Below are 57,671 nucleotides of genomic sequence, written 5' to 3' on the forward strand. Positions count from 1 at the left end.
TCAACTGACCATTGGAGTGCGCAAATTTTTTCGCCCCGTTGATAATCAGAATGTTGCTCATTATTTGTCCTCTCAGGAATGCGTTTGAAACAGATTTTACGCAGATGAGCGGCCCGGCGAAATGAGCAAAATGTGCAAAGTCTTTTGCTCATTGCGCAATAATCTTGCGATCACCAGGTTACTACGGCTTCAAAGCCTCCTTCCGGCGCATTGCCAAACGAGACGCTCATCCCATGCAGCGAGGCGATACGGCGGACAATCGACAAACCCAGACCACTGCCGGTGACGCTCTGACCTGGCGGGCGATAGAATCGTTCGCCGATACGCGCCAGCACCGCTGGCGAAACGCCGGGGCCATTATCCCGGACGGTAAAATACCGGGCATTCAGCGTCACGTTCACCACGCTGCCCTGTGGACTGTAACGAATGGCGTTATCCAGCAAATTGCGCACCAGCAGGCTGAGCAGCAGCGGTTGGCCCGTGCGCGTGACGTTGTGGGCGTTAACGTGCAGACGCACGTCAATATGCGCCTGCTGGGCCGGTTGCCAGATATCCATTACGGCGGATTGCAATAGCGCCTCCAGCGAGACTTCCGCGACATCTTGCAGGTTATCGAGCGAGTCGAGCCGTGAAAGGGTTAAGAGCTGGTCCACCAGGCGCGTGGCGCGCTCAATCCCCGTATGCAGTTGCATGAGCGCTTTTTGACGCGCCTGCGGGTCGTCGTCCGAGAGTTGCGCCACCTCGGTTTGTACTTTCAGTGCAGTGAGCGGGCTGCGTAACTCATGCGCTGCGTCCGACGTGAATTGCCGCTCGCGCACCATCATCGAATGCGTACGGGCAAATAACTGGTTGAGCGCGCTGACTAACGGACGAACCTCACTTGGCACACCCTTATCGTCAAGCGGCTCTTCCGATTCCGGGGAGCGCAAACGCAGCGCCTGGGCGAGCTTTTTCAGCGGCCTGAGTTCCCGGCTAAGCAGTACAATCAGGATGAGCAGCATCAGCGGAAGCGCGATCAGCCACGGCGTTAGCTGCGCGGTGACAATCGCCAGCGCCATATCCTCGCGGTACTCCAGCTCCTGAGCGACGACGATACGGTACTTGCCATCCGCAGAGGTCAGCCAGACAAAACGCCATTTATCATCATCGCCATTCAGGTATCCGTCATCAAAACCTTCCCGACGGTAGCTGTAGGGAATATCCCGGCCATTATCGCCATCGTTCAGCACCATTCTGCCGTCGGCGGTATACACCGCAAAGGCCAGCACATCGTCATCGACATGACCATGCTTCAATTTTTTCGGCGTCTGCGCCATCCGTTCAGGCGCCGAGATTTCGTTGACATCCAGAGTAATAAGGCGCTTCGCAAACAGCATGAGCTGGGTATCAAACAGCTCGTCGACGTTGTCGGTCGTCTGTTTCCAGGCCACGAAGCTGGAGGCCACCCAGGTGATGGCGGCCAGGATCAGAAAAATAAGCGTGAGCCTGACGCGCAGGCTGAGACGTTGTGTGAGTTTCATGGGTTGCCCAGGGTGTAGCCGATCCCGTGTACGGTGCGGATAAAATCACTGCCCAGCTTACGGCGTAAATGATGAACATGTACCTCAATGGTATTGCTGGAGACATCTTCGTCCCAGGTATACAGCTTCTCTTCGATGAGCTTACGCGGCAACACGCGCCCGACGTTGCGCATCAGCAGCTCCAGCAGGGCAAACTCTTTCGGCTTCAGGGGCAGCGGATCGCCTGCCAGCGTCGCGACCAGATTACCGGGATTGAGCGTAACCTGGCCGTGGCGCAGTTCGTTGCTCACCTGGCCGTTAGCGCGGCGTAACAGCGCCTCCAGGCGGGCGGCGACTTCAATCAGCGCGAAAGGTTTGCACAGATAGTCGTCCGCTCCCAGACGCAGCCCCTCCACGCGTTCCGCCAGCGCATCGCGCGCCGTCAGAATCAATACGGGTTCGCGTTTTCCCTGTTCACGCCATTCGCGCAGGATATCCCGCCCGTCCATCCCCGGTAGCGTAAGGTCGAGGATCACCGCATCATAAGGCGCGCTGTAGAGCGCTTCTTTACCCTGACGACCTTCGGTGAACCAGTCGACGCTGAATCCCATTTTGCTTAAACCCGCCTTGATGCCGTCGCCAATCAGCGCGTCATCTTCTACCAGTAAAATACGCATATGTTCATCCCTGCGGTGACTCTTTCTCTCGCCAGTAAACCCTGTCGCGGCGCGCGTTGTACAGAAAAAAAAGTATCTTTTTTTGCCTTAAGAAGTTGTTAAGGATTACCTTATTTAATTGAGACGAAACAGCGTAAAAAGGGAGAGAGAGTCATGAAAAAATTGGCTGCAATGGTTGCCGTAATGGCGTTGTGTTCCGCTCCGGTTCTGGCGGCTCAGCAAGGTGGATTTTCTGGCCCGACGGCGACGCAAAGTCAGGGCGGCGGGTTTGTTGGCCCGAACGGGAGTAATACGACCGTAGAAAGCGCGAAATCAATGCGTGATGACGCCTGGGTCACCCTGCGCGGTAACATCGTTGAGCGTATCTCCGACGATCTGTATCTGTTCAAGGATGCCACCGGGACGGTGAATGTCGATATCGACCACAAACGCTGGAACGGCGTTACCGTAACGCCGCAGGACCTGGTTGAAATCCAGGGCGAAGTGGATAAAGACTGGAATTCCGTTGAAATCGACGTGAAGCAAATCACCAAAGTCGCCAAATAAACCCCATCAGGGCCGCACTCGCGGCCCTTTTTCTTTGTGACTCAACGCGCCAGATAAGGTAGTATCTGCGGCAATATTGCCTGACGGATACTGGGTTATTGTTCAGGCTAACAGTTGAGGAACCACGATTAATGAGCGATATGGCAGAGCGCCTTGCGCTGCATGAATTCACGGAAAACGCCTATCTGAACTACTCCATGTACGTCATCATGGACAGGGCGTTGCCGTTTATTGGTGACGGACTGAAGCCGGTTCAGCGTCGCATCGTGTACGCGATGTCTGAACTGGGGCTGAACGCCAGCGCCAAATTTAAAAAATCCGCCCGTACCGTCGGCGACGTGCTGGGTAAATACCATCCGCACGGCGACAGCGCCTGTTATGAAGCGATGGTGCTGATGGCGCAGCCGTTCTCTTACCGTTACCCACTGGTTGACGGGCAGGGGAACTGGGGCGCGCCGGACGATCCGAAATCCTTCGCGGCGATGCGTTATACCGAATCCCGCCTGTCGAAATATGCGGAAGTCCTGCTGAGTGAACTCGGTCAGGGGACGGCGGACTGGGTGCCGAACTTTGATGGCACCCTGCAAGAGCCGAAGATGCTGCCTGCGCGTCTGCCCAATATTCTGCTCAACGGCACCACCGGCATCGCCGTTGGGATGGCGACAGACATTCCGCCGCATAACCTGCGCGAAGTGGCGAAAGCCGCGATCACCCTGATTGAGCAGCCGAAAACAACGCTTGAGCAGGTGCTGGATATCGTGCAGGGGCCGGACTACCCGACCGAAGCGGAAATCATCACCTCCCGTGCGGAAATCCGTAAGATTTACGAAAATGGTCGCGGCTCCGTGCGTATGCGCGCGGTATGGAAAAAAGAAGATGGCGCGGTGGTGATTACCGCGCTGCCGCACCAGGTATCCGGCGCTCGCGTACTGGAGCAGATCGCCGCCCAGATGCGGAACAAAAAGCTGCCGATGGTTGACGATCTGCGCGACGAGTCCGATCACGAAAATCCGACCCGTCTGGTGATCGTGCCGCGTTCCAACCGCGTGGATATGGAGCAGGTGATGAACCACCTGTTTGCGACCACGGACCTGGAAAAGAGCTACCGCATCAACCTGAACATGATCGGTCTGGACGGTCGCCCGGCGGTGAAAAACCTGCTGGAGATCCTGACCGAATGGCTGGCGTTCCGTCGCGATACCGTGCGCCGTCGCCTGAACTATCGTCTGGAGAAAGTCCTCAAGCGCCTGCATATTCTGGAAGGTTTGCTGGTGGCGTTTCTCAATATCGACGAAGTGATTGAGATAATCCGCCATGAGGATGAACCGAAACCGACGCTGATGTCGCGTTTTGGCATCACGGAAACTCAGGCCGAAGCCATCCTCGAACTGAAACTGCGCCATCTCGCCAAACTGGAAGAGATGAAGATTCGCGGCGAACAGGATGAGCTGGCGAAAGAACGCGATCAATTGCAGGGCATTCTGGCCTCCGAGCGCAAAATGAACACCCTGCTGAAGAAAGAGTTGCAGGCGGATTCAGACGCGTATGGCGACGATCGCCGCTCCCCACTGCGCGAGCGTGAAGAAGCTAAAGCGATGAGCGAGCATGACATGCTGCCGTCTGAACCGGTGACGATCGTGCTGTCGCAGATGGGCTGGGTGCGTAGCGCCAAAGGCCATGATATTGACGCGCAGGGTCTGAACTATAAATCGGGCGACAGCTGGAAAGCCTCGGTGAAAGGCAAGAGCAACCAACCGGTGGTGTTTATCGACACGACCGGGCGCAGCTACGCCATCGACCCGATTACGCTGCCGTCGGCGCGTGGTCAGGGCGAGCCGTTGACCGGTAAACTGACGCTGCCGCCGGGCGCGACCGTAGAGCATATGCTGATGGAAGGGGATGAGCAGAAACTGCTGATGGCCTCGGACGCAGGCTATGGTTTCGTCTGTACCTTTAACGATCTGGTGGCCCGCAACCGCGCGGGTAAAGCGCTGATCACGTTGCCGGAAAACGCGCACGTTATGCCGCCGGTGGTGATTGAAGATGAAACCGATATGCTGCTGGCGATCACCGCCGCCGGGCGTATGTTGATGTTCCCGGTCAGCGATCTGCCGCAGTTGTCGAAGGGGAAAGGGAACAAGATCATCAACATTCCGTCTGCGGAAGCGGCCAGAGGCGACGATACGCTGGCCCAGCTCTACGTTCTGCCGCCGCAAAGCACGCTCACGATTCATGTCGGCAAGCGCAAAATCAAACTGCGCCCTGAAGAGCTGCAAAAAGTGACCGGCGAGCGCGGTCGTCGCGGTACGCTGATGCGCGGTTTGCAGCGCATCGATCGTATTGAGATTGACTCGCCACGACGCGCCCGCGACGGCGACAGCGAAGAATAAGGCGATTTTAAGCGCCATCAGGCCATCTCATTGTGCCGGATGGCGGCGTAAACGCCTTGTCCGGCCTGCGGTTTTAACGATGCTGTCAGGCCGGATTAACAATAAAATTTCCCGTAAAACCGTTGTTTATTCGCGCATTGCGATTAACAATACGCTTTTCCAGAGAGCCGCTCTTAACAAAGCCCTAACCTGATATCAGGTGACGTAGAATGCGACGCTCTTAGGCCTTCAGAGGTTGTTATGCTATATATCTTTCGTCTAATCATTACCGTTATTTACTGCATTCTTGTCTGCATTTTCGGTTCGATCTACTGCCTTTTCAGCCCGCGTAACCCGAAGCATGTCGCGACGTTTGGCCATATGTTTGGCCGTCTGGCGCCGCTTTATGGCCTGAAGGTGGAGTGCCGTAAGCCTGCTGATGCCGAAAGCTATGGCAACGCTATCTATATCGCTAACCATCAGAACAACTACGATATGGTGACGGCAGCCAACATTGTGCAACCGCCTACGGTGACGGTCGGCAAAAAGAGCCTGGTCTGGATCCCGTTTTTTGGCCAGTTGTACTGGTTAACCGGTAACTTATTGATTGACCGAAATAATCGTGCCAAAGCGCACGGCACAATCGCAGAAGTGGTGAGCCATTTTAAAAAGCGCCGTATCTCTATCTGGATGTTCCCGGAAGGAACGCGCAGCCGTGGCCGTGGCCTGCTGCCGTTTAAAACCGGCGCCTTTCATGCCGCTATCGCCGCCGGTGTTCCGGTGATTCCGGTGTGTGTTTCCAATACATCGAATAAAATTAAGCTTAACCGACTGAATAACGGTCTGGTGATTGTAGAGATGCTGCCGCCGGTGGACATCAGCCAGTTTGGTAAGGATCAGGTTCGTGAACTGGCGGCGCATTGCCGCTCGTTGATGGAACAAAAAATTGCAGAACTCGATCAGGAAATTGCAGAGCGCGAAGCGACCGGCAAAGTCTGAATCAGTGTGATCGCGTTTTTGTGGGAAACGACTTCCTGCGCACTCTTTGTCTGTTTTAAATGGAGCTTATATGTCACTCAGTCGGCGTCAGTTCATTCAGGCTTCGGGGATCGCACTGTGTGCCGGTGCCGTTCCGCTGAAGGCTAATGCAGCCGGTCAGCAGCAGCCTCTGCCCGTTCCGCCGCTGCTGGAGTCCCGTCGCGGGCAGCCGTTGTTTATGACGTTGCAGCGCGCGCACTGGTCCTTTACGCAGGGTACGCGCGCGCCCGTCTGGGGGATTAACGGGCGTTACCTGGGGCCGACGATTCGCGTCTGGAAAGGGGATGACGTTAAGCTCATCTACAGCAACCGTCTGACTGAAAATGTCTCCATGACCGTCAGCGGATTGCAGGTGCCGGGGCCGCTGATGGGCGGCCCTGCGCGGATGATGTCGCCCAACGCTGACTGGGCGCCGGTATTGCCGATTCGTCAGAACGCCGCCGTGCTGTGGTATCACGCCAATACGCCAAACCGTACCGCGCAGCAGGTCTATAACGGCCTTGCCGGGATGTGGCTGATCGAGGATGAGGTCAGCAAATCGCTGCCGATCCCCAATCATTACGGCGTGGATGATTTCCCGATCGTTATCCAGGATAAGCGGCTGGATAATTTCGGTACGCCGGAGTACAGCGAACCGGGCAGCGGCGGGTTTGTTGGCGATACGCTGCTGGTCAACGGCGCACAGAGTCCTTACGTGGAGGTTTCCCGCGGCTGGGTACGCCTGCGCTTGCTGAATGCGTCGAACTCTCGCCGTTACCAGTTGCAAATGAGCGACGGTCGCGCGCTGCATGTTATTTCTGGCGATCAGGGCCTTTTACCCGCGCCGGTGTCCGTCAAACAACTGTCGCTGGCGCCCGGTGAACGCCGGGAAATTCTGGTCGATATGACCAATGGCGATGAGGTGTCGATCACCTGCGGGGAAGCGGCCAGTATTGTCGATCGCATCCGTGGCTTCTTTGAACCTTCCAGCATTCTGGTCTCTACGCTGGTGCTGACCTTACGGCCAACCGGGCTGCTGCCGCTGGTGACTGACAGCCTGCCGATGCGTTTATTGCCCACGGAGATTGTCAGCGGCGCGCCGATTCGCAGCCGGGATATCAGCCTCGGGGACGATCCCGGCATCAACGGGCAATTGTGGGACGTCAACCGCATTGATATCACCGCCCAGCAAGGTTCCTGGGAGCGCTGGACCGTTCGCGCCGATATGCCGCAGCCTTTCCATATTGAGGGTGTCTCTTTCCTGATCCGCAACGTCAATGGCGCCATGCCGTTCCCGGAAGATCGGGGCTGGAAAGATACGGTATGGGTGGACGGACAGGTGGAATTGCTGGTTTATTACGGACAGCCATCCTGGGCGCACTTCCCGTTCTACTTCAACAGCCAGACGCTGGAAATGGCCGACCGGGGGTCTATCGGACAAATGCTGGTGAACCCGGCGCCGTAAATCTTCCCTCGCCCGCAAGGGCGAGAAGTGAATACCTTTCTCTTTCGTTCCGGCATATAATCCCCGGCCTTTGATTATTTTTTTACCATTTTTTTGGAAGCATTATGAGCGCAATATCCCTGATCCAGCCAGACAGAGATCTTTTCTCCTGGCCTCAATACTGGGCGGCCTGTTTTGGTCCCGCGCCTTTTTTGCCGATGTCACGCGACGAAATGGATCAACTTGGCTGGGATAGCTGCGACATTATTCTGGTTACCGGTGATGCGTATGTCGATCATCCGAGCTTTGGGATGGCGATTTGCGGTCGTATGCTGGAAGCGCAGGGTTTCCGTGTCGGCATCATTGCCCAGCCGGACTGGAACAGCAAAGATGACTTTATGCGTCTGGGGAAACCGAATCTGTTTTTCGGCGTCACTGCGGGCAACATGGACTCGATGATCAACCGTTATACCGCCGATCGCCGACTGCGCCATGACGACGCCTATACGCCAGATAACGTGGCGGGCAAGCGCCCGGATCGTGCGACGCTGGTCTATACCCAGCGCTGTAAAGAGGCCTGGAAAGACGTGCCGGTGATCCTCGGCGGTATTGAAGCCAGTCTGCGTCGTACCGCGCACTATGATTACTGGTCTGATACCGTACGCCGCTCGGTGCTGGTGGATGCGAAAGCCGATATGCTGATGTTCGGCAACGGCGAGCGCCCGCTGGTTGAAGTTGCGCACCGCCTGGCAATGGGGGAGCCGATCGGCCAGATCCGCGATGTGCGTAACACCGCGATTATTGTTAAAGAAGCCCTGCCGGGCTGGAGTGGGGTTGATTCCACGCGTCTGGATACGCCAGGGAAAATTGATCCGATCCCCCATCCGTATGGCGAAGATCTGCCGTGCGCGGATAACAAACCGGTTGCGCCGAAAAAGCAGGAAGCCAAAGCCGTGACCGTTCAGCCGCCGCGTCCGAAGCCGTGGGAGAAAACCTACGTGCTGCTGCCGTCCTTTGAGAAGGTGAAGGGCGATAAGGTGCTGTATGCGCACGCGTCGCGTATTCTGCATCACGAAACCAACCCTGGCTGCGCGCGTGCGCTGATGCAAAAGCATGGCGATCGCTATATCTGGATCAACCCGCCCGCCATTCCGCTCTCTACCGAAGAGATGGATAGCGTTTTTGCGCTGCCGTATAAGCGCGTGCCGCATCCGGCATACGGTGACAGCCGCATTCCGGCTTACGAAATGATCCGCTTCTCGATTAACATCATGCGCGGGTGTTTCGGCGGCTGCTCGTTCTGCTCGATTACTGAACACGAAGGCCGCATTATTCAGAGCCGTTCAGAAGATTCGATCATCAATGAGATCGAAGCGATCCGCGATACCGTACCGGGCTTTACCGGCGTGATTTCCGATCTCGGCGGGCCGACGGCCAACATGTATATGCTGCGCTGTAAGTCGCCGCGCGCGGAACAAACCTGCCGCCGCCTGTCGTGCGTGTACCCGGATATCTGCTCGCATATGGATACCAACCATGAGCCGACGATCAACCTCTATCGCCGCGCCCGCGATCTGAAAGGCATCAAGAAGATCCTGATCGCCTCCGGCGTGCGTTACGACATTGCCGTTGAAGATCCGCGTTATATCAAAGAGCTGGCGAGTCATCATGTGGGCGGCTATCTGAAGATTGCGCCGGAGCATACCGAAGAAGGGCCGCTGTCGAAGATGATGAAGCCGGGCATGGGCAGCTATGATCGCTTCAAAGAACTGTTCGACCTTTACTCAAAACAGGCCGGGAAAGAGCAGTACCTGATCCCGTATTTTATCTCTGCGCACCCCGGTACGCGGGACGAAGATATGGTGAATCTGGCGCTGTGGTTGAAACGCCATCGCTTCCGTCTGGATCAGGTGCAGAACTTCTATCCGTCGCCGCTGGCGAACTCAACGACCATGTATTACACCGGGAAAAACCCGCTGGGTAAAATTGGCTATAAGAGTGAAGACGTGGTGGTGCCGAGAGGCGACAAACAGCGTCGTCTGCATAAAGCGCTGCTGCGTTACCACGATCCGGCGAACTGGCCGCTGATTCGCCAGGCGCTGGAAGAGATGGGGAAAAAGCATCTGATTGGCAGTCGTCGCGAGTGTCTGGTTCCGGCGCCTACGCTGGACGAGATGCGTGAAGCCCGTCGTCAGAACCGCAACACGCGCCCGGCGTTGACTAAGCATACGCCAGTGGCGCATCAGCGTCAGACGCCTGCTGGCAATAAAAAACGCAGCAAGGTAGCCGGACGTTAAACCCGTTAGCTGTTTGCCGGATAAGGTGCTTGCACCGCTATCCGGCAAACGGACGGATTACGCGTTCGCTTCACGAATTCTGGCGGCCAGCGCCGCCAGTTTTTCGTCATCCGCCCGCTCGTGGTCATGCGATGACAAATAGCCTTCGTACTGTTCAAAGAATTTCGCCTGCCGCGATTCAATAGGCTTCCATTCGCTCAGGTTAGCGGTGCCGTGCATCGGGCTGAGCTTGCTGTGCACATGATCCACGCCAAATCCTTCAAAAAACATTCCCGTACGTCCCACATCCGGGAAGGCGTTATCCAGCTTTTTCGCCACTTTTTGGGTGGCAAGCATCAGATCGGCCAGCGCCTGCGGCGGCAAGTCGAACGCATAGCTGGGATAATGCTTCTTCGGGATCACCACCGTAAAACCGTCGGTGTTCGGGAAGATGGAGAGGAAGGCCAGATGATGCTCGTCTTCCCAGATCTTATGGCAGGGGGCTTTACCCTCAACGATTTGGCAAAAAATACAGCTCATTCCTTTTCTCCGTTGCTGAGTTCACAATTCGCGTCGTACCGACTCAACACTTTCTACCAAACCCGCCTGGTAGTCAAAAAGCCCGACAGAAATGTCGGGCCGGAAAGGAAGGTTAGCCGCCGAACTGATCCGGGTCCGGCCCCAGGCGTTTACCCTGGTCAAGTTTGGCCACTTCGCTTAATTCGTCTTTGTCGAGACGGAAATCCCAGACGTCGAAGTTTTCCGCAATACGTGAAGGGGTGACGGATTTAGGGATCACCACCAGCCCGTTATCCAGATGCCAGCGGATCACAATTTGCGCCGGAGATTTACCGTACTTATCCGCCAGATCGCGAATGATTTTCTGATCGAAAACGCCTGCGCCGCCTTGCGCCAGCGGGCTCCAGGACTCGGTCTGGATCTTGTGCGTCGCATTCCAGGCATGCAGCTGACGCTGTTGCATCAGCGGATGCAATTCGATCTGGTTGATCACCGGTGTAACGCCGGTTTCATCGATCAGACGCTGGAGGTGGTTTACCTGGAAGTTACACACGCCGATGCTTTTCACCAGCCCCTCTCTTTGCAGTTCAATCATCCCTTCCCAGGCGTCAACATAATGGTCGATAGCCGGAACGGGCCAGTGCATCAGATAGAGATCGAGGTGATCCAACTGGAGCTTATCCAGGCTTTCCTGCAAGGCTTCTCGAGGGCGTTTCTGATCGTCATTCCACAGTTTGGTGGTAATAAACAGCTCTTCCCGGTCGATACCGGCATCTTTTAACGCTTTTCCGACGCCTTCTTCATTCTTGTACGCCGCAGCGGTATCAATGGAGCGATATCCCACTTCCAGCGCCTTATGAATGGCGGAAATTGCTTCCTCGTTGCTTGCCTTCCAGACTCCCAGGCCCAGTTGTGGCATTACGTTGCCATCCTGTAGCTTGATAACGGTTGGATTAGCCATGCGTTCCTCCTTTATGCGATCTCACCGGAGCAAACTCCGGTGAGGTTGTGTGACTTAAGTCTGGACGAAATGTCCAAAAACGAAAGCCAGAGGCGAAAAAACCTTAGCGAGCCGCTTCGTAAATCCGACGGCTGACATCCAGCGTAATGTCCTGATGTTCACCCAGATTTGTACCGCCGTGCGCTTCCAGTTTTGCCAGCAATGCCGGAATGGAACTGCCGTCCAGACCGTAATCAGACAGGCGAGTCGGTACGCCCATTTGTTCAAAGAAGCGGCGGGTGGCGGCGATGGCGGCATCAATACGCGCATCGTCGGAACCGTCGGTGATATTCCAGACTCGCTCTGCGTACTGCAACAGTTTGGCGCGTTTGGTATCGCGTTTTTCATTCCACAGCGCAGGCAGGACGATAGCCAGCGTCTGCGCGTGATCAAGGCCGTGCATTGCCGTCAGCTCATGACCCAGCATATGCGTTGCCCAGTCCTGCGGGACGCCCGCGCCGATCAAACCGTTCAGCGCCTGAGTGGCCGCCCACATTACGTTGGCGCGAACATCGTAGTTTTCCGGCTCTTTCAGCGCTTTCGGGCCTTCTTCGACAAGCGTCAGCAGGATACCTTCGGCAAAGCGATCCTGAATTTTTCCGTCAACCGGATAAGTGACATACTGCTCAACGGTGTGAACGAATGCATCCACAACGCCGTTAGCAACCTGGCGCGGCGGCAGGGTGTAGGTATAAACCGGATCGAGCACCGCAAACACGGGTTGGACGAACGGCGTCATAAAGGCCAGCTTATCGCCGGTGGTTTTACGGGAAATCACCGCCCCGGAGTTAGATTCTGAACCCGTTGCCGGCAACGTCAGCACCGATCCCATCGGTACGGCGCTTTTCACGTCGTTGCCACGGGTTTCCAGAATGCGCCACGGGTCCACGCCTTCGTCATATTGCGCCGCCGCCGCGATAAATTTAGTGCCATCCAGCACGGAACCGCCGCCGACCGCCAGCAGGAACGTCACTTTCTCATCACGTACAATGTTGACGGCGTTCATCAGCGTTTCATAAGACGGGTTTGGCTCGATGCCGCCAAATTCCAGCACGTCCAGACCTTTCAGCGCGTCATGTACCTGATCCAGTACGCCGGTCTTTTTCACGCTGCCGCCGCCGTAGGTGATCAATACGCGGGCGCCCTGAGGGATTTGATCGCGCAGATCGGCAATCGCGCCTTTACCAAACAGAATGCGGGTTGGGGTATGCAGATTAAAGTTGTTCATTGCTCGTTCCCTTATGTGGGTAAAAAAGTGGGCAGGCGAATGTCTGCCTGATGGTGAACATTGTGGTCGCCAGCCGCCTTCCTCTCAATGCTCATTTCTGCCAATGTCTTGCCCATTTCTCCAGAGCGCTGGAGAAAAAAGATAAATTTGCGCACAATCAACGCGTCGTAAACCGATGAGAAAAAAGTGCGCCATGAACCGTGAAGCCATCTGTCTGTTGCTGACAGATAAAATTAAGCAGCTGATAAACAATCAAAATAACCTGAATGACTGCCTGCCCGACGTGCGTTTGCTCTACGGCACGGAGCCGGGGTTGCGCACGCCTGTGATGTATCAGCCTGGCATCATATTTCTCTTTTCGGGGCATAAGATCGGTTATATCAATGAACGCGTATTTCAGTACGATGCCAATGAATATCTGCTGCTGACCGTACCTTTACCCTTTGAATGTGAAACTTATGCGACGCCGGAAGTACCGCTCGCGGGGATTCGTCTGAATGTTGATATCCTGCAATTGCAGGAGTTGCTGATGGACATTGGCGAGGACGATCTGTTTCAACCGTCGATGGCGGCAAGCGGGATTAACTCCGCCACGCTGTCGGATGACATTCTTTGTGCGGCGGAACGCCTGTTAGATGTGATGGAAAGGCCGCTGGATGCGCGTATCCTGGGGAAACAGATTATTCGCGAAATTCTGTATCACGTTCTGATGGGGCCGCGTGGCGGCGCGCTGCTGGCGCTGGTCAGCCGCCAGACCCATTTCAGCCTGATTAGCCGGGTGCTGAAGCGGATTGAAACCAAATACACCGAGAACCTGAACGTTGAGCAACTGGCGGCGGAAGCCAACATGAGCGTCTCGGCGTTCCATCATAATTTTAAATCCGTTACCAGTACCTCGCCGTTGCAGTACCTGAAAACCTATCGTCTGCATAAAGCGCGGATGATGATCATTCACGACGGGATGAAAGCCAGCGCCGCTGCGATGCGCGTCGGCTACGAGAGCGCGTCGCAGTTCAGTCGGGAGTTCAAACGCTATTTTGGCGTAACGCCGGGGGAGGATGCGGCACGAATGAGAATGATGCAGGGAAGCTAATCATGTGTAAGCCGGATAAGCGTGAGCGCCATCCGGCAATCAGCAAATCAGGCGCTGCAATACTTCTTCTTGATCACGACGAATAATGTGCCGATCAAACCGGCGGCCAGCAGGGCAATCGGCAGGATCATCAAAAACGTCATCACCTGGTCTTCATGACGTTTCACGAATGGGATCATGCTGAGCGCGTAGCCGAAACTGGTCACCACGCCGACCCACAGCAGCCCGCTCAGCCAGTTAAAAAACTGAAACCGGCGGCTGGACAACCCTGAAATCCCCGCCATTGTGGGCAGCAGGGTGCGCACAAACGCCAGAAAGCGCCCGGCAAGCAGCGCCAGCAGGCCGTGCCGGTCGAACATACAGGTCGCGCGCTGATGGTATTTAACGGGAAGCTGCGCCAGCCAGCCTTTCACCGTTTGCGTATTTCCCAGCCAGCGCCCCTGAATATAGCTCAGCCAGCAGCCGAGACTGGCGGCTGTCGTCAGAATAAGGATCGTGGGGACAAAGTCCATGACACCTTGTGCAACCAGCGCGCCTGCCAGTAAAAGCAGGCTGTCTCCGGGTAAAAAAGAGGCCGGGAGCAGGCCGTTTTCTAAAAATAGCGTGGCAAACATCACAAAGTAGACAACGCTAACAACGTGTGGGTCCGCCAGCGCGGCAAAATCGTGTTGCCAGAGCGCAGCGATAATATCTTGAATGACAGCCATGGACTTTCCTGTGGAACCGCGTTTATGGGGCTATTGTACTCCTGAATTGCCCGGGATGCCTTGATCCCGGACGCAACAAATGCAGACTTTTCTGCCCGGAGTGTCTGCAATTCTGTCCATGACCGGAAACTTTACACAATACGCGTGAATCCTGCGGCTAAATCTGCAATCAGATCGTCAACATTCTCTAAACCGATGTGCAAACGGATCAGCGTGCCGGTGAAATCAACGTCGCCTTCGGGACGAATGGCGGCGATATGTTCCGGCTGGTTAGGCAGAATTAAGGATTCAAAGCCGCCCCAGGAGTAGGCCATGCTGAACAAGCTGAAATTATCCAGATAAGCGGAAAGCGCCTCATTGCTCAGCCTTTTATTCAGCACAAACGAGAACAACCCGCTGCTGCCCGTGAAATCGCGCTTCCAGAATTCGTGGCCTTTGCTGCCAGGAAGGGCGGGATGATTAACGCGGGCGACCTGAGGGTGATTCGCCAGCCACTCGGCGACTTTCAGGCTGCTTTCATGATGCTGGCGTAAGCGCACGCCCAGCGTACGTAGCCCACGGCTGGTCATATAAGCGGTATCTGCGTCCAGCATTTGCCCCATCAGATAGGCGTTTTCGCGTAATTGCTCCCAACAACGCGCATTAGACACGGCTGTGCCGACCATCGCATCCGAGTGACCAATCAGGTATTTCGTTCCTGCCTGGATGGAAATATCGATCCCGAAATCCAGCGCCTTAAACAGCACGCCCGCCGCCCAGGTGTTATCAATCATAATGACGGCGTCTGGCGCAACGCGTCTTACCGCGCCGACAATCGCCGGGATGTCATGCACTTCCATCGTGATGGAGCCAGGGGATTCGAGAAACACTACTTTCGTATTGGGCTGAATATGCTTCACGATATCCGCGCCAACCAGCGGATCAAACCAGCCGGTCGTCACGCCGAGTCTGGCGAGAACTTTGGTGCAAAAATCCTGACTGGGTTCGTAAGCGGTGTTGGTCATCAGGACGTGATCGCCCTGTTCCACAAAGGCCAGAATCGTGTTGGCGACAGCCGCCGCGCCGCAGGGGAAGAGCGCGCATCCGGCGCCGCCTTCCAGTTCGCACATGGCTTCCTGTAGCGAAAAATGGGTTAGCGTTCCGCGACGGCCATAGAAAAGCTCGCCATTGGCGCGGTTGCGGGTGGCGTGCTTTTTGGCTTCTACGGTGTCAAATACCAGCGAGGAGGCGCGCTGAATGACGCTGTTCACCGATCCCAGCGTGTATTTTTTGCTGCGTCCTGCGCTCACCAGTTTGGTTTCAAGATGTTTTTCTGCCATGTTGGAGTACCCATTTTTATACGTCTGGATGTCTAAACTATCATGAATGATGAGTGACGCATCCTGAAGAATCGGCATAAAGCAGAAAATTTTCTCAAAATGACATCTGGTGACTTTTTTACTGCGTAAGCGCAAGGAAAAGAAACCAAAGGTGCGGCACTATGTAAATAGTAATGAGAACGACTATCAATTCGACGTCGTTTTGATATTATTACGCTCAGAATTTGTGATTTGCGTCCTGGAGATACAGAGTGGGTAATAATTTGATGCAGACGGATCTCTCCGTCTGGGGTATGTATCAGCACGCCGACATCGTGGTTAAGTGCGTGATGATTGGTCTGATTCTGGCGTCAGTAGTCACCTGGGCTATCTTCTTCAGTAAGAGTCTTGAGTTCTTTACGCAGAAGCGTCGGCTCAAGCGTGAACAACAGCAGCTGGCTGAAGCGCGTTCTTTAGACCAGGCCAGCAATATTGCCTCCGCATTCGCGGCAAAAAGTTTAAGCTCACAGTTGCTCTATGAAGCGCAGAACGAGCTGGAACTGTCGGAAGGCAGTGAAGACAACGAAGGTATTAAAGAGCGTACCGGGTTCCGCCTGGAGCGTCGCGTAGCGGCGGTTGGCCGTCATATGGGACGCGGCAATGGCTACCTGGCGACCATCGGCGCCATCTCTCCGTTTGTCGGTCTGTTTGGTACGGTATGGGGCATCATGAACAGCTTCATCGGCATCGCGCAAACCCAGACCACCAACCTCGCGGTTGTCGCGCCGGGTATCGCGGAAGCGTTGCTGGCTACGGCGATCGGCCTGGTCGCGGCAATCCCTGCGGTCGTGATTTACAACATTTTCGCACGTCAGATCGGCAGCTACAAAGCGACGCTGGGCGACGTGGCGGCACAGATTCTGTTGCTGCAAAGCCGCGATCTGGATCTGAACGCGAGCGCTTCCGCTCAGCCGGTACGTACCGCGCAGAAATTACGTGTAGGATAATGTTCCATGGCAATGCGTCTTAATGAAAATCTGGACGATAACGGTGAAATGCATGAAATCAACGTGACGCCGTTTATCGACGTCATGCTGGTTCTGCTGATTATCTTTATGGTGGCCGCGCCGCTGGCAACGGTGGACGTGAAGGTGAATCTTCCTGCGTCCACCAGCACCCCGCAGCCGCGCCCGGAAAAACCGGTTTATCTGTCCGTGAAGGCCGACAACAGCATGTTTATCGGCAACGATCAGGTAACGGATGAAACCATGATCGGCGAGCTGAACGCGTTAACCGAAGGGAAGAAAGACACGACGATCTTCTTCCGTGCGGATAAAACCGTTGATTATGAAACAATGATGAAAGTGATGGATACGCTGCACCAGGCGGGTTACCTGAAAATTGGTCTCGTGGGTGAAGAGGTCGCAAAAGCGAAGTAATCGTTGTTGCTGATGGGCTGACAGACAGGCCGGGTAGGGCGCAAGCCGTACCCGGCTTTTTTATTGCCTGATGGCGCTGCGCTTATCAGGCCTGCATGATGCGGTATCGCTGGATTGCTGACTCACCAGATTACTTCGTCGTGGGAAAACGTTTTTCATTCAGCGCGACGGTGGTGATATTGGTCGTTCGGTAATCGCCATCGGATAGCTTACGGGTCAAGCGCAGGGTCGCCGTTTCTCGCGCCAGTAAGTGCTGATATGTGCTCTCCAGGCGCGCCATGATTTTGTCCCGCATCTCGGGATGTTGCTCAATAATCGTATTGATAACCGAACCGTAGATCTCTTCTTTGACCTGGAGCGCATAGATTTCACGGCGATTTTGCCATTTCAGCCGCACTAACGCGGCGGGAATCGACACGATCTCCTGCGCCACCTGTTCGAGGGTCGCGTTTTTATTGGCGATAAGCGCTTTAAGATTTTGCTTTAAGATAAATTCATCGCTTTTATTATTATCTAAAGCTAAATAAACATTATTATCTTCAACGTCTTTCATATTATTTCTCTTCCAGAGAATAAAAAACGGGAGAGTTTTTCTCTCTGGTTATGAGATTAAGCCAAATTTCATTGCCGTGATCGTTTATTTTTGCTGTGGCATCTGCCAGAATTTTACTTAATGCCTGAGCATCAACATCGCCTTCCGCCTGTAGGCTATTAATAAGACGAGCAAACGTCTCAATTTTAGCTACGCGATAAAGCCGGTCCTTTAAATGACGGTCACGTTCTTCAAGTAACATGTTTTTAGATTGACCAGTCGGTGTGGCGCTAATTAAAATATCTGGCTCGTAATCGCTCAGCGTTTTCTTTCCCTGAGTCAAATTTTCACTATTTTCTACGGTCTCAGCATCGCCTGGCGAGGCAGATAAATGAAAACGAGTCGGCACAAGATGCTCGGGAAGCATGTTGGAATGTCCTTTACTATCAATAGTATATTGTTTTTTATAAGGCAGGTCTCGTTGACAATAGCATGGTGTAATTTTAAAATCAAAAAAAATGGAGTCGGCATATGAACAGCATTTTTTATTCTATTATCACTCTGCTATTACTCACTGGCGGCGTGCTTTTCTTGATGCACGAATTTAATAAACAGCGCTCTGCTGAGGCGTCTAATCCAGTAAATCAAGCGGAACCCTTGTCCAAAGAGGAGGGCGAAGATCATTTTTCGTCGCTCATGAATACTATTACACCGGTATGGTACTGGCGAGTCAATCACGAATATATTGATTTTCTTCACGCAACGATAAAGCGGATGACGATGGCGGAGCTAAACGGAACGCCGGGGTTATTTGATGCGCAGCGCCGTTGCAGCGATCTCAACTCTGCGGTCTATAAATATTATGACAACATTAAAAAGCGTTGTCTGAACGGGGAAAAGGTTCCGCATTCCGATCTGGATGTACTTAACTTGCGGCAATGTTTCCGGGAATTTAGCCTGGAGGCGTATCCCTCCCTGGTTGCTCTGGTGTGGCCTGAATATCAGCGGCCGCTAATCAAACCGGAAGAGGTTTAATAAACGCGCCTGACGTTGGCCGGGTAAGGCGAAACCGCCACCCGGCGCGCGTGCCCGAAAGCGTTATTTATCCGATGAGGCTTGCCAGAGGTTCAGCTCGCCATCCGCGACATGTTTATCGATTTGCGCTAACTCGTCAGCGCTGAATGTCAGGTTCGACAACGCCTGCACATTTTCTTCCAGTTGCTCTGGTCGACTGGCGCCGATCAGCACTGACGTCACGCGATTATCTTTCAACAGCCAGCTAAGCGCCATCTGCGCCATTGACTGGCCGCGACGTTGCGCCATCTCATTGAGTAAACGCAGGCTGTTCAGATTCGCTTCCGTCAGCATATTCTCCGTCAGACCGCGAACTTTTTTCCCTTCACGCTGCATACGTGAACCTTCCGGGATACCGTTTAAGTATTTTCCGGTTAACAATCCCTGAGCCAGCGGTGTGAACGCAATGCAACCCATGCCGTTGGCCGCCAGCGTATCCAGCAGGCCGCTTTTATCCACCCAGCGGTTGAGCAGATTGTAGGACGGCTGATGAATCAGCAGCGGGATTTTCCATTCGCGCAGCAGTTCCGCCATTCGTTGAGTTCGCTCAGGCGAATAGGAGGAGATGCCGACGTAAAGCGCCTTACCGCTTTGTACCGCCTGCGCCAGCGCGGATGCGGTCTCTTCCATTGGCGTGTTTTCATCGACACGGTGGGAATAGAAGATATCGACATAGTCCAGCCCCATCCGCTTCAGGCTCTGATCGAGGCTGGCGAGCAGGTACTTACGCGACCCGCCGGAGCCGTATGGCCCAGGCCACATGTCATAACCCGCTTTGGTGGAAACGATCAGCTCATCGCGATACGGCGCAAAATCTTCCCGCAGCAAACGGCCAAAGTTCTCTTCTGCGCTTCCCGGCGGCGGGCCGTAGTTATTGGCTAAATCAAAATGGGTGATGCCTGAATCAAAGGCTTTACGCAGCAGCGCACGCTGTGAATCCAGCGCCTGAACGTGGCCGAAACTGTGCCACAAACCCAGCGATAGCGCGGGTAAACGCAAACCGCTTTTACCGCAGTAGCGATAAAGCATCTGCTCATAACGTTCGGGGTTGGCTAACCAGGCCATGTCATCTCCTTAGAGAAAGTGAATTTCAAAACAACGTTTCTATTCTAGCGGCTCAGCGGGGTTTATCCCGTTCGTCAGGTCACATTGATGCGAAAAATTGGGCAAAAACACGTCGTTATGCTTTGCTTAAAAAAACATCAATTCAGGAGTGAAACTATGCCGCGTCTGACTGCCAAAGACTTTCCGCAGGAGTTGCTCGATTACTATGACTACTATGCACATGGAAAAATCTCTAAACGCGAGTTTCTTAACCTCGCGGCAAAGTATGCCGTCGGCGGCGTGACCGCGCTTGCGCTGTTTAATCTCCTGAAGCCGAATTACGCGCTGGCGGTGCAGGTGGAATTTACCGACCCGGACATTTTGCCGGAATACATTACGTATCCGTCACCGAACGGGCATGGCGAGGTGCGCGGCTATCTGGTTAAACCGGCGAAGGCGACGGGTAAAACGCCTGCGGTCGTGGTCGTACACGAGAACAGGGGGCTGAATCCCTATATTGAGGATGTCGCACGACGCGTGGCGAAAGCAGGTTATATTGCGCTGGCGCCTGATGGATTAAGCTCAGTAGGCGGATACCCCGGTAATGACGATAAGGGCCGGGAATTACAGCAGCAGGTTGATCCCACAAAATTAATGAATGATTTCTTTGCCGCGATTGAGTTTATGCAGCGTCATCCGGCGGCCAGCGGAAAAGTGGCTATTACGGGATTCTGCTATGGCGGCGGCGTATCAAATGCGGCGGCGGTGGCCTATCCCGAACTGGCGTGCGCCGTTCCTTTTTATGGTCGTCAGGCTCCGGCGTCAGATGTACCTAAAATTAATGCGCCTTTATTATTACATTACGCCGAGTTAGATACCTCAATTAATGAAGGCTGGCCTGCCTACGAAACGGCGCTGAAGGCGAATAATAAAGTTTATGAAGCGTATATCTATCCTGGGGTGAATCATGGTTTTCATAATGATTCGACTCCCCGCTATGATAAGGCCGCAGCGGATCTGGCCTGGGCGCGCACTCTGGCCTGGTTTGAGAAATATTTACAATGAAAAACAAACGATTATTTCAGGTGCGGCATATTGCTTTGCGGCATAATAATGCCGTTATGCTTTATAAGCATTCACAGGAATAGTGTGCTGACGATGATTCGTATACTTAGTTAAGTAAAAAAACAATAAAGAAAGTATATATTCTGCATTCTCTGCCGATAACGAGGATAAGTGTCGCCTGATGGCGAATCCCTCAAGTATGGCAAGGAAATTCTTATGCGTTTGCTGCAAAACTTCACTATTCGTATTGTCATGCTGACAATATTGGGGCTCTTCTGTCTTCTTTGGTCGGGCGTTGGTTTATTCAGCGTCCATGCATTATCTAAAGTGGCGGAAGGGAATGATATCGATCGTCATATTGTGCGTCAGATGACGGTGCTAAGTCAGGGGAACGATCAGTATTTTCGTTTTGTCACGCGTTTAAGCCGTGCGATGGACGTTAAAATCGGCGGCGGTACGCCCGATTTTGTACCAGTACAGCAGGCGCTGGACAATATGAGCAAAAAGCTGGAAGAGATGAAAACGCTCTCTCCAGGGCCGATGGACCCGGAGATCGCCGCTGCGGTATTGGCAAACTGGCAGGCGTTGCTTGATAAGGGCGTCGCGCCGCAGATGCAACTGGCGCAGCAGGGTACGCTCACCGAATTTGCAGAACAGGCTAATAATGTCACCCCCGCTCTGAGCCGCGCCTTCGGCGCCAGCGCAGAACGTTTTAACAGCGCGGCCGGCACGATGCTGGACAGCACCCGCGTGATGGTGGACGGCAAAACGTCAATTATCCGCACCCTGATTATCACCGCCGTTATTCTGGGAATTGTGATTCTCTTCTTTACCGACCGTTACCTGGTCACGATGTTAGTGAAACCGCTGGCGCGCATTCGCCAACAGTTCCGCCAGATTGCGCAAGGCGATCTGAGTCAGCCGATTGAAGAGTTTGGCCGTAACTGTGTCGGTCGTCTGGTGCCGTTACTGAGCGCGATGCAGGATAGTCTGCGGGAAGCGGTCAGCTCGATTCGTTCAGGCAGTGACAATATCTGGCGCGGCGCGACAGAGATCTCCAGCGGCAACAACGATCTCTCTTCCCGTACGGAAGAGCAGGCGGCGGCGCTGGAAGAAACAGCCGCAAGCATGGAACAGCTCACCGCGACGGTGAAATTGAATGCGGATAATGCGCGCCAGGCCAGTCAGCTTGCTGATGCCGCTTCCGCGACGGCCGGAAAAGGCGGCACGCTGGTTTCTGAAGTGGTTGAGACGATGGACGGTATTTCAGCCAGCTCCAGACAGATCGCCGAAATTACGAATGTCATCAACAGTATTGCCTTCCAGACCAATATTCTGGCGCTGAATGCCGCCGTTGAAGCCGCCAGAGCCGGTGAACAAGGGCGTGGGTTTGCGGTCGTCGCCGGTGAAGTGCGTAATCTGGCCAGCCGTAGCGCCGGGGCCGCCAAAGAGATTGAAACGCTGATCGCTGAATCCGTGCGTCGCGTCGAGCAGGGCGCGCAGCTGGTGCAGGAGACGGGCGCGACGATGGAGGCCATTCTGCGCGGAGTAACCGAAGTCACCACCATCATGAAGCAGATCGCCGCCGCTTCCGAGGAACAAAGCAAAGGGATCTCTCAGGTTGGTGTGGCGATAACCCAGATGGACAGCGTGACCCAACAAAACGCCGCGCTGGTGGAGCAAGTTTCTGCGGCAGCGGCGGCGCTGGAACGGCAAACGGAAGAGCTGCAACGCTCTGTGCAACAGTTCCGACTTTCTCATAATGACGCGCAAATCAGCCCGGCGAAAACGGTCTCTCCAGTCAGTCCGCGTGGGGCGTCTGCCGCGAAGTCAGGCGATGAATGGGTCGCCTTCTGATCCGGTAAAAAAAAGTATGTGATACCTCTGGCGTTCGCTTAAAAAATCGCTATATAATTTGTTATATATCGATTGGAGGTATCATGGACAATCATTTTGGTAAGGGCCTGATGGCCGGATTAAACGCAACGTGTGCCGATAGCGCGCGTAACGTGGCGGGTTTTTGTTCTGATTATAAGCGCGGATTCGTATTAGGATTTTCGCATCGCATGTTTGAAAAAACCGGCGATCGACAATTAAGCGCCTGGGAAGCGGGGATTCTGACGCGCCGTTATGGCCTGGACAAAGATATGGTGATGGACTTCTTTCGGGAGAATCAATCGAATACGACTATCCGGTTCTTTATGGCGGGTTATCGTCTCGAAAATTGATCCGAAGGGGGTATTACCCCGGTTTAATTAATTACACTATTGTCTTACTCCTTCGTTTTGTTGTTCCGTCAAAGTATCATGGTTCAATAACCATAAAGAAAGTGTGGTAAATGGCGCGCCGATCGCAATAAGTTATTTGTGAACGGTGCAAAATAGAGCCAGGTCTTTGCAACGGAATAACAATAAAATGACTGGAGATAATACTCTCATCACTTCTCACGGCGTTAATCGTCGTGATTTCATGAAGCTTTGTGCAGCACTGGCCGCAACCATGGGGCTCAGTAGCAAAGCCGCCGCAGAAATGGCCGAATCGGTTTCCCGTCCGCAGCGCCCGCCCGTCGTCTGGATCGGCGCTCAGGAATGTACGGGATGTACCGAATCGCTCCTTCGCGCGACCCACCCAACGGTAGAAAACCTCGTTCTGGAAACGATCTCTCTGGAGTACCACGAGGTCCTCTCCGCCGCCTTCGGCCATCAGGTTGAAGAGAACAAGCATAACGCTCTGGAGAAGTATAAAGGGCAGTATGTGTTGGTTGTCGATGGTTCCATCCCATTAAAAGATAACGGTATTTACTGCATGGTTGCCGGCGAGCCGATTGTGGATCACATCCGCAAGGCGGCGGAAGGCGCAGCGGCGATTATCGCGATCGGCTCCTGTTCCGCGTGGGGCGGCGTCGCTGCCGCTGGCGTGAACCCGACCGGCGCCGTCGGGTTGCAGGAAGTCCTGCCGGGCAAAACCGTTATCAATATCCCGGGCTGCCCGCCGAACCCGCATAACTTCCTGGCAACGGTTGCCCACATCATCACTTACGGTAAACCGCCGAAGCTGGATGCCAAAAACCGTCCAACCTTCGCCTATGGTCGTCTGATTCACGAACACTGCGAACGCCGCCCGCATTTTGACGCCGGTCGCTTCGCCAAAGAGTTCGGCGATGAAGGCCACCGTGAAGGCTGGTGCCTCTACCATCTGGGCTGTAAAGGGCCTGAAACCTACGGCAACTGTTCGACGTTGCAGTTCTGCGATGTCGGCGGCGTATGGCCGGTGGCGATTGGGCACCCCTGCTACGGCTGTAACGAGGAAGGCGTTGGCTTTCATAAAGGCATCCACCAACTCGCCCATGTGGAAAATCAAACCCCGCGTTCCGAGAAGCCGGATGTCAACCTGAAAGAGGGCGGCCACATTTCCACAGGCGCCGTTGGGCTGCTTGGCGGCGTGGTTGGGCTGGTTGCCGGTGTCAGCGTGATGGCGGTACGTGAACTGGGGCGTCAGCAGAAGAAAGATAACGCTGACTCACGGGGAGAATAACCGTGAACAGACGTAACTTTATTAAAGCAGCCTCTGGCGGGGCATTGCTGCTGGGCGCGTCGCCGTCCATCAGCCATGCGGCTGCGGAAAACCGTCCGCCTATCCCAGGTTCCCTGGGGATGCTGTATGACTCGACGCTGTGTGTGGGCTGTCAGGCGTGTGTGACCAAATGCCAGGATATCAACTTCCCGGCGCGTAACCCGGAAGGGGCGCAAACCTGGTCGAATAACGACAAGCTGTCGCCTTACACCAATAACATCATTCAGGTGTGGCATAGCGGAAGTGGCGTCAATAAAGATCAGACAGAGAACGGCTACGCGTACATTAAGAAACAGTGTATGCACTGCGTTGACCCTAACTGCGTCTCCGTTTGCCCGGTATCCGCGCTGAAGAAAGACCCGAAAACCGGTATCGTTCATTACAACAAAGACGTCTGTACCGGCTGTCGCTACTGCATGGTCGCCTGCCCGTACAACGTGCCGAAATACGACTACAACAACCCGTTTGGCGCGCTGCACAAGTGTGAACTGTGCAACCAGAAGGGCGTTGAACGCCTGGACAAAGGCGGTCTGCCGGGGTGCGTTGAGGTATGTCCGGCGGGCGCGGTGATTTTTGGTACGCGAGAAGAGCTAATGGCGGAGGCGCAAAAACGCCTGGCGCTGAAGCCTGGCAGCGAATACCACTATCCGCGCCAGACGTTGCAGACTGGCGATACGTATCTGCATACCGTACCGAAGTATTACCCGCATCTGTACGGTGAAAAAGAAGGCGGCGGCACGCAGGTGCTGGTGCTGACCGGCGTTCCTTACCAGAATCTGGATCTCCCTCAACTGGCCGATCTGTCAACTGGCGCGCGTTCTGAACACATTCAACACACCCTGTATAAAGGCATGATGCTGCCACTGGCTGTGCTGGCGGGCTTAACCGTGATGGTTCGTCGTAATACGAAAAACGAGCATCACGACGGAGGAGACGATCATGAGTCATGATCCTAAACCGCTGGGCGGGAAAATAATCAGTAAACCGATCATCATCTTCGGGCCGCTTGTCGTCCTGTGCATGCTTCTCATTGTGAAACGTCTGGTCTTCGGGCTGGGATCGGTCTCCGATCTGAACGGCGGCTTCCCCTGGGGCGTGTGGATCGCTTTTGACCTGCTGATCGGCACCGGCTTCGCGTGCGGCGGTTGGGCGCTGGCGTGGGCGGTGTATGTCTTCAACCGGGGGCAATACCATCCGCTGGTGCGCCCGGCGCTGCTGGCAAGCCTGTTCGGTTACTCTTTGGGCGGGCTGTCGATCACCATTGACGTTGGCCGTTACTGGAACCTGCCGTATTTCTACATCCCAGGGCACTTCAATGTGAACTCGGTGCTGTTTGAAACGGCGGTCTGTATGACCATCTACATCGGCGTGATGGCGCTGGAGTTTGCCCCCGCGTTGTTTGAACGCCTGGGCTGGAAAGTCTCGCTTAAGCGTCTGAACAAAGTGATGTTCTTTGTTATCGCTCTCGGGGCGTTGCTGCCGACCATGCACCAGTCGTCAATGGGATCGTTGATGATTGCCGCCGGTATTAAAGTACATCCGCTGTGGCAGAGCTATGAAATGCTGCCGTTGTTCTCATTGTTCACCGCTTTCATCATGGGCTTTTCCATCGTTATTTTTGAAGGCTCTCTGGTGCAGAGCGGCTTAAAAGGCAACGGCCCGGATGAGAAAAGTTTGTTTATCAAGCTGACCGGTACTATCAGCGTTTTCATCGCGCTGTTCCTCGTGTGCCGTTTTGGTGAACTGATTTACCGCGACAAGCTCTCTTATGCGTTTGCCGGTGACTACTACTCCTTGCTGTTCTGGGTTGAAGTCCTGCTGATGGTCTTCCCGCTGGTGGTGCTCCGTCTGCCGAAACTGCGCGGCGACTCGCGGATGTTGTATCTGTCCGCCCTCAGTATGCTGCTGGGCTGCGCAACGTGGCGTATGTCCTACTCGCTGGTGGCGTTCAATCCCGGCGGCGGCTACCACTACTTCCCCACCTGGGAAGAACTGCTGATTTCTATTGGTTTTGTGGCTATTGAGATTTGTGCATACATCTTACTCATTCGTCTACTGCCGATACTTCCTCCATTAAAACAAAACGATCACAATCGTCATGAGGCGAGCAAAGCATGAGCCAGAGAATTACTATTGATCCGGTAACCCGTATTGAGGGTCATTTACGCATCGACTGCGAAATCGAAAACGGTGTGGTGTCAAAAGCATGGGCATCCGGCACCATGTGGCGCGGCATGGAAGAGATCGTGAAGAATCGCGATCCGCGCGATGCCTGGATGATTGTGCAGCGTATCTGTGGCGTATGTACCACGACCCACGCGATCTCTTCCGTTCGTGCGGCGGAGAGCGCGCTGAAGATTGACGTTCCGGTCAATGCGCAGTACATCCGTAACATCATTCTGGCGGCGCATACTACCCATGACCATATTGTGCACTTCTACCAGCTTTCTGCGCTGGACTGGGTGGATATCACCTCTGCGCTGAAAGCCGATCCGGCGAAAGCGTCGGCGCTGTTGAACGGCGTGTCGAGCTGGCACCTGAATAGCGCGGAAGAGTTCACGAAGGTGCAGAACAAGATCAAAGACCTCGTTGCCAGCGGCCAGTTAGGGATTTTCGCTAACGGCTACTGGGGACACCCGGCGATGAAACTGCCGCCGGAAGTGAACCTGATTGCGGTCGCGCACTATCTGCAAGCGCTGGAATGCCAGCGTGACGCCAACCGCGTGGTGGCGCTGCTGGGCGGTAAAACGCCGCACATCCAGAACCTGGCGGTGGGCGGGGTGGCGAACCCGATCAACCTCGACGGTCTCGGCGTGCTGAACCTTGAACGCCTGATGTACATCAAGTCCTTCATCGACAAGCTGAGCGACTTTGTTGAGCAGGTTTACAAGGTGGATACGGCGGTAATCGCGGCGTTCTATCCAGAATGGCTGGAGCGCGGAAAAGGCGCGGTTAACTATCTGAGCGCGCCGGAATTTCCGACCGACGGTAAAAACGGCAGCTTCCTGTTCCCTGGCGGCTATATCCAGAATGCGGATCTGTCGACGTATCGCCCGATCGCCTCGCATTCCGATGAATACCTGATTAAAGGGATTCAGGAGAGCGCGAAGCACGCCTGGTACAAAGACGAAGCGCCGCAGGAACCGTGGGAAGGGACTACCGTCCCGGAATACACCGGTTGGTCTGATGACGGTAAATACTCGTGGGTTAAGTCCCCGACCTTTTACGGCAAAACCGTTGAAGTGGGGCCGCTGGCCAATATGCTGGTTAAACTGGCGGCGGGACGCGAGTCCACGAAGGCCAAACTGAATGAAATCATCGCGATCTACCAGAAACTGACCGGTAAAACGCTGGAAGTAGCGCAACTGCACTCCACGCTGGGGCGTATTATTGGCCGCACCGTTCACTGCTGCGAATTGCAGGGTATTCTGCAAAACCAGTACAGCGCGCTGATCGCCAATATCGGGAAAGGCGACCACACCACGTTCGTCAAACCGGATATCCCGGCGACGGGTGAGTTTAAAGGGGTGGGCTTCCTTGAGGCGCCGCGCGGTATGCTCTCTCACTGGATGGTTATTAAAGACGGCATTATCAGCAACTACCAGGCGGTGGTTCCGTCCACCTGGAACTCCGGTCCGCGTAACTTTAACGATGAAGTGGGGCCGTACGAGCAGTCGCTGGTGGGGACGCCGATCGCCGATCCAGAAAAACCGCTGGAAGTGGTGCGTACCATTCACTCCTTCGACCCTTGCATGGCGTGCGCGGTGCACGTAGTGGACGCTGACGGGAACGAAGTCGTCTCAGTTAAGGTTCTGTAATGCGGATTTTAGTGTTAGGGGTCGGCAATATTTTGCTGACCGATGAAGCCATCGGGGTGCGTATCGTTGAAGCGTTAGAACAGCGGTACATCCTGCCGGATTTCGTGGAGATCCTTGATGGCGGCACGGCGGGAATGGAGCTTCTCGGCGATATGGCGGACAGAGATCACCTGATCATCGCGGACGCCATTGTGTCGAGAAAGAACACGCCGGGAACCCTTATGATCCTGCGTGATGATGAGGTGCCTGCGCTGTTCACCAACAAAATCTCACCGCATCAGCTTGGCCTGGCCGACGTTCTGTCGGCCCTGCGCTTCACTGGCGAGTTTCCGAAAAAGCTGACGCTGGTCGGCGTGATCCCGGAATCGCTGGAGCCGCATATCGGCCTGACGCCAACGGTTGAAGCGATGATTGAACCTGCTCTGGCGCAGGTTCTTGCCGCGCTGCGCGAGTCAGGCGTTGAGGCTATTCCACGGGAGGCTGCGCATGTCTGAGGAGATTTCAGGGTTCCCGTCCTCCCCGAGAATGCAGGTTCAGGCGGCGTTTGAAGAGATTGCCCGACGCTCAATGCACGATCTCTCGTTTTTGCACCCGAATATGCCGGTGTATGTCTCTGACTTCACCCTGTTTGAAGGGCAGTGGACGGGCAGCGTGATCGCGCCGTGGATGCTGAGCGCGCTGATTTTCCCCGGCCCCGACCAGCTCTGGCCGGTACGCAAAGTCAGTGAAAAACTCGGATTACGTCTGCCGTATGGCGCGATGACCTTTACCGTTGGCGAACTGGACGGGGTTTCGCAATACCTCTCCTGCTCGCTGATGTCGCCGCTCAACCACGGTATGTCGGCGCAAGAAGGGATGCGTCTGGCGGACGACTGCGCGCGGATGCTGCTGTCGCTGCCGGTCAGCGATCCCGATGCGCCGCAGCTGGCAGGGCGTCGTGCGCTGCTGTTTGGACGCCGGAGCGGCGAGCATGCATGAGCTGTCCCTGTGCCAGAGCGCGGTTGAGATTATCCAGCAGCAGGCGGAACAGCATGGCGTGACGCGAGTTACCGGCGTATGGCTGGAAATTGGCGCACTCTCATGCGTTGAAGAGAGCGCGGTGCGCTTCAGCTTTGATATCGTTTGCCAGGGTACGCTCGCGCAGGGGGGGGCGTTGCACATCGACTATAAACCCGCTCAGGCGTGGTGCTGGGATTGCAGCCAGGCGGTTGAAATCACGCAGCATGACGCGCAGTGCCCACACTGTCAGGGCGATCGTCTGCGGGTGGATACCGGCGACTCGCTGAAAGTGAAAAGTATTGAAGTGGAATAACGTCCAGGTGGTTAACTATGTGTATTGGAGTCCCGGGGCAGGTTCTGTCCGTTGGTGAAGATATTCACCAGCTTGCGCAGGTTGAAGTGTGCGGCATCAAGCGTGATGTGAATATTGCCCTGATCTGCGAAGACAGCCCTGCAACGCTGGTGGGGCAGTGGGTGCTGGTGCATGTGGGATTTGCCATGAGCATCATTGATGAAGAGGAAGCCAAAGCCACATTAGACGCGCTACGCCGAATGGAGTATGACGTTACCAGCGCCTGATAATCCCTGAAGGCAATCTATCAAGCGGCCTTGCAATCGTTGTATACTAATATATATATCGTTTGTGAGGACATCTCCCATGTTTAAATCCTTACGCCAGCTCTCCCTGCTGGCGTTGCTTTTTTCCCTGCCGTTTATGGCTCAGGCCGAGCGTACGTTTACCGATCAGATTGGTCGCCAGGTTACCGTCCCGGATACGGTGGATCGCGTGGTGGTACTCCAGCATCAGACGCTGAATTTGCTGGTGCAGATGAACGCCACCGACAAAATTGTTGGCGTGATGGCGAACTGGAAACAACAGCTTGGCGACGGTTATGCCCGCCTGGCGCCGGAGCTGACAACGAAAGCCGCGTTGGGTGATTTAACCCACGTTGATGCGGAAAAACTGGTCGCGCTGCATCCGCAGGTGGTGTTTGTCACTAACTATGCGCCGCAGGAAATGATCGACAAAATCAGTAGCCTGGGTATTTCGGTGGTGGCGATTTCTCTGCGCCATGATGCGGCGGGCGAACAGGCTAAAATGAACCCGACAATGACGGATGAAGAGCAGGCTTACGATCAAGGGCTGCGTGAAGGGATCATGCTGATCGGCGATATCGTCAATAAACCTGACGAAGCAAAAGCGCTGATTGCCGCAACGGATAAGGGGCGCAAGATGGTGAGCGATCGCCTGAAAAACATCCCGGAAGATCAGCGCGTTCGCGCCTATATGGCGAACCCGGAACTGACCACCTACGGCTCCGGTAAATATACTGGCCTGATGATGGCGCACGCGGGGGCGTTGAACGTGGCGGCATCGACCATTAAAGGCTTTAAGCAGGTCGCAATGGAACAGGTTATCGCCTGGAATCCGCAGGTGATTTTTGTTCAGGATCGCTATCCGAAAGTGGTGGATGAGATCCTGCAAAGCCCGCAGTGGCAGGTGATTGATGCGGTGAAAAATCATCGCGTCTATCTGATGCCGGACTACGCGAAGGCCTGGGGCTATCCGATGCCGGAAGCGATGGGCATTGGCGAGCTGTGGATGGCGAAAAAACTCTATCCGCAGAAATTCCAGGATATTGATATGCGCAAGGTCGCCAATGACTGGTATCAGCGTTTTTATCGCACTGACTATCAGGGCGTTGACTGATGAAAATCCTTGCCGCAGGCAGCCTGCGTGCCGTCTGGCAACCGCTAATGGCCTGTTTTCAGGCAGAGACGATCCGCTGTGATTTCGGCCCGGCGGGATTGCTGCGTGAACGGATTGAAGCCGGTGAGCCGTGCGACTTTTTCGCCTCGGCTAATGTGGCGCATCCGCAGGCGCTGCTGGCGAGCGGGCGGGCGCTGTCGGTTTCGTCCTTTGCGCTGAATCGCCTCTGCCTGACCGTGCGTGCTGACGTTATGCGGGAGGGCGACGACTGGCGGTCGTTGCTGATGCGCGAGGATCTGCGAATTGGCACATCAACGCCGGGCTGCGATCCTTCCGGTGATTACACGCAACAGCTTTTTTCGCGAATGGGAGCCGTCGGCGAGGCGATCCGCTCGCGTGCTGTGGCGCTGGTCGGCGGCCGGGATTCTTTGCCGCTTCCCGCCGGAGCGCTGGCGGCGCAATGGTTAATCGACCACGATCACACGGATGTTTTTATTGGTTATGCCAGCTATGCCCCCAGACTGCGGCAAATCAGTACCCTGCGCGTGGTTGATATTCCTGAACCGTATAATCCGATCGCTGAGTACGCGTTTGCCTGTCTGACGGCGCGCGGAAAACCGCTTGCCGAATTTCTGCTTTCCACTCCGGCAGGACTGATTCTCGTGCAACATGGGTTTAATTAAACGCCGACTATCACAAACCCGTGGGCCTGATAAGCGGAGCGCCATCAGGCAATATAACGCCTGATGGCGACATTAAAATCTCATCCGGCATCACGGTTTAGCTCTGACGCTTATCTTCGGTTTGTGTGTTGAAGTCGCTGGCGTCGTGACGCTCATGAAGCTGCTCGTTGAGCGGCCCGTTGGTGCGGTTCACAATGCGCCCGCGTTTGACCGCCGGACGTTCCGCAATCTCTTTCGCCCAGCGCTGTACGTGCTTATAACTTCCCGCATCCAGAAATTCTGCGGCGTCATACACGTTGCCGAGCACGACATTGCCAAACCACGGCCAGACAGCCATATCGGCAATGGTGTACTCATCGCCCGCCACATACGGATGACGCGCCAGCTGCTTATCCAGCACGTCCAGCAGACGCTTGGCTTCCATCGTAAAACGGTTGATCGCGTACTCTATTTTCACCGGCGCGTAGTTGTAGAAGTGACCAAAGCCGCCGCCGAGGAACGGCGCCGCCCCCTGGAGCCAGAATAACCAGTTCAGGGTTTCGGTACGTTTAGCGAGATCCTGCGGCAGGAAATAACCAAATTTTTCCGCCAGGTAGAGCAGAATTGCGCCGGACTCAAAGACACGCAGCGGCGGGTTTTGCGAGTGGTCGCGCAGCGCCGGGATTTTTGAGTTTGGGTTCACATCGACAAAACCGCTGGAGAACTGATCGCCGTCGCCAATGCGAATCAGCCAGGCGTCATACTCTGCGCCCGTCACGCCCTGCGCCAGCAACTCTTCCAGCATGATGGTCACTTTCTGGCCGTTTGGCGTTCCCAGGGAGTAGAGCTGTAGCGGATGCTTGCCGACGGGCAACGTCTTGTCGTGAGTCGGGCCAGAAACGGGACGGTTGATATTGGCGAATGCGCCGCCGCCTGCGGATTTATCCCACGTCCATACTTTTGCGGGTTGATAAGTATTCTCTGACATGTTGACCTGCCTTCTGGGTTGGTGTGTTGAAGCAGTGTAGCAGTCGGAGGCCATGCGGTTTAACAGATTGGGACATTAAGCGCCGGTTTTTTCGCTGGAAGGGGAACACAATATAACTCGTTAATTGTAGCCCGCCTGTACTCCATCAAGAGGAAATCAATATCAGACGGAAATTGTTACCGTACTCGCCATTAAAAATTGGCAGTGAATAAGCAGTAACAATGAAAAATGGTGTTCCAGGAGTAAGCGGTTATCAGGGCCCGGCGGGCGGCTGGGGAGCCGTGAAGGCGGTCTCTGCGTCGGTGTTTTCCCAAAAGGCCGTCACGCGCGATATTATCGCGATGTTCAAAATGAATCAGGTCAAAGGCTTTGACTGCCCTGGCTGCGCATGGCCTGACCCTGGCCATCGGGCGCCGATGGAACTTTGTGAGAATGGCGTCAAAGCGGTCTCCTGGGAAACCACCAGCAAGAAAGCCTCACCGGCGTTTTTCCGTCGTCATCCGGTGTCCACCTTATGGCAGTACAGTGATTACGAGCTGGAAAATATTGGCCGCCTGACGCACCCGATGAAATATGATGCCGTAACCGATACCTGGCAAGCCGTGGAATGGGACATCGCGTTTCAGGAAATCGGCGAACGCCTGCGCAGCTACGATTCCCCGGAACAGGTAGAGTTTTATACCTCCGGCAGAACCTCGAATGAAGCGGCGTTCCTGTATCAGCTGTTTGCCCGCGAATACGGCAGCAACAACTTCCCGGACTGTTCCAATATGTGCCACGGCCCGACCAGCGCAGGGCTGACGCGCGCTATTGGTCTGGGGAAAGGCACCGTTGAACTGGCGGATTTTGACCACTGCGATCTGGTGATTTGCATCGGGCATAATCCGGGAACCAACCATCCTCGTATGCTGACCACGCTGCGCGATGTGGCAAAGCGCGGCGCCAAAATTATCGCCATCAATCCGCTGGCGGAGCGAGGACTTGAACGCTTTAGCTTCCCGCAAAGCCCTAAAGAGATGCTCACCGGCCAGGCGACCGAACTCAGCAGCAGCTACTACCAGGTGAAAATGGGCGGCGATGCGTCGCTGCTCAAAGGCATGATGAAGGCGCTGATTGAAATGGATGAGGCGCGGGTGCTGCTAAACCAGCAGCCTTGCCTCGATCATGAGTTTATTGCTGCGCATACCGCCGGTTATCAGGCGCTGTATGATGACCTGCGCCAGTGCCACTGGGCGGAACTGGAAGCGGATTCAGGTCTGACGCGCAGCCAGATGGAAGATTTAGCGCACAGCTACAATAAATCGCGCGCCACCATCATTTGCTACGGCCTGGGGATCACCCAGCATAAAAACGGCACCGGGAATGTGCAGCAACTGGTTAACCTGCTGTTGCTGAAAGGCAATATCGGAAAGCCGGGCGCGGGTATCTGCCCGTTGCGTGGGCATTCCAATGTGCAGGGCGACCGTTCGGTAGGGATTAACGAAGCGGCGTCAGACGCCTTCCTGCAACGCCTTGAAGCGCGTTTTGCCATTACCGTTCCTCGTCAACACGGCCGCGCCAGCGTGGAGAGCATTCGGGCGATAGAGCGGGGCGAGGCTAAGGCGTTAATCTGCATGGGCGGCAATCTGGCCGTGGCGATGCCGCAGCCGCAGCGGACGTTTGCGGCGATGCAAAAGCTGGATATGCAGGTGCATGTGGCAACCAAACTGAACCGCTCGCACCTGCTGCTGGCGAAACATAACTATCTGCTGCCCGCGTTGGGCAGAACGGAGCGCGACCTTCAGGCGACGGGGATTCAGTCCGTCACCGTCGAGGATTCGATGTCGATGGTGCACGCCTCCTGCGGCTCTCTGAAACCGGCTTCGCCGTGGCTGAAATCGGAACCTGCGATTGTGGCGGGAATGGCACGCGCCACGCTTACGCGCTCGCCGGTGAACTGGGAAGAGATGGTGGGAAACTATGCTCTGATCCGCGACGCCATTGAAGCCGTTATTCCGGCGTTTCATGACTACAATGCCCGCATTGCCGCGCCGGGCGGATTTCGCATGGACACGCCTGCCTCGCGCCGTGAGTGGCATACCGGGAATGGCAAAGCCAACTTTGTCGTTAGCCAGCAGCGCGCCGTTGAGCGTCAGCAGCAACCCGCTGATGCGCTGGTGCTGGCAACGCTGCGTAGCCACGATCAGTACAACACCACCATTTATGGCCTGAATGACCGTTATCGCGGCATTACCGGCCGCCGTGACGTCGTGTTTTTAAATGCGGCGGAAGCCAGAGTGCGCGGGCTGGCGCAGGGCGATGTGGTGACCATTCAGGCGCTGGACGATCATGGCCGCCCTTGCGAGGATCGCGCGATGCGCGGGCTGACGGTCGTGATCTACAACATGGCGGCAGGATCGATTGGCGCCTATCTGCCGGAAGCGAATGTGCTGTTGTCTCTGGATGCGGTCGATAGCGAAAGCCTGACGCCAGCCTATAAGAGCGTGCCGGTGGTTATCAATAAAGCATCGTTCCCGCTATGAATTTTTTGTCTCTGTGCGCCGTCTGGCCGGGTAGAGGTGTATGATGAATCGACCTCTGTCCGGTTAGTGTTATTGAGCAGGCAAGCAGAGCGAAAAATTCACGCCATACTGCTCAGGCTGTATTGTTTTGAGGTAAGGTGCATGAGCAAAGGAACGACCCGTCAGGATGCCCCATTCGGGACATTATTGGGCTACGCCCCCGGTGGCGTAGCAATCTACTCTTCAGATTACAGCTCCCTCGACCCACGGGAATACAGCGATGATGCCGCGTTTCGCAGCTACATCGGCAACGAGTATATGGGCCATAAATGGCAGTGCGTTGAGTTCGCCCGCCGCTTTCTCTTTCTCAATTATGGGGTTGTGTTCACGGATGTCGGCATGGCGTGGGAGATCTTCTCGCTGCGTTTCCTGCGCGAAGTGGTGAACGACAACATCCTGCCGTTACAGGCGTTCCCCAATGGTTCGCCCCGCGCGCCGGTCGCTGGCGCGCTGCTTATCTGGCAAAACGGCGGCGAGTTTAAAGATACCGGCCATGTGGCGATCATTACCCAGTTGCTGGACAACAAGATCCGTATCGCCGAACAGAATGTGATCCACACGCCGCTGCCTCCAGGGCAACAGTGGACCCGCGAGCTGGATATGATGGTGGAAAACGGCTGCTATACCCTGCGCGATACCTTTGACGACACCACGATCCTGGGCTGGATGATTCAGACCGAGGACACGCAGTACAGCCTGCCTCAACCAGACATCGCCAACGATTCACTGAAGATTCGCGGCGCGCGGCTGGAAGAGAAAGGGCAGTTTGACGGCAAATGGCTGGATGAGCGGGACCCGCTGCAAAAAGCCTATGTGCTGGCGAACGGACATGTGATTAATCAGGACCCGCATCAGTATTTCACCATTACGGAAAGCGCCGAGCAGGAGCTGATTAAAGCCACCAACGAGCTGCATCTGATGTACCTGCATGCCACCGACAAGGTGCTGAAAGACGATAACCTGCTGGCGCTGTTCGACATTCCGAAAATCCTCTGGCCGCGTTTGCGCCTCTCCTGGCAGCGTCGTCGCCACCATATGATCACCGGTCGTATGGATTTCTGTATGGATGAACGCGGCCTGAAGGTGTACGAGTACAACGCCGATTCCGCATCATGCCATACCGAAGCGGGGCTGATCCTCGAACGCTGGGCCGAAAAGGGCTACACCGGGAAGGGGCATAATCCGGCGGAAGGGTTGATCAACGAACTGGCGGGCGCATGGAAACACAGCCTCGCGCGTCCTTTCGTCCACATCATGCAGGATAAGGATATTGAGGAGAACTATCACGCCCAGTTTATGCAGCAGGCGCTGCGCCAGGCCGGGTTTGAAAGCAAAATTCTCCGGGGACTGGATGCGCTGCGTTGGGACGATGCCGGTCAGCTGATTGACGGCGATGGCCGCCTGGTGAACTGCGTCTGGAAAACCTGGGCGTGGGAAACCGCAATTGAACAGGTGCGTGAAGTCAGCGAGACGGAATACGCCGCCGTGCCGATTCGTACCGGCCATCCTGAAAATGAAGTGCGGTTGATTGATGTGCTATTGCGACCGGAAGTGCTGGTGTTTGAACCGCTGTGGACGGTGATCCCCGGCAATAAGGCTATTTTGCCTATCCTGTGGTCGCTCTTCCCGCATCACCGCTATTTGCTGGATACCGATTTCACGGTTAATGACGAACTGGCGCGCACCGGTTATGCGGTGAAACCGATCGCCGGGCGCTGCGGCAGCAATATCGATCTGGTGAGCCATCAGGAAGAGTTACTCGATAAAACCAGTGGGAAATTTGCCGCGCAGAAAAACATTTACCAGCAGTTGTGGTGCCTGCCAAACGTGGCCGGGAAGTATATTCAGGTCTGCACTTTCACCGTTGGCGGCAACTATGGCGGTACGTGTCTGCGTGGTGATGATTCGCTGGTTATCAAAAAAGAGAGCGATATCGAGCCGTTAATTGTGGAAAAAGGGGAATAGCCTCTTCTGAAAAAGAGCCTTGGGCGTGATGCGCCAGCGTCCGCCCTGGCCATTCAATGCCAGGGGATTCGTGACAGACGTTCTGTCGGGAGTATCAGGCAATTATCCGGCAGGATTAGGCTCACTCTGCCATTCATCAAACCGCTACAGTTTCAGGTGGAAAACAAACAACTGGAGCTGCTATGAAAACCATCGGTTATGCTGCATTAAACGCGACTACGCCACTGGCCCCTTTTACGTTTGAACGACGCGCATTGCGTGCCAATGATGTGGCGATCGAGATCCTGTGGTCAGGCGTCTGTCACAGCGATCTGCATCAAACCCGTGACGACTGGAAAGAGTGGGGCGCGACGATTTACCCCTGTATTCCCGGACACGAAATCATTGGCCGAGTGATTGATGTCGGCAGTAAAGTGACGCGTTATCAGGTCGGGCAACAGGTGGCGGTCGGAACCCTTGTCGATAGCTGTCAGGAGTGCGATCAGTGCCGCAGGCACGAAGAGCAAATGTGCCGTGAGTTTCCGACGGTGACCTATAACGGGCGTGACCGCATCTCAGGAGACGTCACTTACGGCGGTTACTCGAAACATATCGTGGTTCGCGAGGAGTTTGTCCTGAATCTGCCGGAAGGCCTTGATCCGGCCAGAGCGGCGCCGTTGCTCTGCGCGGGCATCACCGTTTACTCGCCGCTGCGGACCTGGAACGTTGGCCCCGGCTCGCGCGTAGGGGTGATTGGCATCGGTGGCCTGGGGCACCTTGCGGTTCGTCTGGCGGCCGCTTTGGGCGCAGAGGTGACGGTTATCACCCGCAGTGAGTCAAAAGCGAAAGAGGCGCATGAGCTGGGCGCCGAACACGTTCTGCTCTCGACTTCCGCAGAGGCGATGAATAACGCGGCGTCCTCTTTTGATGTGATTATTGACACCATCCCGACGCGCCATGATGTTTCACCCTACGTTCAGCTACTTGATGTGGAAGGGGCGCTGGTTATTGTCGGTAATCTGGGGAATATGGAAGGGTTCAGTACCTTGCCGCTGATTCTGGGGCGTCGTCGCATCACGGGTTCACCGTCTGGCGGAATTGCACAAACGCAGGAGATGCTGGATTTCTGTGCCCGTAAAGGTGTGTACCCGGAGTGTGAGATCATCGATATCCAGCAGATTAATCAGGCTTTTGAGCGTATGGAGCGGGGTGATGTGAAATACCGCTTTGTGATTGATATGGCTTCACTGTCGAACTGACGGTAAGCAACGCATATCGGATCGGCTGTTTTGCGGTCCGATATGCGTGTGTCAGCGCGGTATCCCGGTCAGCGTTCCCGCTTCCCGGACGCGTTCTGCGCCTTTCAGCGACTGCACTTTATCGCCGATTGGCGTGATGCCGAACAGGCGTTTGTACTCCCTGTGAAACTGACTGACGCTTTCATAACCCACTCTGATGGCCGCTGTCGAGGCATCCACATTATCTGACAACAACAGGCGTCTGGCTTCATGGAGCCGTAATTGCTTCTGATACTGCAACGGGCTCATGTTGGTCATGCGACGAAAGTGGTGATGCAGCGTCGAAACGCCCATTCCTGCAATCCCGGCCAGATCCTCCATTTTTAACGGTTGGGAATAGTGCGTGCGTAACCAGTTGATTGCGGAAGATATCCTCTGGCTGCTCGATCCCGTTAGTACGGTTTCCCGCAGCGTCATACCTGCCGGGCTGGTTAAAATGCGATACAGAATTTCCCGCTGAATCAGGTTGCCGATATACCCCTTATCCTGCGGGCGTTCTGCGAGCGTGATGTAGCGCAGTATGGCGTCAAATAAAAAGCGGTCGGCATGGCTGAGCGAGAGTCCTTCACCTGCGAATCCCACGTCATTGCCGTGCTGTTCCATATCAACCAATACTTCGCGCGCAACAGATAAATCCAGTTCCAGCAACAGTGATATAAAAGGACGCTCGGCGCTGGCCTGCATCACTTCGGCGACGGTTGGCAGATTGACCGCCGTCAGAAGAAAACGGGATTCGTTGTACACATAGGCCGTATCGCCTAACGTGACGCGCTTTTCTCCCTGGAGGATCAGCGACACGCTGGGCTGGTAAATATAAGAAAGCGGCGGCATTGGGCCGTGGAGTTCAGCAACGCTCAGACCGGGGAACGGGCAGACGACCCGTTCCTGATGTTCGGTATATGTTCTGACTTTTGCGGTAATTTCGTGGCGCAGCGATGCGGTGTCCTGCCGCAGGCGATCATCCTGTGAGTTCGGGCGGTGATCCAGCATGGTCAGACTCCTCAACATAGGTTCGTATGTTTTAAACTGGAATGCAGCCGCCCGCGACTCCTTTTTTGCTAATTGACTTGCCAGCCCATCCGTCGTGGTTGGTATATCAGCTATTCACAAAGGCCAGCAGGTCGGCGTTAACCCGATCTGCATGCGTGGTGGGGATGCCGTGCGGGGCTCCCTTGTACGTATTCAGCGTACCGTTTTTGAGCAGCCCGGCTGAAAGTACGCCGGAATCATGGTAGGGAACGACCTGATCGTCATCGCCGTGGATAACCAGAACCGGGATAGTGATGCGCTTGAGATCTTCAGTGAAATCCGTCTGCGAGAACGCGACGATACCGTCGTAGTGCGCTTTGGCTCCCCCCATCATTCCCTGACGCCACCAGTTCCAGATGACCGCCTCAGACGGACTGGAACCCGGACGGTTGTAGCCATAGAAGGGACCCGCAGGGATATCGTAATAGAACTGCGCCCGACTGGCGGCCAGCTGCGCCTGGAAGTCGTCAAACACCGACCGGGGCGTACCCTGCGGATTGCTGTCGGTTTTTACCATCAATGGCGGAACTGCGCTGATCAGCACGGCCCTGGAGACGTTATCTTCGCCGTGACGCACGATATAGCGCACGACCTCGCCACCGCCGGTTGAATGCCCGACGTGCATTGCGCCCTGGACGCCTAAATGCTTAACGACTGCGGCAACGTCATCGGCATAATGATCCATGTCATGACCGTCCCACACCTGGCTGGAACGTCCATGACCACGCCTGTCGTGCGCGACGACCCTGAACCCCTTGTCCACGAAAAACAGCATTTGAGCATCCCAGTCGTCGCTGGAGAGCGGCCAGCCGTGGTGGAAGAAGATCACTTTTCCCTCTTTCGGTCCCCAGTCCTTATAGAAAATGTCAACGCCATCGCTGGTTGTTACGTAACCCATATCGTTTCTCCGGTTCAGTAAGTTGTTAAAGGGAGAGACTTGTCTTGCGCGTAGCGCCAGGACGTTGGCTCCCGAAAAAAGGAGAAACGTCAGGGTCTGCGCGCGCGTCCGGCAACGATCTTCTGTTGACCGTTTAGAGAGTATAAGTTTAAAGTTAACTTTAAGGTCAAGGGAGGTCTGTAAACGGTATGAAGATTGGTGAACTGGCAAAAGTAACGGGGCTTACGCCCTCCCGTATTCGGTTTTACGAAGCAGAAGGGCTGATCAGCCCTCCACAGCGTCAGAGCAACGGGTATCGTAATTATTCGGCGGAGGTGGCGAATCTGCTGAAGATTATTGATAACGCTCAGCGTGCCGGTTTTTCACTTGGGCAGATCCGCTGCTTTTTACCGCAGGAGCAGAAAAAGTGGGATCACGAGGGGCTGATACAATCCCTGGAGAAGCGTATCGCGGAGATCGAACTCATGCAGAAGCAGCTTGAAGAGAGCAAGAGCGAGTTGCTGAGTCTGATCGCCAGTATTGCAAACCGGCCTGACGGGATTTCCTGTGAGGACAACATGCAGCGGCTGATAGGGCAATTGCGTAATCCGGCGACCGCCACGGAAAACCGGTAAAATAAATGGCGAGGGGACGTGGTTCAGCTTCGGTCTTGCCGCCCCCTCACTGTCTTATTGGTATGTCATGGTAAATGACAAAACGCCATTCGCTGCACCGGTCGTGATGGTGTCTCCGGTCTGGTAATAACGCGCTTTCAGCGGTACCGTGAATCCGCCGCCGGAGGATGAGGTGCCAACGGCGACATCTGAACCCAGCGCCATCGGCTGATTGTTATAAAGTAATTGGATTCCCACGCCCGTGGCGGCATTATTTCCGCCAATGGTTTTCAGCACGCCTTTGCTCGCATCAAAAATATCGCCTTCCATCTTAACGCTGACCTTTGTTCCGGCATTACAAACCATCGGCAGATCGAAAGACTTTGTGTGTGCGTCTCCCGGCGTGGTGCCTTTGCCATTAAAGGCTTGTTTATCCACGTCCTGCATATTCACGGGGATAAACGTCGTTTGTAGATTACAGGCTGGCGTGGTAACCGTGAACGCGTTGATATTGACGGAAGATTCGGGTGAATGCCACAGCAGCGCGTTATTTAACATAACCAGCGATCCCACGGTTCTTGCCGTTATGGTTCCAGACCCGGTTTCGGCTGCTGTCTTATAAAATGTCACGATAACCACGCCATCCAAATTGCTGTTCACCATCCCCGCCATATTTTCACAGAGCTTAGCGGTATTTATGTCTCCCCGTATGGTATTGCTTCCCGTAACGGTCACGATGCCTGCGGCACATTTTGTCGTTGCGGCGGACAGGGAATACCCCACGCCGCTAATGTTCGTTTTATATATCTGACGCCCGTTGAGTGACGAATCGAATGTGCCAATGGCTCTGATACCAAAAATCTGCCTGGATATAACGCCCTCAGCGGAGTCCCAACAGTTAAAGGCATTAATTGTCGGTGTAATAACCTGTGTTCCTATTATCGAGCCTACAGGGAGATCCCGCGAGATAGTTACATTCTGCGGCGAGATCGTTGTTGTTGACGTAACCGTAGTGCAGTTCCACGCCAGGGCGGTGTGTGAAAATAATCCCAGCGAGGTAAAAATTAAGCTGATTAAAATTCGATACATTTTTCTTTCTCTCCAGATCAGTGGCATTGCGCGATGACTGTTTGCGGTTTGTCAGCGATCTGCGTTATCTGATACGTTGCCTGACAACTTCCCTCGGCCCAGTTAACGATCACGGTTCCTTTTTCCGGTACGCCGTTGAGCCAGACGCGTTTGCGATCGTCAACCATTCCTTCTGGAATGTTGTCGTGATTTTTAATACGGGTCGTCGCGCCAAACGGAATCTCTTTTCCGGTGAACTGAAGCATGACCTTATAACCGGTGACGGTAGGGTAATCAGCCAGCGCCAGCGCGCCTTTGGTCGGTACAACGGTGTAGGTGTCATTCAGCACATCGGTATGCGGGTTCAGCGATGCGGTATCCAATGACAGACTGTTCTGCCGATACGGCGTGACATACGGCACCACGGCAAAACCTCTGCTGTCGGTGTAAATCCCGCTGTTATTCGCCACTTTCACATCCGCCGCGTTGTCCGCTTTCACCAGCGCCATGGTTTCGCCAAGAGGCTGCGTGGCCGAGACGCCGTAAGGGTGAACCACAATGCCGCCCATCGCCCCAACCGACATCTGGCGGTTATCGCGAGAGTAGTTGTAACCAAGCTGATACTCGCCATGACGGCCTTTGTAATTGACGGAAGCGCTTCCCATCGCATCCGAGCCTTTGCTGTTGTAGCCCTGCTGTACGTTCCAGCTCAGGTTTTTATCTTCCAGCGCTGAACCGGATAACCCCACCTGCGAAGTCGTATCGCCTTTTTTGTTGCTGTTCCCGGATACCGTCATCCAGCTGTCTGGCAGGAAACGTGAGAGCGGAATCTGCATCGTCAGAGAGATGATATGATCGTTTTCATTGTGCCAGGGGCCGCGTGAATAGCTGTAGTTCAGGCCGTAGTTGATATTGTTTATGCTGGTGTTGTAACCCACGTTAACGCTGCGCTCGGTGTCGCCGCCCCAGTAATCCTGTTGCCAGGCGGAGAGGTTTATATTTCCCCAGTCGCCAAGTCGCTGGTTCAGCGTCACCTGCGCCTTGCTGCGTTTGTTCCGTTCATAGCGCCAGCTGTTGCCTTCACGTATTGTGTCGCTCCCCATTCGAAAGGTATTCACGTCCCCGTTCGCTTCCTGGAAATCACGAAAACCTGATGAGGAATAGCGATAGCCCATCAAACTGAATGAGGTGCCTGTCGAAGCAAAGTCTTTGGCGTATTGCGCGCGTAGCGACACGCCTTCTTCTGTCTTACCGGGCATTTGCGTACGGGCGAAAGTGGCGTCAAAAGAGAGCGAGCCGAATTCACCGAACCCTTTTCCGATCCCCAGTGCTCCGGCCCAGTAATCTGCGGATGCCAGCGTGCCGCCATATATCGTGCTATCCCAGGGTAAACCGTAGCTCAGCGTGCCCTGTAGAAATTCCGGCTCTTTATCTTTGCTGTTTGCCGCGCGATATTTCCCTGCTGCCAGCGCATATTTGAACTGACCTTCGCGTTGCATCACCGGCACCGCGGAAAATGGCTGAATAAACTGATGCACCGATCCATCCGCCTCACGTACTGCCACTTCCAGATCGCCGCTGGCGGTGGTCGGGTACAGATCGTCAATCGCGAACGGGCCTGGCGGCACATAAGATTGCCAGATAACGTTGCCACCCTGACGAATGGTGACCTGCGCGTTGGTCTGTGCAATACCGCGTACCACGGGAGCAAAACCACGGACGCTTTCCGGCATCATGCTGTCATCTGAATAAAGCTGCGCGCCGCGAAAATTCACGCTGTCGAACACACCGGCCTGCGTATAACCATCGCCTATGCTGAACTGACTTTTCAGAGCCTTAATGTCACGCTCCAGCGATGTGCCAAGGGTGTTCCAGTGACCAGCGCCATCGTTGTTGTTATAAGTGGCGTAATGACGCAACCGCCAGGGCCCAACGTTAATACCGCTACGCAGGTTCAAATAGCTGTCGTTACTCGACTTGTCGCTGCCATGCGTGCTAGCACCTGAGAAGTTGTAGTTCAGGAACAGCATATTCAGTCCATCATCCCACCGCTCAGGCGATACCGACCCCCGTGGATCGCGCTGTAGATACTCCTGCGGCACTGAGAGATCCAGGCGCATCCCGTCAAACTGGAAAATAAGCTGGCTGCCGGGAAGCAGTTTGCTGAGGTGTTCAACGTTCGCGGTATCTGCCATGTGCATCCATTCAGGTTGTGCATTGCGCTTAACGCCCCATTGCACCAGATCTGCACGAGTCAACACCGGTATTAACCCACTCTTACTGTCAATAAATGAAATATCCTGTGATGCCAGATAATTTCCATTTACATAGACATCAACGTGATAGACGCCAGGCACCTGCCCGTCAGCTTCATTAAAACGAGAAATATCAATATCACGCGGGATATTTCCACGGGTTTCAATAAAATCTGGAGAGAAATAATCGCCAGCCAGTACAGCAGGAGTATGCGTACACAGATAAATAAGTGTGGATAACCGAGTTAATTTAGCAAAACCCGAAACTGCATTGACATGAAACATGGCTTTGTAACCTACATTTTAAATTTATGTTCAGTCGTAATGCCTCCGAAGTCATTAATCGCACGCCACGATACTTCACCACCCGTTACCGCCGACTGAGGTAGCGATACCGTTTGAAATGGTAAAACCATTGGAGGTTTTGCTAGTTGTTTCCCATTCACCTTGATGTCGTATAGCGACACGCTATACGGCGAGGGGTTATGCACACTTAACTTTCCACCCACGCTTGAAAACGTTAGCTGCTGATACGCAAGTGAAGGGTCGCCTTTTAATCCTGCCGGACGATAAAACAGCTTCATTTTACTTTTGACCGCAATCAATAATTCATTTTTAGCATCCGGTGATGACGAAGGGATTGCTTTAATATTCAACCAGTAAACACTTTCTCTGTCCGTAGGGAGCGTGTCGCCTGATAACATAACGCGTACTGAATTCTGCGCCTGCGAATTTAATTTGAATAAAGGCGGCGTGGTGATGAATGCATTGTCACTGTCATCGCCATTTTCACTTTTGCTCACCCATGACTGAATTAAATACGGCTTGTTATCTGGATTGTTAACGCTGATTGCCGCCTGATTGCCACTGCTGTTATAAATAAGCCGGGTGCCGCCTATTTCCACACCGCTTATTGCCGTTGCGGAGATAAACAAAAGACCAACGGCAATCTTTTTATAGACTTTCTGAAACATGAAGAGATCCTGAGTGAATTACTCAGGGCCGCGAAGGGCCCTGCTTTTACTGGTAAATAACGGTAAACGCGGTTGAAGAGTTTGCCGTACCCGCGCCAACAGCGCCGGTTGCCATATATTTGGCAAAGTAAGTCAGTGTGTTATCAACATCTTCTTCCAGCGCTACGCTGGAGGATGCGGAACCCACGGGGATCAGCGTTGAGTTGTCCTGCTCATAAATCGCGACACCAACATTCGACGCTGTCTGCCCATTGCTCAGTGCTAAAATAGAAGGGTTAATCGTGTCGGTGATGCCATCAAAACGAATACTGGCGTTGGAAATGCTGGCCGGGCAGGATTTCAGCACAATATTAAAACGCTTTGCCGCCGCCGTTGCTCCGCTACCGCCTGAGAATGCGGTTGTCGCGACAGTCCCCAGGTTGACAGGCTGCGCAATCGCAGAGGTATCCACCACACAGGCCGTACCGGTGATGCTGCCAGTAAAACTAATTACGCCGTCAGCAGCATTTGCCGCCTGAAATACAGAGAGCGATAAAATCGCGGAAATCAGTGCAATCTTTTTCATATAAGATCCAGTTAGTTAAGTTAATATTTAAGAAATAATATACTGATGCTTTAAATGTTAATTAATAATGTGCTAATTCCCTCCAGTGAAATACTTATCTGACGAATGACATTGTCTGATTAACGAAATACTGTGTTCGCAGGTGTCCTGCTTATAACTTTCTACTCGTGCGATAGTTCGGTACAAAGATATACGATTGCCGACCTGAAGTTTAAAAACCAAACTGCGCCGGTGGGCATAAAATGTCTTAACCGTCATACCTAATTGTTTACCAATCTCATTCGCATCAAGCCCTTTTTGCATACATGAGAGCACTTCGCTTTCTCGCATTGAAAGCGTGTACTTCACCCGATAAATATATCGGGAATCATTGACAAACAGGCAGGACAGAATTTCATTAAGTCGGCTTCGCTTATCAACAAACGTAATACTCCGTAGATGTTTTAATGCATAGTAGTCAAGATCATTGCTTATAAACGCAATAATCTTCCTGTCTGCAAAAAAATGCTCTTTAACCTGCAGGAGGTTTGTTGTCTCAACATCTACTATGTAGTAATTTTCATCAATCAACTCCGATGTTAACAGCGTACTGATACCGACGATAAAAAAATAATCATCAGAAAAAACGGAGTTTGACAAATCCATAAAACTTCCCTTTTTGGCATGCCCTCTTTGGTTATTTAACGCCAGAAATTCACCTCATGTTTCTTTGTGAAATTTACAGAAAATAAAATCAGATGACACCACAAAAATAATGGATTTCGAATATAATCATAAAAACGATCGTTTCTTCTATTTGTTCCCTTTCAAAAGAACAACGATCCAGTGATTGCCGTCTTTATTGAAATAAAAAACTATTTATGTGCCATAAAGATGAAATTTAACACTATCACTATTGATAGGTGTGGTTTAATGGTTTGATGTCATTTGATAGTTGAAACTTGAAATGACGGTAAAAATGGATTTTTCTTAGGAAATATCCCAGGTTTAATTAACGAAATATATTCCGTCAGAACAAGGCTAATTTTACCTGGTTAACAACGGGACAACATCAGCGGCACCTTATTTTTCTGTCAGGCGCCGCCTACGCGTGTAGGAAGGTTATGGAATGAATGTTGCGATAGCCTGATCTAATTCATCAAGTAAGGCGTCGATGCGATCAAGGTCTGTGGCAAGGTCTGCGGCGGAAATGGCGTCAGGTAGTTTATCTTCCAGCGACTGCGCTACCTTCATTAATGCCTTAACGCCCAGCAGTTGGGCAGTCCCGTTAATGCGATGAATATGGCGCTTTACGGTCAGATAATCTTCAGTATGCGCCGCTTGTCGGGCGGCGATTAAATCACGGCGGTTCTCCTGCTGTGCATCTTTTAACGCTGTAAGCATGAGCGCCCGGTTGCCTTGCGCCAGCATACCCAGCATTTCGATATCAAACATCGTATTGGCTGTCTCACACATTCCTGAAAGGAAGTGCGAGATTTGCGATAACGTAATCGGCTTGAAAATACAGGCATTCATGCCTGCCGCAAGACAGCGTTCGCGTTCATGTTCTTGCGCTGAGGCGGTCAACCCCCAGATGGTGAGGTCGCGATTAAATTTCCGTACCTGACGGGTAAGTTCAATGCCGTCCATTGTGGGCATATTGAGATCGGTAATAAGCAAATCATAATGATGTTGCTGAAGGTATCGTAAGGCCTCTTCGCCGTTTTCGGCTTCATCCGCAACAATACCTGACGTTGCAAGCTGGCGTTTCAGGAGCAGTCGACTGGAGGGATGATCGTCAACGATTAATACCCGCAGCGTCCCCTGAATAACGGGAGGGGGTGGGGGCGCGTCAATAGATACCGGCGTGATATCACGCGAGGTTTGCACGGGCAGGTTCAGCGTCAGGGTGGTTCCACGGTTTATTTCGCTTTGCAGCGCGATGGTTCCCCCCATTTGCGTCATCAATGCCCGGCTGATCGCTAACCCCAGGCCCGAACCGCGATGATGCTTACCCGCTTTCCCCTGACTAAAGGCGGTGAATAAACGGTTCTGTTCTTCAGTGCTAATACCCGGACCGGAGTCGTTCACCGAGAGCGCCAGCATCGCGTTGGACTTTGTCGCCGAAATCCTGACATGCCCTTGCTGCGTAAATTTAACCGCGTTGCCAATGAGGTTGGTGAGTACCTGCCCCAGCAACTGGGGGTCCAGATGCATCGCCTCTTGCGGGTCCAGCCGCGAGTCATAACGCAGGTCGATCCCTTTTTGGGCCGCCAGTGCGCTAAACAGCGTCATTTTTTCTTTTATCAGAGCATCAACATTTACCCACTGCGGAACGGTGTCTAAGAGTCCTGATTCAATCTTTTCCAGATCGAGGATCTCGCCAATCAGTTTTAACAATGATCGCGAGGCCTGGGCGGCCTGATCCACCGATGCTTTATCCTCAGGGCTGAAGCGAGCGGGGGAGAGCTGCAAGAGTTCCAGAAATCCCATAATTGCACTGACCGGCGTTCGGATCTCGTGGCTCATATGGGAAAGAAATTCCCGCTTCTCTTCATTGGCCTGCTGTGCCTTGTTTCGTTCCGCCTCCAGTAAGCGTTGAGAACGTTTCCTTTGGCGGACTTTCCGCGACAGGTAAACGGCCCACAGCAAGCTGCTCACCACCAGCAACGTCGCCAGTATCGCCACCAGATAGAACGGTCTGTTATACAACTCCCAGGTATCAATTTTGACGTCCGGCAGGCGTATCCATTTACTGACGATCTGGAAAATCTCTTTTTGCGGAATATCATCCAGGGCTTTGTCCAGGATCTGCCGAAGTTCCGGTTCGGAACGGGGAACGGCAAAACTGATTGCCGCCGGCGCTTCACCGGCAATCGGGAGCCAGGCGAGCTGATCGGGATAATAATGCTCGCTCATATAGCGGGCCGTCAGCTGATTTGAAATGGCTGCGTCCACCTTTCCCGTCGCCACGAGATTCAAGGCTACGCTGGAGTTTTCCACCTCTTTCCATTGGATGCCGGGGTGTTGGGCTTTAAGCTTTGCCAGTAACGCGTGGTCGGCGCCGATCGCCACATTCATCCCTGCCCGTAGCGTGGTTTCCTGCGTATTCTCTTTTCTGACAACGGTGACGAATTGGGTGGTAATAAAGGGATGGGTAAAGGAGAGCGCGTTTTCACGGCTCAAGTCGTAGGTTGCGGCCTGCACAATATGCCAGTTGTTTTTCTTCATTTCAGAAACCATTTCTTCGTTCGATTTGACGACAATGGTTTCAAACTGCATACCGGTTTGCAGACCGATCAGATTCAGGATATCCCCCACCACGCCCCGCGTTTCCTGGTTACTGTCGACCATAGTGTAAGGCGCAAACCACGGGTTAATGATGACACGCAGTGTGTTATGACTTTTCAGCCACTGTTTCTCTCGGTTGGTCAGGTTAAGCGGCTCTAACAGAAAGGACAGATTGCCTTTATCGATCATTGACTGGGCTATTTGCCCATGCACATTTTCATCGATGGCGCTGAGCGTGTTATTCACAATTGTCAGCAGACGTTCCTGCGTTGGCAAAAATAAAAAGGCGCTTTTTTTCTGTGGTTCAGGCCAGTATTTCACCGTCGTCAACGCGAGGCTAAATTCCTGCGATAGCCAGGTGCTGGTTGTCAGTGAGTCGCCAACAAACCAGGCGTTTTGCCCATGCGCGACGGAGCTGAGCGCTTCCTGATAGGTGGGGTAATTAATGATCTCTGCGTTAGGAAATGACTGCTGAATAAACCCCTCATCAGGATAGTGATTCACAGTAGCGACCCGGGTGCTTTGCGCACTCTGCAAGGGAACCATGACATTGGCTAACGACGTCACTAAATTTGGCCAGGAATGTACCAGCGGCTGCGAGGACAGAATGCCTTCTTCGGTGAAAGGGCGACTCTCCAGACCGGTCAATACCATATCGACTTCGCCCGCTTTCAGCGCATGAATTGCCGATTCCTGATTTTTCCAGACCGTCACGCTGATGTGGGTGTTGAGTGAATGCTGAATCAGCGCAAGATAATCGGCATTCATCCCACGGTAACGTCCTGTGAGCGTGGTCTGCACGAGGGGCGATTGCTCTGGTTGATAAACCGCAACCTTAAGCGTTTTTTTCTGCTTCAGCCAGCGCTTGTCATCCTCACTCAGATAAACAGGAACCGGCGTAATGTAATTGTAGCCCGACAACTCCAGCTCAACGGGTAGCTCATCCTGGGCATGAACGCCACGCCCGGTAATCGATAAAACAATGAGCACGAATATGGGCCATTTATTCATCATCAGGTCAGCTTATTTTGGTGGGCAAATGAGAGCAGCTCAATTAATGATTTGCAGCCTAACTTTTCCATTAACCGTGTTTTATAGGTGCTGACCGTTTTGCTGCTGATATGCATTGCATCGCCAATTTGTGAATTATCAAGACCATTAAGCATATAGCCCATCACCTTCATCTCCTGTGCCGAGAGGGATTCCAGGCGTTGTGCATCGGTTAACGCAACTGAGGGGGCTTCAAGGAAAAAAGGAAAATAGCTATAACCATTTTGCGCTGCGTTAATGGCGGCCAGAATGTTTTCCATATCCTGTTTTTTACTGATGAAAGCGTTAGCGCCCACCTGAGCGCAACGTTTGCTGTAGTAACGATCGTTTTTCGCGGACACGACGATCAGCACTCCGGTGAACTGCCGTGCTCTGAGCTTTTCTACCAGTTCGACGCCATTCACTCCGGGGATCTCGACATCCACGACAACAATATCCGCAGCCGTTTTTGTTAACGCTTCCAGCGCAGTCGCCCCGTCTTCATATTCGTTGATTACAGTAATGCGCTGTTTCTCCAGCACTCCACGGATAGCCAGACGCGCGAGGGGATGATCATCCACGATAATTGCAGTGCGTAACTTACTCATATTCATCCTGAAAGTTGTCATTCTGAATACAATATATACTAACGATAATAGCCTAAACGAGACGGGAGATGGATTTATATCGTGATGACTCAGGTGGTCATTGGCTACCAGACATACTGCCGTAATCGACTGATCGGTAGCGGACCTGGGGCTCTGCCGGGCGTTGGTGCAGCCACATCTGCAATGGATGCGCTGTCAAAAGATGAGTAGATGAATTTGATCATACTGTTCGAGCCTTCCTGAGCTAGCTACAGCTAACCGGTTTTATCACTTTCTACAGTTTTTATAAAAAATATAACACTATATATGGTGTTATATTTGGGTGTGCCTACTGATGCTTTCGCTGATTTTAACTATAAAAAGTGATTTTTACCTGTAATGTCAGATGAAAGTACTATTTAGCTATGGTGGGCTATTCTGGTCGAACCAGCACCCTAAAATAGCAGTTAAGGGCTTTTCGTGAGAAATAAAATCCTGGGCATGACAGGAAAATGGGGTAAATGATCGATGTATTGCTGCAATATGAATATTTCAAACTGTTAAATCTTGTTTCAGCAGGCAAATCTAGTGAGAAGTGATTCTCATTTAAGTATACAGACCAAAATACCGTTTTATTTAATGTCGATGGAAAGAAAGTAAAAACAAAGGGAATGGATCTGATTTGAACGATGTTCTCCGCCCCAAACCGATTGCCACTATTGAGGTAACCACTAAGGGTAATTGCGGCTAATTTTTATTAGTGGGCATTCAGAGCGATGGCTGTATCTCATTATTAATATTGCGATAAACACCTTTTATGTTGAGAGCTCTTAGCAATGTTAATTTTTTATTTTTACCGATGTATCGAAAGGGCTACTCGGTTGGTGAATGATTGCCTGCATAACATTACATTTACTATTCACTAAGGACAAAGGAAATACCGTTTGAAAATAAATACATTTGCGATTTTTATCCCGGCGATATTTATGGTTTCTTCTGCACATGCCGTTGAAGGGGAAACCAGCTCGGTTGTGTTCACCGGCAATATCGTTGAAGCAACCTGTGAACTGTCTTCCGGCTCCCGTAGTAAGGCTGTCGAACTTGGAGACGTAGCCACGACGGCATTTATTGCTGGGGCAGGCAGTACCACTGCACCTAAAGATTTCACCATCGATCTGGAAAATTGTGGGGAAAGCGCGGGGTCGGCTAGCGTAACATTCTCCGGCGATGTTCTGGCTGATGGCGAAGATGAGACTCTGAACACATCTGGTTTTGCCACTACAGGTGTGGGGATTCAGATCCTCGAGAACGGCACTCCACTGAAACTGAATGGTTCCCAGGCATCCAGCGCAAAACCTCTTGATGAGGGTAACAATGTCCTGCCATTCTCCGCCCGTTATATTTCAACGTTGGCAATAACCCAGGCCGGTGAAGCAAATGCGGTTGCAAACTTTACTCTGAATTACGAATAAAAAAATTTCACTTCCCCCTCTCCTGGGAGAGGAGGAGAGAGGGAGGTGAAGGAGTATGATTATGTTCCTGTTGGTACCGAATGTATTTATAACGGCTATCCTGTTGTTCGCAGGTATGATTATGCCAGCATTATCATACGCTGGTGGGATAGTGTTGAATCAGACCCGAATTATTTACCCTCTGAATCAGAAACAGTCCAATATTACGGTTCGCAACACCTCAGAGCTGGAACGATATATGATTCAGTCATGGGTGGAAGATGCTTCCGGTGGGAAAAACCGTGACTTCATCCTGACGCCTCCACTTTTTGTCAGCAACCCAGGGGATGAAAATGCCCTGAGACTGATGTTTCTGGGAGGAACGTTGCCCACTGACAGAGAGTCGCTTTATCGCCTGACAGTAAAAGCCATACCAGCCGTTAATAAAGATGAAGTGAAAGAACGGAATGTACTGATGCTGGCCACAGCAATACGAATAAAATTGTTTGTGCGCCCGGATGGACTACTGCCGCCCGTTGAAAAAGCGCCTTCTGAGCTGAATTTTAGTCGCAATGGTTCAGAGATTACAGTCAGTAATCCGACACCGTATTACATAACAATGGTGAAGATAACAGTAAACGGAAAAGTAGTCTCAAAGAACGTCATGGTTCCTCCTATGGGGCATGAAACATTTCCCTCACCCACACATACCTCGGTACTGACCTATAAGGTCATAAATGATCACGGTGGAATGTCCAATGAATTGACTGGCGAAATAAAATAATTTGCGTACTGGCTGTTGACTTACAGGGCATCGTGTAATGTATTTATTCAGAACGATAGCAATATTTATTCCGGTATCGTTTTTTCTTTTCCTGAAACAAACTGCTGCCGAAATGATTTTCCCAAAGGAGTTGCTGAATATCAGTAATGGTTCCATTGCGGATATATCGAACTTCAGCGCGGACGGGACACAATTGCCTGGAACATATGAGGTTGATATTTATTTGAATGGCTCATTTATCAACCGAAAAACAGTTGAGTTTAATTCTTTACCTGCTAATTCCATGTCTGAGGCAGGAGTGAAAGATAAAACAGGACTTTTCCCCTGCCTGACATCAGGGGACTTAGGCATTATCGGAGTCAGAACTGAACTTTTTCCAGATATGAATGGACAGCAAAATAGTAATTGTATATTGCTGGCTAAACAGATCTCTGGTGCATTTTATAAATTTAACTTCGCAGGGATGCGACTCGATATCAGTATCCCGCAATTGTATGTGCGAAACACTTCCAGAGGTTACATAGATCCGGTTTTCTGGGATGACGGTATTAACGCTGCTCTGCTGAACTACAATTTCAGCGGCAGCAACCGTTTTACCCGTTCGGAAAATGACAAAAACTACTTTCTGAGTCTCAACAGTGGACTGAATGTTGGTGCGTGGCGACTGAGAGATTTTCATACGTGGACCTATTACGAAAGTCGGTATGGTCGCCGTCAGCAATGGCAGCGTATAAATTCCTATGTGGAAAGACCACTGGTTTCGATTAAAAGTGCGTTGTTAATCGGGGAAGGTACAACATCAGGCGATATTTTTGATTCTCTTCGCTTCAGAGGGGGGCAACTGACAATAGACGACAATATGTATCCTGACTCGATGAGAGGGTTTGCCCCTGTTGTTCGGGGGATGGCTGACGATAACGCTGACGTTACCATCAGCCAGAATGGTTATGTCATTTATAAAGCCACGGTTCCACCCGGACCGTTTGAGATTAATGATCTGAATCCGATGGCGGCCAGTGGGGATCTCAGTATCACTGTCAGTGAGGCAAATGGAAAAGTGAATGTATTCACCGTTCCGTACACCTCTATGCCCATTTTGCTTCGCAAAGGTCGGATGAAGTATGGTCTGACGCTGGCACGTTTTCGTGGCATGAGTAGCCGGTATGGTGATCCATTGTTTATGCAAGGAACACTGGTGTGGGGCGGCCCGGGAGGTACAACGTTTTATGGTGGTGCACAGTATTCACCGGATTACCTGGCCGTTCAGTCCGGTGCAGGTATTGATATGGGACGGCCGGGGGCGCTTTCCGTCGATATAACACATGCCAACAGCACTCTCGCAAATGGAAAGGATTATCGCGGTCAGTCAGTGCGTTTTTTATATTCACGTATATTTAATGATACAGGCACCCGACTTCGTCTGACGGGATATCGGTACTCGACAAAAGGTTTCCATACTCTGGAAGAAACAGCACTCAGGAAGATGAGAGGACGTCTGTATGACCATGACGAACTGGATCGGTATGGTCGGCCGGTAACGGATACCCACTCTGATTATTACGACCTGACCAACAGCAAACGTGCCCGTTTTGAAGCCAGTATATCCCAGCCAGTATGGCGCTATGGCTCAGTGTGGTTGTCTGGTGTCAGGCAGACTTACTGGAAGAGTAACCAGAGCCGTGATTCTGTTCAGATTGGATACAGCGGCACGGTTGGTTCTGTTAATTATTCAATAAACTACGGGTATACCCGCCAGAAGAATGCTGCTGTGCCTTCCTGGACTGACCGTACGATAGGGCTGTCTCTTTCGCTTCCACTGGGAAGATTACTTTCACCTGACTCCGGGAATAACAACACATATGCTTCGTTTTACGGGAGTCGTGATGGGAAAGGCCGGAACAGCCAAATGGCAGGGCTGAGTGGCACGTTGCTCGAAGAAAACAACCTCAACTGGAGCGTATCACAGAACCTGAGTGGTCAACGGAATGGTTCTGGTAACGCCAGCCTGGCCTATAGGGGGACATACGGTAATACCGGTATAGGATACAGCTACGGAAATGATTTTCAGCAGTTTAGTTATAGCATGTCCGGTGGTGCAATCCTGCATCGCAACGGGCTGACGATCGGACAACCATCCGGTGAAACAGCTGTGCTTATTTCCTCCGGTGGTGTGCAGGGCGTCAGTATTCAGAACGAACCGGGTGTCAGAACAGACTGGAGAGGCTATACCATCAAGCCCTACACTACATCCTACCGCGAAAACCGTGTTTCTGTTGACAGTAAATCACTGGACGATCACACGGATATTGTTGATGCCGGTACAGCCAGAATAATCCCGACAAAGGGGGCAGTGGTTCGTGTTGATTTTAATGTCCGCCGTGGCTATCGCATATTATTTACGCTGACACGTAATGGCAAACCACTTCCTTTTGGTTCTGTTGTCACAGGGGGCAGCACAAGTGGTTTGGTCGGCGATGACGGGCAGGTTTATCTGTCTGGAATGCCTGAAAGTGGTGAAGTTCAGGTGAGCTGGAGTAAAGATGTGAATCAGTCATGTGTGGTCAGCTATCATTTGACTGAAAAGTTACTCGCCTCACCCGTTGCCCGCGTTGACGGAATATGTCGATGAATTAACAGGAAAATTTTGTAATGAAAGTCAGAGGGATGTTTGGTGCGTTCTATATCATCGCGGGTATGATCACCATAATGGATTTATCCGCTGCGGTGGCTGCAACAACCGCGTCAGAGAGTATAAAAATTGTCCGCAGATGGCCTGCATCGACCTGTAAGTTTACGAATGAGGTACAGACGGTGTTGTTTGATGATATCTTCGCGAATTCCTTTAAGCGTAAACCGATACAGGGTCTGAAGTCTTTTTCTGTTGGTATAAATTGCGGCACGAACGTCAGTAAAGTGAATATTGTGCCATCAGGGGACCCGGATGATGTCGATATCAGTGCATTCAAGAATATTGGAGGTGCCAGTAATGTGGCATTACGTCTAATGGACACCAACAGTAATATTCTGTTACCTGATGGTACCTCCCGTGTTTCACTCATTCCTGAGCCCGTAGGCGAGGAAACTAGCTACACTTTTATAGCCGGATATGTGGCGATAAAACCCGAAAGCGTAGGCGCTGGTACATTCACAGCTTGGGTGAACCTGACATTTGATTATGACTGACATATATTCCGGTTTCAGGAAAGTCAACAGCAATGAATGAATATATCTAAATATTTTTATTCGTTAATAATATTGCTCCTGACTTCTCTGAAAACGTAAGTTTATTAACGCCAGTTGTTTTTTGTGTGCAAAATATTATTCGAGAACAGATGATTGCAATTATGTTACGTATTTCCATCCTGCTAACCTCCATGTTTTCATTCGTGGTTAATGCCAGTATATCGATCCAATGTAGTTATCCTGATTCGATAGCTGCGTTGAAAGTGCATGAACTGATTACATCATTAGAAACGAACCCAAACGAAATAAGAAATTTTTGTATTCAACGTAATGATGATGGCAGATATGTTGAACTACGACTCATCGATATATCCAGTGGAATATCTTTCGGTAAACATGCATATCCTGCATGCGATATGAATACTGAAACATTTACACCATGGAACCCGAGTCTGGCTGAAATTACGCAAATGTATGATTGGGACACTGTATTGATGTCCCTCGTGGTACGCGCATTTACTTACGATGCCGAGGACAATACGGAATTAAAGCATATAGGTCAAACGATTTTAGAATCACGACAAACTTCAACAGTTGCTATAATCTCTCCCCAGAATCAGAACCTGAAAGAAACGTGGTGGGAATTGACAAGTATCGGAACTGTTGAGGGGGATGGGGACGGACTGATTTCAATAGAAAAAATTGAGGGGGACGATCTTGAGTGGTATTTAAATGACCAGCCTATTGTTAGTGCAGGGGGGAAAAACACAACCGAAGGCGGCGGTGGTGAATTAAAATATGGCTACATATCTAAACCTGGTGTCGATGGCGCGTCTTCGACATATAAACTGACATTAGATTGCCCTTAACTGTATCACCAGTATTCGTTAGTGAATACTGGTTTTGGGGCTGCAACAACAGGAGGGCGAGTTTACGCGACACATATATCCCTATTGCAGTTCACTGTCCATTTTGAGCCCTCCCAAAACGCAAATTGTATGTCTGGTCAAGAGACTACAGATAGTTTCTGAACCATTCAGTCTGAATGCAGATTACCTGTCTGAAGTGTTCCCCGCTATAAATGTCGTAATGACGGGCTTCATTCTCTTCATACAGTTTTTTCTCTTTTGCACCGACAGCATCAAACAATGCCCGTCCCTGTTCGGGAGGATTAACGGTATCTTTACCGGCAATAACAATCAGCGTGGGGCAGCTCACCTGTGCGGCATTCAGTGCGGGTTTGTACTGGAGCGTTTCCTTCACAGTAAGGAATGGTATTTTGATGTCCATCTTCGGATACTGTGCCCGGTTTTCCTCAAAAAAGGCCTTTGACTCTGCATCGTTTAATACACGGGTAACTCCGACAAACATCTCTTTTCCGGTGTTCTTTTGCTTCTCTGACATTTTGTCGAGGGTTGCAATAAACGCCTCTTTCTCTGCTTCATTCATATGACCAGTGACGATAACCTCGCCATCTGCAAAGGCAAGCTGACTGACAATACACTTGATCCCCGAATCCCGGGCTGCGGCACCAAAGACGTGGCATCCACCAAACGATGTTCCCCAGAGACCGATTCTTTCGTCATCAAGACCGGGTTGTTCCC

The 57,671-nt window shown here is 52.9% G+C and carries 53 protein-coding genes (2 of these 53 only partly in view); 31 read left to right on the forward strand and 22 right to left on the reverse strand.

The annotated features are described in order from the left end of the window. From OGV82_RS10540 to qseB, 3 genes are all read right to left on the reverse strand, one after another. Nucleotides 1-61, reverse strand: partial view of an NAD(P)H-dependent oxidoreductase gene (locus OGV82_RS10540; RefSeq protein ID WP_047461170.1) — the start only. It extends 521 nt beyond the left edge of the window; only the first 61 of its 582 coding nucleotides appear in the window; its start codon is at nt 59-61; its stop codon lies off the left edge, out of view. Between the two features lie 109 nt (nt 62-170). Beyond that, on the reverse strand, nt 171-1,520 hold the full coding sequence (qseC, locus tag OGV82_RS10545; RefSeq protein WP_012135154.1) for a quorum sensing histidine kinase QseC: 1,350 nt from the start codon (nt 1,518-1,520) through the stop codon (nt 171-173). Then, the gene (qseB, locus tag OGV82_RS10550) at nt 1,517-2,176 is read right to left on the reverse strand and encodes a quorum sensing response regulator transcription factor QseB (RefSeq protein WP_012135153.1); all 660 of its coding nucleotides are present in this window, start codon (nt 2,174-2,176) and stop codon (nt 1,517-1,519) included. Before qseB ends, qseC begins: the two co-directional genes overlap by 4 nt. Nucleotides 2,177-2,329: 153 nt before the next feature. Here qseB and OGV82_RS10555 point away from each other — a divergent pair, with 153 nt between their 5' ends. From OGV82_RS10555 to OGV82_RS10575, 5 genes are all read left to right on the forward strand, one after another. Then, nucleotides 2,330-2,722 (forward strand): YgiW/YdeI family stress tolerance OB fold protein, encoded by a 393-nt coding sequence (locus OGV82_RS10555; RefSeq protein ID WP_012135152.1) that lies wholly within the window; start codon nt 2,330-2,332, stop codon nt 2,720-2,722. A gap of 131 nt (nt 2,723-2,853) precedes the next feature. Continuing rightward, nucleotides 2,854-5,112: a DNA topoisomerase IV subunit A gene (parC, locus tag OGV82_RS10560; RefSeq protein ID WP_047461173.1), complete on the forward strand. Its 2,259-nt coding sequence runs from the start codon at nt 2,854-2,856 to the stop codon at nt 5,110-5,112. Between the two features lie 240 nt (nt 5,113-5,352). After that, nucleotides 5,353-6,090 carry a 1-acylglycerol-3-phosphate O-acyltransferase gene (gene plsC / locus OGV82_RS10565; protein WP_047461176.1) on the forward strand — a complete coding sequence of 246 codons (738 nt, stop codon included), beginning with the start codon at nt 5,353-5,355 and terminating at the stop codon, nt 6,088-6,090. Nucleotides 6,091-6,160: 70 nt separating this feature from the next. After that, entirely contained in the window at nt 6,161-7,573 is a 1,413-nt protein-coding gene (gene ftsP, locus OGV82_RS10570; protein ID WP_047461179.1) for a cell division protein FtsP, read from the forward strand. A 104-nt stretch (nt 7,574-7,677) separates the two neighbouring features. Next, complete coding sequence (locus OGV82_RS10575; protein WP_047461183.1) at nt 7,678-9,849, forward strand: YgiQ family radical SAM protein; 2,172 nt, start codon at nt 7,678-7,680, stop codon at nt 9,847-9,849. Nucleotides 9,850-9,906: 57 nt separating this feature from the next. Here OGV82_RS10575 and OGV82_RS10580 read toward each other — a convergent pair whose 3' ends face one another. The 3 genes from OGV82_RS10580 to yqhD all read right to left on the reverse strand — a co-directional run bounded on the left by OGV82_RS10580 (nt 9,907) and on the right by yqhD (nt 12,575). Next, nucleotides 9,907-10,368 carry an HIT family protein gene (locus OGV82_RS10580; protein WP_012135147.1) on the reverse strand — a complete coding sequence of 154 codons (462 nt, stop codon included), beginning with the start codon at nt 10,366-10,368 and terminating at the stop codon, nt 9,907-9,909. Nucleotides 10,369-10,480: 112 nt separating this feature from the next. After that, nucleotides 10,481-11,308 carry a 2,5-didehydrogluconate reductase DkgA gene (gene dkgA / locus OGV82_RS10585; protein WP_012135146.1) on the reverse strand — a complete coding sequence of 276 codons (828 nt, stop codon included), beginning with the start codon at nt 11,306-11,308 and terminating at the stop codon, nt 10,481-10,483. Nucleotides 11,309-11,411: 103 nt separating this feature from the next. Continuing rightward, nucleotides 11,412-12,575, reverse strand: coding sequence for an alcohol dehydrogenase (yqhD, locus tag OGV82_RS10590; RefSeq protein ID WP_012135145.1), 1,164 nt, complete (start codon nt 12,573-12,575; stop codon nt 11,412-11,414). A 193-nt stretch (nt 12,576-12,768) separates the two neighbouring features. Here yqhD and OGV82_RS10595 point away from each other — a divergent pair, with 193 nt between their 5' ends. Then, complete coding sequence (locus tag OGV82_RS10595; protein WP_137675730.1) at nt 12,769-13,668, forward strand: AraC family transcriptional regulator; 900 nt, start codon at nt 12,769-12,771, stop codon at nt 13,666-13,668. Nucleotides 13,669-13,715: 47 nt separating this feature from the next. On the opposite strand, the gene yghB is transcribed toward OGV82_RS10595, so the two are convergent. Continuing rightward, nucleotides 13,716-14,375 carry a DedA family general envelope maintenance protein YghB gene (gene yghB, locus OGV82_RS10600; protein WP_012135142.1) on the reverse strand — a complete coding sequence of 220 codons (660 nt, stop codon included), beginning with the start codon at nt 14,373-14,375 and terminating at the stop codon, nt 13,716-13,718. A gap of 131 nt (nt 14,376-14,506) precedes the next feature. Beyond that, the gene (gene metC, locus OGV82_RS10605; protein ID WP_024130955.1) at nt 14,507-15,694 is read right to left on the reverse strand and encodes a cystathionine beta-lyase; all 1,188 of its coding nucleotides are present in this window, start codon (nt 15,692-15,694) and stop codon (nt 14,507-14,509) included. Nucleotides 15,695-15,945: 251 nt separating this feature from the next. On the opposite strand from metC, the gene exbB reads away from it, so the two are divergent. Together exbB and exbD are read left to right on the forward strand one after the other, a co-directional pair. Beyond that, entirely contained in the window at nt 15,946-16,680 is a 735-nt protein-coding gene (gene exbB, locus OGV82_RS10610) for a tol-pal system-associated acyl-CoA thioesterase (RefSeq protein ID WP_024130953.1), read from the forward strand. Nucleotides 16,681-16,686: 6 nt separating this feature from the next. Beyond that, nucleotides 16,687-17,112 carry a TonB system transport protein ExbD gene (gene exbD / locus OGV82_RS10615; RefSeq protein ID WP_012135139.1) on the forward strand — a complete coding sequence of 142 codons (426 nt, stop codon included), beginning with the start codon at nt 16,687-16,689 and terminating at the stop codon, nt 17,110-17,112. A 130-nt stretch (nt 17,113-17,242) separates the two neighbouring features. Here the strand turns inward: exbD and OGV82_RS10620 are convergent, their stop codons facing one another. Together OGV82_RS10620 and OGV82_RS10625 are read right to left on the reverse strand one after the other, a co-directional pair. Then, nucleotides 17,243-17,665, reverse strand: a complete 423-nt coding sequence (locus OGV82_RS10620; protein ID WP_047461188.1) for a hypothetical protein — start codon at nt 17,663-17,665, stop codon at nt 17,243-17,245. Nucleotide 17,666: 1 nt separating this feature from the next. Beyond that, nucleotides 17,667-18,071 (reverse strand): hypothetical protein, encoded by a 405-nt coding sequence (locus OGV82_RS10625; protein WP_047461191.1) that lies wholly within the window; start codon nt 18,069-18,071, stop codon nt 17,667-17,669. Between the two features lie 104 nt (nt 18,072-18,175). Between OGV82_RS10625 and OGV82_RS10630 the strand changes: the two genes are divergently transcribed. Then, nucleotides 18,176-18,679, forward strand: a complete 504-nt coding sequence (locus OGV82_RS10630) for an ESA_00282 family adhesion-associated protein (RefSeq protein WP_012135136.1) — start codon at nt 18,176-18,178, stop codon at nt 18,677-18,679. A gap of 63 nt (nt 18,680-18,742) precedes the next feature. Here the strand turns inward: OGV82_RS10630 and OGV82_RS10635 are convergent, their stop codons facing one another. Then, nucleotides 18,743-19,783, reverse strand: a complete 1,041-nt coding sequence (locus tag OGV82_RS10635; RefSeq protein WP_047461193.1) for an aldo/keto reductase — start codon at nt 19,781-19,783, stop codon at nt 18,743-18,745. 156 nt (nt 19,784-19,939) lie between these two features. Here OGV82_RS10635 and yghX point away from each other — a divergent pair, with 156 nt between their 5' ends. The 13 genes from yghX to OGV82_RS10700 all read left to right on the forward strand — a co-directional run bounded on the left by yghX (nt 19,940) and on the right by OGV82_RS10700 (nt 31,611). Next, nucleotides 19,940-20,827: a YghX family hydrolase gene (gene yghX, locus OGV82_RS10640; RefSeq protein WP_047461196.1), complete on the forward strand. Its 888-nt coding sequence runs from the start codon at nt 19,940-19,942 to the stop codon at nt 20,825-20,827. A 216-nt stretch (nt 20,828-21,043) separates the two neighbouring features. Then, entirely contained in the window at nt 21,044-22,684 is a 1,641-nt protein-coding gene (locus tag OGV82_RS10645; RefSeq protein WP_071257849.1) for a methyl-accepting chemotaxis protein, read from the forward strand. 83 nt (nt 22,685-22,767) lie between these two features. Next, complete coding sequence (locus OGV82_RS10650) at nt 22,768-23,055, forward strand: DUF2623 family protein (protein WP_012135131.1); 288 nt, start codon at nt 22,768-22,770, stop codon at nt 23,053-23,055. Between the two features lie 187 nt (nt 23,056-23,242). Continuing rightward, on the forward strand, nt 23,243-24,361 hold the full coding sequence (hybO, locus tag OGV82_RS10655) for a hydrogenase 2 small subunit (RefSeq protein ID WP_047461202.1): 1,119 nt from the start codon (nt 23,243-23,245) through the stop codon (nt 24,359-24,361). Between the two features lie 2 nt (nt 24,362-24,363). Continuing rightward, complete coding sequence (gene hybA / locus OGV82_RS10660) at nt 24,364-25,350, forward strand: hydrogenase 2 operon protein HybA (RefSeq protein ID WP_024130950.1); 987 nt, start codon at nt 24,364-24,366, stop codon at nt 25,348-25,350. Then, on the forward strand, nt 25,340-26,518 hold the full coding sequence (gene hybB, locus OGV82_RS10665; protein ID WP_012135128.1) for a Ni/Fe-hydrogenase cytochrome b subunit: 1,179 nt from the start codon (nt 25,340-25,342) through the stop codon (nt 26,516-26,518). The genes hybA and hybB overlap by 11 nt, the downstream gene beginning before the upstream one ends. After that, on the forward strand, nt 26,515-28,218 hold the full coding sequence (hybC, locus tag OGV82_RS10670; RefSeq protein WP_012135127.1) for a hydrogenase 2 large subunit: 1,704 nt from the start codon (nt 26,515-26,517) through the stop codon (nt 28,216-28,218). The genes hybB and hybC overlap by 4 nt, the downstream gene beginning before the upstream one ends. Beyond that, nucleotides 28,218-28,712: a HyaD/HybD family hydrogenase maturation endopeptidase gene (locus tag OGV82_RS10675; protein WP_047461208.1), complete on the forward strand. Its 495-nt coding sequence runs from the start codon at nt 28,218-28,220 to the stop codon at nt 28,710-28,712. Before hybC ends, OGV82_RS10675 begins: the two co-directional genes overlap by 1 nt. After that, nucleotides 28,705-29,196 carry a hydrogenase-2 assembly chaperone gene (hybE, locus tag OGV82_RS10680; protein WP_012135125.1) on the forward strand — a complete coding sequence of 164 codons (492 nt, stop codon included), beginning with the start codon at nt 28,705-28,707 and terminating at the stop codon, nt 29,194-29,196. Before OGV82_RS10675 ends, hybE begins: the two co-directional genes overlap by 8 nt. Further along, a complete protein-coding gene (gene hypA / locus OGV82_RS10685; protein ID WP_101744069.1) occupies nt 29,189-29,530 on the forward strand; it encodes a hydrogenase maturation nickel metallochaperone HypA in 342 nt (113 codons plus the stop codon). Before hybE ends, hypA begins: the two co-directional genes overlap by 8 nt. 17 nt (nt 29,531-29,547) lie before the next feature. Next, a complete protein-coding gene (hybG, locus tag OGV82_RS10690; RefSeq protein WP_012135123.1) occupies nt 29,548-29,796 on the forward strand; it encodes a hydrogenase maturation factor HybG in 249 nt (82 codons plus the stop codon). Between the two features lie 79 nt (nt 29,797-29,875). Beyond that, the gene (locus OGV82_RS10695) at nt 29,876-30,928 is read left to right on the forward strand and encodes an ABC transporter substrate-binding protein (RefSeq protein WP_047461210.1); all 1,053 of its coding nucleotides are present in this window, start codon (nt 29,876-29,878) and stop codon (nt 30,926-30,928) included. Further along, nucleotides 30,928-31,611 (forward strand): molybdate ABC transporter substrate-binding protein, encoded by a 684-nt coding sequence (locus OGV82_RS10700; RefSeq protein WP_047461212.1) that lies wholly within the window; start codon nt 30,928-30,930, stop codon nt 31,609-31,611. Before OGV82_RS10695 ends, OGV82_RS10700 begins: the two co-directional genes overlap by 1 nt. 97 nt (nt 31,612-31,708) lie before the next feature. On the opposite strand, the gene yghU is transcribed toward OGV82_RS10700, so the two are convergent. Then, nucleotides 31,709-32,578: a glutathione-dependent disulfide-bond oxidoreductase gene (gene yghU, locus OGV82_RS10705; RefSeq protein ID WP_047461216.1), complete on the reverse strand. Its 870-nt coding sequence runs from the start codon at nt 32,576-32,578 to the stop codon at nt 31,709-31,711. Between the two features lie 221 nt (nt 32,579-32,799). On the opposite strand from yghU, the gene OGV82_RS10710 reads away from it, so the two are divergent. The 3 genes from OGV82_RS10710 (at nt 32,800) to OGV82_RS10720 (ending at nt 38,342) form a co-directional block, all read left to right on the forward strand. After that, entirely contained in the window at nt 32,800-35,100 is a 2,301-nt protein-coding gene (locus OGV82_RS10710) for an FdhF/YdeP family oxidoreductase (protein ID WP_047461219.1), read from the forward strand. A gap of 141 nt (nt 35,101-35,241) precedes the next feature. Further along, nucleotides 35,242-37,104 carry a bifunctional glutathionylspermidine amidase/synthase gene (gene gss / locus OGV82_RS10715; RefSeq protein WP_047461222.1) on the forward strand — a complete coding sequence of 621 codons (1,863 nt, stop codon included), beginning with the start codon at nt 35,242-35,244 and terminating at the stop codon, nt 37,102-37,104. 182 nt (nt 37,105-37,286) lie between these two features. Then, a complete protein-coding gene (locus OGV82_RS10720; RefSeq protein ID WP_012135116.1) occupies nt 37,287-38,342 on the forward strand; it encodes an NAD(P)-dependent alcohol dehydrogenase in 1,056 nt (351 codons plus the stop codon). Between the two features lie 51 nt (nt 38,343-38,393). On the opposite strand, the gene OGV82_RS10725 is transcribed toward OGV82_RS10720, so the two are convergent. Further along, on the reverse strand, nt 38,394-39,371 hold the full coding sequence (locus OGV82_RS10725) for an AraC family transcriptional regulator (RefSeq protein ID WP_225622014.1): 978 nt from the start codon (nt 39,369-39,371) through the stop codon (nt 38,394-38,396). 106 nt (nt 39,372-39,477) lie between these two features. Beyond that, on the reverse strand, nt 39,478-40,308 hold the full coding sequence (locus tag OGV82_RS10730) for an alpha/beta fold hydrolase (RefSeq protein WP_012135114.1): 831 nt from the start codon (nt 40,306-40,308) through the stop codon (nt 39,478-39,480). Between the two features lie 188 nt (nt 40,309-40,496). Between OGV82_RS10730 and OGV82_RS10735 the strand changes: the two genes are divergently transcribed. Further along, nucleotides 40,497-40,922: a MerR family transcriptional regulator gene (locus tag OGV82_RS10735; RefSeq protein WP_047461225.1), complete on the forward strand. Its 426-nt coding sequence runs from the start codon at nt 40,497-40,499 to the stop codon at nt 40,920-40,922. A gap of 54 nt (nt 40,923-40,976) precedes the next feature. On the opposite strand, the gene OGV82_RS10740 is transcribed toward OGV82_RS10735, so the two are convergent. The 7 genes from OGV82_RS10740 to evgA form a co-directional block, all read right to left on the reverse strand. Continuing rightward, complete coding sequence (locus tag OGV82_RS10740; protein WP_227657976.1) at nt 40,977-42,017, reverse strand: fimbrial protein; 1,041 nt, start codon at nt 42,015-42,017, stop codon at nt 40,977-40,979. Continuing rightward, on the reverse strand, nt 42,008-44,509 hold the full coding sequence (locus OGV82_RS10745; RefSeq protein WP_047461231.1) for a fimbria/pilus outer membrane usher protein: 2,502 nt from the start codon (nt 44,507-44,509) through the stop codon (nt 42,008-42,010). Before OGV82_RS10745 ends, OGV82_RS10740 begins: the two co-directional genes overlap by 10 nt. A gap of 11 nt (nt 44,510-44,520) precedes the next feature. After that, on the reverse strand, nt 44,521-45,198 hold the full coding sequence (locus OGV82_RS10750; protein ID WP_047461234.1) for a fimbrial biogenesis chaperone: 678 nt from the start codon (nt 45,196-45,198) through the stop codon (nt 44,521-44,523). A 46-nt stretch (nt 45,199-45,244) separates the two neighbouring features. Beyond that, nucleotides 45,245-45,763 carry a fimbrial protein gene (locus OGV82_RS10755; protein ID WP_012135109.1) on the reverse strand — a complete coding sequence of 173 codons (519 nt, stop codon included), beginning with the start codon at nt 45,761-45,763 and terminating at the stop codon, nt 45,245-45,247. A gap of 72 nt (nt 45,764-45,835) precedes the next feature. Then, nucleotides 45,836-46,408 (reverse strand): helix-turn-helix transcriptional regulator, encoded by a 573-nt coding sequence (locus OGV82_RS10760; RefSeq protein WP_012135108.1) that lies wholly within the window; start codon nt 46,406-46,408, stop codon nt 45,836-45,838. Between the two features lie 456 nt (nt 46,409-46,864). Then, nucleotides 46,865-50,047, reverse strand: coding sequence for a response regulator (locus tag OGV82_RS10765; RefSeq protein WP_101744070.1), 3,183 nt, complete (start codon nt 50,045-50,047; stop codon nt 46,865-46,867). Further along, nucleotides 50,047-50,670 (reverse strand): acid-sensing system DNA-binding response regulator EvgA, encoded by a 624-nt coding sequence (evgA, locus tag OGV82_RS10770; RefSeq protein WP_371320451.1) that lies wholly within the window; start codon nt 50,668-50,670, stop codon nt 50,047-50,049. Before evgA ends, OGV82_RS10765 begins: the two co-directional genes overlap by 1 nt. A 923-nt stretch (nt 50,671-51,593) precedes the next feature. On the opposite strand from evgA, the gene OGV82_RS10775 reads away from it, so the two are divergent. The 5 genes from OGV82_RS10775 to OGV82_RS10795 all read left to right on the forward strand — a co-directional run bounded on the left by OGV82_RS10775 (nt 51,594) and on the right by OGV82_RS10795 (nt 56,936). After that, nucleotides 51,594-52,121, forward strand: coding sequence for a fimbrial protein (locus OGV82_RS10775; RefSeq protein ID WP_012135104.1), 528 nt, complete (start codon nt 51,594-51,596; stop codon nt 52,119-52,121). Between the two features lie 61 nt (nt 52,122-52,182). Further along, nucleotides 52,183-52,884, forward strand: a complete 702-nt coding sequence (locus OGV82_RS10780; RefSeq protein ID WP_161800003.1) for a fimbria/pilus periplasmic chaperone — start codon at nt 52,183-52,185, stop codon at nt 52,882-52,884. A gap of 37 nt (nt 52,885-52,921) precedes the next feature. Next, on the forward strand, nt 52,922-55,513 hold the full coding sequence (locus OGV82_RS10785; RefSeq protein WP_101744071.1) for a fimbria/pilus outer membrane usher protein: 2,592 nt from the start codon (nt 52,922-52,924) through the stop codon (nt 55,511-55,513). Nucleotides 55,514-55,533: 20 nt separating this feature from the next. Further along, nucleotides 55,534-56,067 (forward strand): fimbrial protein, encoded by a 534-nt coding sequence (locus OGV82_RS10790; protein WP_101744072.1) that lies wholly within the window; start codon nt 55,534-55,536, stop codon nt 56,065-56,067. Nucleotides 56,068-56,192: 125 nt separating this feature from the next. Next, nucleotides 56,193-56,936 carry a hypothetical protein gene (locus OGV82_RS10795; protein WP_145991249.1) on the forward strand — a complete coding sequence of 248 codons (744 nt, stop codon included), beginning with the start codon at nt 56,193-56,195 and terminating at the stop codon, nt 56,934-56,936. Between the two features lie 145 nt (nt 56,937-57,081). Here OGV82_RS10795 and uilS read toward each other — a convergent pair whose 3' ends face one another. Further along, nucleotides 57,082-57,671 carry the 3' portion of a UilS family quorum-quenching N-acyl-homoserine lactonase gene (uilS, locus tag OGV82_RS10800; protein WP_047461249.1) on the reverse strand. 271 nt of this gene lie beyond the right edge of the window, so the window shows 590 of its 861 coding nt (coding positions 272-861); its start codon lies off the right edge, out of view — the gene reads right to left on this strand; it ends in the stop codon at nt 57,082-57,084.

Origin of the sequence: Citrobacter sp. CK191 (genome assembly GCF_030333435.1) — a bacterium.
In the GTDB taxonomy this organism is placed as follows: Bacteria; Pseudomonadota; Gammaproteobacteria; order Enterobacterales; family Enterobacteriaceae; genus Citrobacter_B; species Citrobacter_B koseri.

What these genes read in the sequence shown, in the direction of transcription:
- qseC (WP_012135154.1), bottom strand. Translation starts at nt 1,520, where the DNA reads ATGAAACTCACACAACGTCTCAGCCTGCGCGTCAGGCTCACGCTTATT.
- qseB (WP_012135153.1), bottom strand. Translation starts at nt 2,176, where the DNA reads ATGCGTATTTTACTGGTAGAAGATGACGCGCTGATTGGCGACGGCATC.
- OGV82_RS10555 (WP_012135152.1), top strand. Translation starts at nt 2,330, where the DNA reads ATGAAAAAATTGGCTGCAATGGTTGCCGTAATGGCGTTGTGTTCCGCT.
- parC (WP_047461173.1), top strand. Translation starts at nt 2,854, where the DNA reads ATGAGCGATATGGCAGAGCGCCTTGCGCTGCATGAATTCACGGAAAAC.
- plsC (WP_047461176.1), top strand. Translation starts at nt 5,353, where the DNA reads ATGCTATATATCTTTCGTCTAATCATTACCGTTATTTACTGCATTCTT.
- ftsP (WP_047461179.1), top strand. Translation starts at nt 6,161, where the DNA reads ATGTCACTCAGTCGGCGTCAGTTCATTCAGGCTTCGGGGATCGCACTG.
- OGV82_RS10575 (WP_047461183.1), top strand. Translation starts at nt 7,678, where the DNA reads ATGAGCGCAATATCCCTGATCCAGCCAGACAGAGATCTTTTCTCCTGG.
- OGV82_RS10580 (WP_012135147.1), bottom strand. Translation starts at nt 10,368, where the DNA reads ATGAGCTGTATTTTTTGCCAAATCGTTGAGGGTAAAGCCCCCTGCCAT.
- dkgA (WP_012135146.1), bottom strand. Translation starts at nt 11,308, where the DNA reads ATGGCTAATCCAACCGTTATCAAGCTACAGGATGGCAACGTAATGCCA.
- yqhD (WP_012135145.1), bottom strand. Translation starts at nt 12,575, where the DNA reads ATGAACAACTTTAATCTGCATACCCCAACCCGCATTCTGTTTGGTAAA.
- OGV82_RS10595 (WP_137675730.1), top strand. Translation starts at nt 12,769, where the DNA reads ATGAACCGTGAAGCCATCTGTCTGTTGCTGACAGATAAAATTAAGCAG.
- yghB (WP_012135142.1), bottom strand. Translation starts at nt 14,375, where the DNA reads ATGGCTGTCATTCAAGATATTATCGCTGCGCTCTGGCAACACGATTTT.
- metC (WP_024130955.1), bottom strand. Translation starts at nt 15,694, where the DNA reads ATGGCAGAAAAACATCTTGAAACCAAACTGGTGAGCGCAGGACGCAGC.
- exbD (WP_012135139.1), top strand. Translation starts at nt 16,687, where the DNA reads ATGGCAATGCGTCTTAATGAAAATCTGGACGATAACGGTGAAATGCAT.
- OGV82_RS10620 (WP_047461188.1), bottom strand. Translation starts at nt 17,665, where the DNA reads ATGAAAGACGTTGAAGATAATAATGTTTATTTAGCTTTAGATAATAAT.
- OGV82_RS10625 (WP_047461191.1), bottom strand. Translation starts at nt 18,071, where the DNA reads ATGCTTCCCGAGCATCTTGTGCCGACTCGTTTTCATTTATCTGCCTCG.
- OGV82_RS10630 (WP_012135136.1), top strand. Translation starts at nt 18,176, where the DNA reads ATGAACAGCATTTTTTATTCTATTATCACTCTGCTATTACTCACTGGC.
- OGV82_RS10635 (WP_047461193.1), bottom strand. Translation starts at nt 19,783, where the DNA reads ATGGCCTGGTTAGCCAACCCCGAACGTTATGAGCAGATGCTTTATCGC.
- yghX (WP_047461196.1), top strand. Translation starts at nt 19,940, where the DNA reads ATGCCGCGTCTGACTGCCAAAGACTTTCCGCAGGAGTTGCTCGATTAC.
- OGV82_RS10645 (WP_071257849.1), top strand. Translation starts at nt 21,044, where the DNA reads ATGCGTTTGCTGCAAAACTTCACTATTCGTATTGTCATGCTGACAATA.
- OGV82_RS10650 (WP_012135131.1), top strand. Translation starts at nt 22,768, where the DNA reads ATGGACAATCATTTTGGTAAGGGCCTGATGGCCGGATTAAACGCAACG.
- hybO (WP_047461202.1), top strand. Translation starts at nt 23,243, where the DNA reads ATGACTGGAGATAATACTCTCATCACTTCTCACGGCGTTAATCGTCGT.
- hybB (WP_012135128.1), top strand. Translation starts at nt 25,340, where the DNA reads ATGAGTCATGATCCTAAACCGCTGGGCGGGAAAATAATCAGTAAACCG.
- hybC (WP_012135127.1), top strand. Translation starts at nt 26,515, where the DNA reads ATGAGCCAGAGAATTACTATTGATCCGGTAACCCGTATTGAGGGTCAT.
- OGV82_RS10675 (WP_047461208.1), top strand. Translation starts at nt 28,218, where the DNA reads ATGCGGATTTTAGTGTTAGGGGTCGGCAATATTTTGCTGACCGATGAA.
- hybE (WP_012135125.1), top strand. Translation starts at nt 28,705, where the DNA reads ATGTCTGAGGAGATTTCAGGGTTCCCGTCCTCCCCGAGAATGCAGGTT.
- hypA (WP_101744069.1), top strand. Translation starts at nt 29,189, where the DNA reads ATGCATGAGCTGTCCCTGTGCCAGAGCGCGGTTGAGATTATCCAGCAG.
- hybG (WP_012135123.1), top strand. Translation starts at nt 29,548, where the DNA reads ATGTGTATTGGAGTCCCGGGGCAGGTTCTGTCCGTTGGTGAAGATATT.
- OGV82_RS10695 (WP_047461210.1), top strand. Translation starts at nt 29,876, where the DNA reads ATGTTTAAATCCTTACGCCAGCTCTCCCTGCTGGCGTTGCTTTTTTCC.
- OGV82_RS10700 (WP_047461212.1), top strand. Translation starts at nt 30,928, where the DNA reads ATGAAAATCCTTGCCGCAGGCAGCCTGCGTGCCGTCTGGCAACCGCTA.
- yghU (WP_047461216.1), bottom strand. Translation starts at nt 32,578, where the DNA reads ATGTCAGAGAATACTTATCAACCCGCAAAAGTATGGACGTGGGATAAA.
- OGV82_RS10710 (WP_047461219.1), top strand. Translation starts at nt 32,800, where the DNA reads ATGAAAAATGGTGTTCCAGGAGTAAGCGGTTATCAGGGCCCGGCGGGC.
- gss (WP_047461222.1), top strand. Translation starts at nt 35,242, where the DNA reads ATGAGCAAAGGAACGACCCGTCAGGATGCCCCATTCGGGACATTATTG.
- OGV82_RS10720 (WP_012135116.1), top strand. Translation starts at nt 37,287, where the DNA reads ATGAAAACCATCGGTTATGCTGCATTAAACGCGACTACGCCACTGGCC.
- OGV82_RS10725 (WP_225622014.1), bottom strand. Translation starts at nt 39,371, where the DNA reads ATGCTGGATCACCGCCCGAACTCACAGGATGATCGCCTGCGGCAGGAC.
- OGV82_RS10730 (WP_012135114.1), bottom strand. Translation starts at nt 40,308, where the DNA reads ATGGGTTACGTAACAACCAGCGATGGCGTTGACATTTTCTATAAGGAC.
- OGV82_RS10735 (WP_047461225.1), top strand. Translation starts at nt 40,497, where the DNA reads ATGAAGATTGGTGAACTGGCAAAAGTAACGGGGCTTACGCCCTCCCGT.
- OGV82_RS10740 (WP_227657976.1), bottom strand. Translation starts at nt 42,017, where the DNA reads ATGCCACTGATCTGGAGAGAAAGAAAAATGTATCGAATTTTAATCAGC.
- OGV82_RS10745 (WP_047461231.1), bottom strand. Translation starts at nt 44,509, where the DNA reads ATGTTTCATGTCAATGCAGTTTCGGGTTTTGCTAAATTAACTCGGTTA.
- OGV82_RS10750 (WP_047461234.1), bottom strand. Translation starts at nt 45,198, where the DNA reads ATGTTTCAGAAAGTCTATAAAAAGATTGCCGTTGGTCTTTTGTTTATC.
- OGV82_RS10755 (WP_012135109.1), bottom strand. Translation starts at nt 45,763, where the DNA reads ATGAAAAAGATTGCACTGATTTCCGCGATTTTATCGCTCTCTGTATTT.
- OGV82_RS10760 (WP_012135108.1), bottom strand. Translation starts at nt 46,408, where the DNA reads ATGGATTTGTCAAACTCCGTTTTTTCTGATGATTATTTTTTTATCGTC.
- OGV82_RS10765 (WP_101744070.1), bottom strand. Translation starts at nt 50,047, where the DNA reads ATGATGAATAAATGGCCCATATTCGTGCTCATTGTTTTATCGATTACC.
- evgA (WP_371320451.1), bottom strand. Translation starts at nt 50,670, where the DNA reads ATGAGTAAGTTACGCACTGCAATTATCGTGGATGATCATCCCCTCGCG.
- OGV82_RS10780 (WP_161800003.1), top strand. Translation starts at nt 52,183, where the DNA reads ATGTTCCTGTTGGTACCGAATGTATTTATAACGGCTATCCTGTTGTTC.
- OGV82_RS10785 (WP_101744071.1), top strand. Translation starts at nt 52,922, where the DNA reads ATGTATTTATTCAGAACGATAGCAATATTTATTCCGGTATCGTTTTTT.
- OGV82_RS10790 (WP_101744072.1), top strand. Translation starts at nt 55,534, where the DNA reads ATGAAAGTCAGAGGGATGTTTGGTGCGTTCTATATCATCGCGGGTATG.